Genomic DNA, 54957 nt, shown 5'->3' with positions numbered 1-54957 from the left:
CGGGAACGCGGCCATCCACTACGCGGTCAAGGCCAACCCGGCGCCGCAGATCGTTGCCCTCCTCGCCGGTCTCGGCTGCCGCTTCGACGCGGCCTCCCGCGCGGAGATCGAGCTCTGCCTCGCGCAGGGCGCGGCGCCGGCCCATGTTTCGTTCGGCAACACGATCAAGCGCGAGCGCGACATCGCCTTCGCCCACGAGGCGGGTCTCACGCTCTTCGCCGCCGATGCGGAGGAGGAACTCGAGAAGATCGCCCGGAACGCGCCGGGCGCGGATATCTATCTCCGTCTGATCGTGGAGCCGACGGGCGCCGACTGGCCGCTCACGCGCAAGTTCGGCTGTGCGCGCGACCGGGCGCTGCCGCTTCTGCGATATGCCGCCGAGCTTGGCCTCACTCCCCGCGGATTGAGCTTCCACGTCGGCTCGCAGACGCGCGAGGCCGCGATGTGGGCGCCCACGCTCGATCAGATCGCGGCGGTCTGGCACGCCGCCCGGGCCGAAGGGATCGCGCTCGACCTCCTCAACATCGGCGGCGGCTTCCCGGCCGCCTATGGCGGGGCGCTCGCGCATCCCACTTCCTACGCGGCCGACGTCCTGTCGCTCGTGACCGAGCGTTTTGGCGCCGTGCCGCACCTGATGGCGGAGCCTGGCCGCGCCATGGTCGCCGATGCGGGGCAGATCGCGGCGGAGGTGCTGCTCGTCTCCCGCAAGTCCGACGACGACCTCCACCGCTGGGTCTATCTCGACATCGGCCGCTTCTCGGGTCTTGCCGAGACGGAGGGCGAGATGATCCGCTACCAGATCGCCACCGCGCGCGACGGGGAGGAGACGGGCCCCTGCATCCTTGCCGGTCCGTCCTGCGATTCGGTCGACGTGCTCTACGAGCGCCGCCCCGTGGCCCTGCCCCTCTCGCTTCGCGCGGGCGACCGCGTGGTGATCCGCGATTGCGGCGCCTACACGTCGAGCTATGCCTCCGTCGGCTTCAACGGCTTTCCCCCGCTCGATGTCGTCGTGATCTGAAATCCGCCGCCCGGCCTTGCAGAGCCGGGCCGGAGCCCGCATAGACGGGGCCATGTCGACCGGCCTGCGCCCATGAACATGCTGAGCACCTTCGTGAAGCCGATGCACCCCGAGGGGCGTCGCTTTGTCGCGATCTTCGCCGCGATCACCGTCGGGCTGTTCCTCCTCTGGGAGCCCTTGGGCTGGATCGGCGTCGGCGCGACGATCTGGTGCTACTACTTCTTCCGCGACCCCGAACGGGTGCCGCCGGACCTTCCCGGCGCCGTGGTGAGCCCGGCCGACGGGATCGTCTCCCTGCTCGAGCCGGCCGTGCCGCCGGTCGAACTCGGCCTCGGGACGGCGCCGCTGACCCGCGTGTCGGTCTTCATGAACGTCTTCAACTGCCACGTGAACCGGACGCCCGTGGCGGGAACCGTCACCGCCATCGCCTACCGTCCCGGCACCTTCGTCAACGCCTCCCTCGACAAGGCGAGCGAGGAGAACGAGAGGAACGGCCTCGCCTTCCGCCTTGCCGACGGGCGCCAGATCGGCGTCGTCCAGATCGCGGGCCTCGTCGCGCGCCGCATCGTCTGCTTCACCGCCGAGGGCGCGCATCTGGCGACCGGCGAGCGGTTCGGCCTGATCCGCTTCGGCTCTCGCGTCGACGTCTACCTGCCGCCGGGCACCGAACCGCTCGTGCGGGTGGGCCAGACCATGGTCGGCGGCGAGACCGTCATCGCGCGGCTGGAGCCCGCCCCATGACATCGCCGCCGCCGCGCGCCTCCTCCGAACTGGGCCTGCTGCAGCTTCTGCCTAATCTCCTGACGCTGGGGGCGATCTGCGCGGGGCTGACCGCGATCCGCCTCGCGGTGCAGGGCGACTACCTCCTCGCGGTCCAGCTCATCATCCTCGCGGCGCTGCTCGACGGCGTGGATGGCCGCCTCGCGCGGCTCCTGCGCTCCGACAGCCAGATGGGCGCGGAACTCGACAGCCTCGCGGATTTTCTGAATTTCGGCGTCACGCCGCCGCTCGTCCTCTATTTCTGGGCGCTCGAGGACACGCGGAGCCTCGGCTGGATCGCGGCGCTCGTCTTCGCGATCTGCTGCGTGATCCGGCTCGCGCGGTTCAACATCGCGGCGAAATCCGAGGTGCCCGTCGATCCCGCCTTCTTCATGGGCGTGCCCTCGCCCGCGGCGGCGATCCTCGTCATGCTGCCGATGTATCTGTCCTTCGCCTTCGCCGATCGCGACATCCTGCCCGACCTCGTCCTCGCGCTCTACATGATGGCGATCGGGGTCCTGATGATCGTGCGCGTGCCGACCTATTCCTTCAAGAAGGTCCGCATCTCGCGCGAGAACGCGAAGTTCGCGCTCCTCGGCGCGGTGGTGGTGGGGGCGTTCCTGCTCATCTATTCTTGGATCGCGCTGGTCGGGCTCTGCCTCGCCTACATCGCGACCGTCGCCTGGGCCTGGACCGTCGAGCCGGTACGGCGCCGCAAAGGGAAGTAGCCATGGAAATCGACGCCGTCAAAACCTCCTATGCCCGCTGGGCACCGGTCTACGACCGCACCTTCGGCAAGATCACCCAGGCCGGGCGCCGCCGGTCGGCCGCCCATATCAACACCCGTTCGGGCTCCCTACTGGAGCTCGGCGTCGGCACCGGGCTCTCCCTGCCGCTCTTCCACCGCGACCTGAACGTCACCGGGATCGATTTCAGCGAGGAGATGCTGGCCAAGGCCCGCCGCCGCGTCGCCCATGATCGCCTCACCCATGTCGAGGCGCTGCGGCAGATGGATGCCCGCGCGCTCGACTTCCCCGATGCGAGCTTCGATACCGTCGCCGCCATGCACGTCCTCTCGGTCGTGCCGGAACCCGAGCGCGTGATGGCCGAGATCGCCCGAGTGCTCGCCCCGGGGGGCCAGCTCGTCGTCACCAACCATTTCAAGGCCACGGGCGGCGCGCTCGCCGGGATCGAGCGCGTCATCGCACCGCTCGCCGACACGATCGGCTGGCATTCCGATTTCGAGATCGCCACCGTGCTCGCCCAACCCGACCTCGTGGAGGTGAAGCGCGAACGCCTGCCCCCCGCGGGGATCATGACCTTCCTCGTCCTGGAAAAGCGCGCGGCGGCCCGCACGAAGCCGCAGATCCGCGACGCCACGCAATCCGATGCGGACGCCATCCGCGCCTGCGCCGAGGCCGCGCACGCGCATCACGTTGAGATCATCGGCCGCCGACCCGCGCCGATGGACATGGATGTCGCCGCGGCGATCCGCGCGGCGCGCACGCGGGTGGTCGAAGGTCCGGGAGGAACGCTCGCAGGCTACGCGGTCGCCCGCGTCAACGACGATCACATGGAGCTCGAGAGCGTGGCGGTCCGTCCGGAGGCCGCGGGGCGCGGCGTCGGCGGGGCGCTCATCCGCGATTGCGAGGCGGAGGCGTGGCGGCGCGGATTGCCCGCCGTCCGCCTCTACACCAACGCAGCGATGACGGAGAACCTGCGGCTCTATCCGCATCTGGGCTACCGCGAGACCGACCGGCGCCACGAGGATGGCTTCGACCGCGTCTATTACGAGAAGGCCCGCCCTAGCGCCCTGAACGGCTGACGCGCCAGACCGCGTTGCCCACGTCGTCCGCGACGAGGAGCGCGCCGTCGCCCGCCACCGCGACCCCCACCGGCCGACCGCGCGCGAGGCCCCGCGCATCCACGAACCCGTCGAGCAGCGTCCGGGGCGGCCCGTCCGGCTGCCCCCCCGCAAAGGGCACGAAGACGACACGGTAGCCCGAGGGCGGCGTGCGGTTCCACGACCCGTGCTCCCCGATGAAGGCGCCCTTTGCGTAAGCGGGCCCAAGCCGCGCCCCGTCGGCGAAATCGAGGCCCAGCGGCGCGACATGGCTGCCGAGCGCGAAATCGGGCCGCCGCGGCTCCGCCGGCGCCTCGAACCCGGCCTCCACCCGCGGATCGCGCCGATCGCCGTAATAGATCGCGGGCCAGCCGTAATCGGCGCCCGCCACGACCCGCGTGAGATAATCCGGGACGAGGTTCGGGCCCAGCTCGTCCCGCTCGTTCACGACGGTCCAGAGCGCGCCCGTCTCGGGCTCCGTGGCGAGGCCCACGGGATTGCGCAGCCCGCGCGCGAAGATCTCCGCCGCGCCCGCGGCCGGATCGACACGCCAGACCGCCGCCCGGCCCTCTTCGGCCGTCACGCCGTTCTCCCCGTGATCGCTGTTCGAGCCCACGGAGACGAAGAGCGCGCCGTCCTGTGCGAGAAGCCCCTTCGTCCAGTGCCGGTTCGGCGGCTGCGCGGGCAGTGCCACGACCTCCTCTGGCGCGGCGGTCACGCGCGTCTGGCCGGGCGTGAAGGGCACGCGGAGGAGCGCGTCGGTATCGGCGATGTAGAGGTGGCCTCCCATCAGCGCCATGCCGAAGGGCGAGGTCAGCCCGTCGATCAGCACGGCGCTGATCTCGGCCACGCCGTCGCCGTCCGCGTCGCGGAGAAGCCGGATGCGGTCGGCGCTCGGCGCCTCCGCCCCCGCCACGCGCATCACCTGCTTCTCGACGAAGCCGCGAATCCCCTTGGTCGGCGCGGGCTGCTTGTTGCTTTCGGCCACCAGCACGTCGCCGTTGGGCAGCACGTGGAGCCAGCGCGGATGGTCGAGCCCGCCCGCGAAAGCCCGCACCTCGAGCCCCGCCGCGGCCGTGGGCGCCTCGCCCTGGGGCCAGCCCGTCGCGGGCGCGATGTTAAGCGTCGGCAGAAAGGTCTGCCGCGGCGCGGGCAGCGCGGGATCGGATCCGACCCCGACCTGCGGCGCCACCGGAACATCCGCCCCGCAGGCCCCGAGCCCGAGCAATGCGGCCAAGACGACAGATTTCGTGGTACGCATCACGCTCCTCCCGATCATTCGATCAGGGATAGCCCGCCGTGGCCCACGAAAAAAGCCCCGCGGCACGTGCCGCGGGGCCCTGCGTCTCGATGTCCCGATGGATCAGCGCTTGGAGAACTGGAAGCTCTTGCGCGCCTTGGCCCGGCCGTACTTCTTGCGCTCGACGGTCCGGCTGTCACGGGTGAGGAAGCCCGCCGCCTTCAGCGCGCCGCGCAGGCTCGGATCGTAGAGCTGCAGCGCCTTGGAGACGCCGTGCTTGACCGCACCGGCCTGACCCGAAAGGCCGCCGCCCTTGACGGTCGCCATCACGTCGAACTGTCCCTCGACGCCCGCCACGGTGAAGGGCTGCTTCAGGATCATCTGCAGGACGGGACGCGCGAAATAGGCGTTCACGTCCTTGCCGTTCACGGTCACCTTGCCGGAGCCCGGACGGATCCAGACCCGCGCGGTGGCGTCCTTGCGCTTGCCGGTCGCGTAGGCGCGGCCGAGATCGTCGCGCACGGGTTCGCGCGGGATCTCCGTCTCCACCGCGGCGGAGGTGCCGGAGACGGCCTGGTTCAGCTCTTCGAGCGAATTGATCTCTTCGGCCATCAGTGCGCCTCCCGGGTGTTCTTCTTGTTCATCGCGCGGACGTCGAGCGTCTCGGGCGATTGCGCCTCGTGCGGATGTTCCGCGCTCGCATAGACGCGCAGGTTGGTCATCTGCTGGCGCGAGAGCGGCCCGCCCGGCAGCATCCGCTTGACGGCCTGCATGACCACGCGCTCGGGATGCTTGCCCTCGAGGATCTGCGCAGTCGTGCGCGACTTGATGCCGCCCGGATAGCCGGTGTGCCAGTAATGCGGCTTCTCGCGCTTGCGGCCGGTGAGCTGCACCTTGTCGGCGTTCACGACGATGACGTTGTCGCCCATGTCCATGTGCGGGGTGAAGGTCGCCTTGTGCTTGCCACGAAGGCGCATGGCGATGATCGAGGCGAGGCGGCCGAGAACGACGCCCTCGGCGTCGATCACCACCCACTTCTTCTCGATATCCGCCGGAGTCGCGGTGAAGGTCTTCATGAATCGGTCCTGTCTGTCGGCGGGACGACCGTACGCCCCTCGAAAACGATGCGGCTCTATCCCGCATCGGCATCATGCAGTCAATGCCGACCTTCGACGAATTCCCCCATCAAAACAGTACCTTGAAAATAAGGTATCCATATACCCCAAGGATCACGAAAAAATTCGCCGCCCCGCGGCATTTTTCATTGCGTGGAAAGGCCATGGGGCCTATCTGCGCCTCACTTCGAAGGGACCGATCCCAACTTCGCGAAAGCGGGGGGGCGCTAAGGGACCACGGATTCAATCTACTGGCTGAAAGGGGAGTTCCATGGACGGAACCAACCTCTTCCAACTGGGGATCGGTCTGGAGACAGGCGCCCAAGCGGAAGATTCCACCGCTCGCACGGCTATTGCCGATCGCGATTCCATCAAATGCGACACGACGCGCGACATCTTCGCCGAAGATCGCGACGACCACTTCATCCGTGAGGACGGGGCCGTCTTCGCGGGCCGTCACCTCATCATCGAGGTGGTCAATGGCCACGGGCTCGACGACGAGGCCCGGATCCAGCAGGCGTTCCGCGACTGCGTGACCGAATGCGGCGCGACGCTGCTGCACATCCACACGCACAAGTTCTCGCCGCAGGGCGTCTCCGGCGTGGCCGTGCTCGCCGAGAGCCACATCTCCGTGCACACCTGGCCGGAGATCGGCTACGGCGCGTTCGACGTCTTCATGTGCGGCGACGCCGATCCCTGGCGCTCCGTGGACGTGCTGAAGGCCGCCTTCGCGACCGACGATGTCCGCGTGCGCTCCCTGCGGCGCGGCGACGGCGTGGTGACCGAGGTCGCCGCCGCCTGACGGATAGGGCCGGCACGCCGCCTGCGACGTGCCGGTCCTTGCCCGGGCCTCGAGGCTCGCCTACTCCGACGGCATGGCCCTGATCCTCACCTTCGGCTTCGACAGCGCGAGTTTCGCCCGCCTCGAAGCGCTCCGGCAGCGTTATTTCCCGCCCGCGCGCAACTTCATCCCGGCGCATCTGACGCTGTTCCAGCAACTCCCCGAACATGCGATGGACGACCTGCTCGCCACGCTTGCGCGAACGGCGAAGGCCACCGCGCCACTGCCGTTCACGGCCACGGGCATCCTCGATTTCGGCGGCGGGGCCGCGATCGCGCTCGACGCGCCGGGCGCCGGGCGCCTGCAGGGCGATCTCCGCACCGCATGGGAGGACGTCATCACCGCCTCCGACGACCGTGCCCGCAAGCTCCACGTGACCGTGCAGAACAAGGTCGACAGGGAGACGGCGAAGGCCACGCAGGCAACCCTCCGCGCGGGTTTCGCGCCCTGGGACGGGGTCCTTGACCGGCTGATCCTGTGGCACTATCGCGGCGGCCCGTGGGAACGCATCGCCACCTGCCCGCTCAGAGGAGAGACGCCATGACCGACATGACAGGCTGGAGCGTCGAGCGGCTCCACGAGGATCACGCCCAGGCGCTGCGCGTCACCTCCGTGCTCTACGACAGCGAGACGGAGCACCAGCGCCTCCGCGTGATCGAGAACCCGACCTTCGGCCGCGTCCTGACGCTCGACGGTGTCGTGCAGGTCACCGAGCGCGACAACTTCATCTACCACGAGATGATGACCCATGTGCCGCTCTTCGCCCACGGCGCGGCGAAGCGCGTCCTCATCGTCGGCGGCGGCGATGGCGGCATGGCCCGCGAGGCGCTGCGCCACCCGCTCGAGCGCGTGACGATGGTGGAGATCGACGCGGGCGTGGTGGATTTCTCGAAGGAATATCTGCCCGCGATCTCGGACGGCGCCTTCGACGATCCGCGCCTCGATCTCGTCATCGCCGACGGCGCCGCGTTCATGCGCGAGACCGAGGGCGGCTACGACGTCATCATCGTCGACAGCACCGACCCCGTCGGGCCGGGAGAGGTGCTTTTCACCGACCATTTCTACGGCCTTGCGAAGCGCGCGCTCGCGCCGGGCGGCATCCTCGTCACGCAGAACGGGGTGCCCTTCATGCAACCGGAGGAACTTCGGGGCACGATGCGCGCCTTCTCCGCCCTCTTCGGCGATACGACCTGCTATCTCGCGACGGTGCCCACCTATGCGGGCGGGCCGATGGCCTTCGGCTGGGGTACGGACGGCCTGGCACGGGAGACCTCTCCCTCCGACCTCGCGGCGCGCGTGGCGGCATCGGGTCTCGATTTCGGCTATTATTCCGCCGCGGTCCATTCCGCCGCCTTCGCGCTGCCGGGCTACGTGGCGCGGCTTCTGGCCTAGTCCGACTGCCGGGCCGGACCGGAGGAGCGCGCGGAGAATCTCGTCCGCGCGATCACGAAGCCACGAGAAAGATTAAGTTTTGCAACTGATGCGTCCGCTCGGCCGTATCTCCTCTTCGTAAGCGTTTTCAATTTCGAAGGGATCTTCATAATGAGAATTCAACTGACCGCTCTCGCCCTCGTCGCGTTCGGCACCTCGGCCATGGCACAGGACGGCATGACGCCGCAGGTCACCGCGTCGGATCAATCGGTCGCGAACGGCGTGGTTTCCGCCGACATGGTCACCGCCGGCGCCAATGGCTGGATGGTCGTCCATCGCACCGATTCGGAGATGAAGCCCGGTCCGGTCGTGGGCTACGCGCCGCTCCGCGCGGGCGAGAACACCGACGTCGCCGCCATTCTGCAGGAGGACGTGGCCTCGGGCGACATGCTCATGCTGATGGTCCATTCCGAGGACGGCGGCATGGAGACCGGGGTCTTCGAATACACCCTCGGGGCGACCGAAGACGGCCCGATCCGGATGAACGACGAGCTGGTCATGACCGTCATCAGCGCCGAGTGACGCGCATCGCTCGCCGACCCGGCGGGCGGTCCATGCCTCGTGACTTCCGCGGCCCGTCCCGATCGATCTCGGGACGGGCCGTTCGCGTCAATGCAGGGTGAACTCGCCCGAGAGCTTGCGCCATTCGCCGGACGCGATCTGCTTGCGGTGAATGAAGCGCACCGAATGCAGCGGCCCCTCGATCTCGCGCTGCCAGAACTCGACGAACTCGAAAAGCTTGGGATGATCGGGGGCGATGTCGTAATCCTGCCAGACGAAAGTATTCAGGACGTTCTTGTAATCGGGCATCCGGTAGAAAAATTCCGCCGTGGTCAGCCCATAGCCCTTGAGCATCAGTTCGGTCTCGGTCATTCCCTGTCTCCGCTACGCGTTACTCCCCAGGGACCACTCTGCGGCATCGCGGTTAGTAATCAATGAAAACAATCTGTTGGCACTTTACGGCGAGCGCTGCCAGAGCACTCGCGCAACATTGCACCCACCCGTCCCCTGCTGATAAGGTCGCGCGAGATTTGAGCGCATAAGGAATGGCGGCGAGATGAGCGACACGCCCGATCCCCCCGAGACGACGGACGAGGACGGCCCGGAGCGGTCGGGCCCGCAGATCTCGATCGTCGAGGAGATGCAGTCCTCGTTCCTCGACTACGCGATGTCGGTCATCGTCTCCCGCGCGATCCCGGACCTGCGCGACGGCCTGAAGCCCGTCCACCGCCGCATCCTCTACGCGATGCACGAGACCGGCAACACGCACGACAAGGCCTACCGCAAGTCCGCCCGCCCCGTGGGCGACGTCATGGGCAAGTACCACCCGCACGGCGACTCAGCTATTTACGAGGCGCTGGTACGGATGGCGCAGGACTTCTCCATGTCGCTGCCGCTCCTCGACGGTCAGGGGAACTTCGGCTCCATGGACGGCGACAACGCCGCGGCCATGCGCTATACCGAGGTCCGGATGGACCGCCCCGCGCAGAGCCTTCTCGCCGATATCGAGAAGGACACGGTCGACTTCCAGGACAATTACGACGGCAAGGACCGCGAGCCCACCGTCCTGCCCGCGCGCTTCCCGAACATGCTCGTCAACGGCGCGGGCGGCATCGCTGTCGGCATGGCCACGAACATCCCGCCCCACAACCTGGGCGAGGTCGTGGACGCCACGCTCGCGCTCATCGAAGACCCCGACATGTCGACGGAAGCGATCATGGAGATCGTGCCCGGCCCCGACTTTCCGACGGGCGGCGTGATCCTGGGCCGCTCCGGCGCGCGCAAGGCCTATCTCGAAGGGCGCGGGTCCGTCATCCTGCGCGCCAAGGTCCGGACGGAGGAGATCCGCAAGGACCGCTACGCCATCGTCCTCGACGAGATCCCCTATCAGGTGAACAAGGCCTCCCTCGTGGAGCGGATCGCCGATCTCGCGCGCGAGAAGAAGCTCGAGGGCATCTCTGCTGTGCAGGACGAGAGCGACCGCGTCGGCGTCCGCGTCGTGATCGAGCTGAAGCGCGACGCCACGCCCGACGTCGTGCTGAACCAGCTCTACCGCTTCACGCCGATGCAGACCTCCTTCGGCTGCAACATGCTCGCTCTTCACGGCGGCCGGCCGGAGCAGCTCGGCTTGCGCGACTTCCTCACCCACTTCATCGCCTTCCGCGAAGAGGTCGTCGCCCGCCGCACGGCCTTCGAGCTCCGAAAGGCACGGGAGCGGGCGCATGTCCTCTGCGGCCTCGCCGTGGCGGTTTCGAACGTGGACGAGGTGGTCCAGACCATCCGGTCGAGCCAGGACGCGACGGAGGCGCGCGGGCGGCTCATGGAGCGGCGCTGGCCCGCGGAGGAGATCGCCCCCTTCATCCGGCTCATCGACGATCCGAGCCACAAGATGAACGAGGACGGCACCTATTACCTGAGCGAGACGCAGGCCCGCGCCATCCTCGACCTTCGGCTCCAGCGCCTGACGCAGCTGGGCGTGAAGGAGATCACCGACGAGCTCGAGACGCTCGCGGGCAAGATCCGCGACTATCTCGACATCCTGCGCTCGCGCGAACGGATCATGGCGATCATCGCGAGCGAGCTTCGCGAGGTGCGCGAGCAATTCGCCGTGCCGCGCCGGACGGAGATCGTCGACTGGGCCGGCGACATGATGGACGAGGACCTGATCGAGCGGGAGGATATGGTCGTCACCGTCACGCAATCGGGCTACATCAAGCGCACCGCGCTCGCCGATTTCCGCGCGCAGCGCCGCGGCGGCAAGGGCCTCTCGGGCGGCGGTCTCAAGGACGACGACGTCGTGACCACGCTCTTCGTGGCCAACACCCATACGCAGCTTCTCGTCTTCACCACCGACGGCATGGCCTACAAGCTCAAGACCTGGCGCCTGCCGCTCGGCGGGCGCACGTCGAAGGGCAAGGCGATCGTCAACATCCTGCCGATCCCCACCGGCGTCTCCATCGCCGCGATCATGCCCGTCGACCGCGACGAGGATCAATGGTCGGAGCTGCAGATCGTCTTCGCCACTTCCGCGGGCACGATCCGGCGCAACGCGCTGTCGGACTTCACCAACGTGAACCGTGCCGGCAAGATCGCGATGAAGTTCGAGGGCGAGAACGAGGGCATGCGCCTCATCGACGCGCGCATCGCCTCGCCCGACGAGGACGTGATGCTCGTCACCGCCAAGGGCCGCGCGATCCGCTTCCCCTCCACCGACGTGCGCGTGTTCAATTCCCGCGCCTCCGTGGGCGTCCGGGGCATCCGGCTCTCGAAGGGCGACGCGGTCGTCTCGATGGCCGTGATCCGCCATTTCGAGGCCACGCCCGAGGAGCGGACCACCTATCTCAAGATGCGCCGCGCCATGGCGGGCCTCGCCGACGACGCGGAGGCCGAGGCCGATGAGGAGGAAAGCGCGGGAGAGGCGCAGGACTTCACGCAGGAGCGCTACGCGGAGATGTCGGCGGCCGAGGATCTGATCCTGACGATCACCGCCAAGGGCTCGGGCAAGCTCTCCTCGTCGCACGATTACCCCGTCCGCGGACGCGGCGGGCAGGGCGTGATGGCGATGGACCGCGCCATGCGCGGCGGCCCGCTCGTGGCCTCCTTCCCGGTGGAGATGGACGACCAGATCATGCTCGCCACCTCCCGCGGCCAGTCGATCCGGGTGCCGGTGGACGGCATCTCGTTCCGGTCCCGCGGCGCGGGCGGCGTGCGGGTCTTCAACACCGGCGCGGGCGAAGAGGTCGTCTCCGTCGCCTGGATCGCGGAGCAGCAGGAAGACGAGATCGTGGAGGGCGGCGAGACCGGGGAGTGAGCCTCGTCCGCGAGGCCGGTTCAACCGTTCGAGACACGCCCTTCGCGCATCCGGTTATGGGCGTCGCGCAATGCGCGGCGCTTGGTGAGGTCGATATGGGCCTCGGTCCGCAATATCTCGAGCTCGTCGGCGAAGATCACCAGGTTCCGCCCGCTGCGCTTTGCGCGATAAAGCGCAAGATCGGCCTGCCGGAACAGTTCGCTCATCGCGACCTTTCCGAAATCCTCCAGGAGCGCGACCCCGATGCTCACCGTGAGGTTGATCTGCGTGCCGTTCAGTTCGACGGGCGTGACGCAGATCCGGTGGCGCAGGGTCTCGGAGATATGCGCGGCGGAATCGAAGTGACGGGTTTCGAGCAGGATCGCGAATTCCTCGCCGCCGAACCGGCAGACGTGACCCTGATCGCCCACCACCTCGGTCGCGAGGTTGGCCACGAACTTCAACGCCTCGTCGCCGGCTTCGTGACCATAGGTGTCGTTGACAACCTTGAAGTGGTCGATGTCGAGGACCATCAGCGCCCGTCTGTCGCCATCCTCCGCCGTCTCGATCGAACGATTGACCAACGCGTTGAAGGACCGGCGGTTGGGAATGCCCAGGAGCGGGTCGAGAAAGGCATCGGCGGTCAATCGTCGTTCGGTCTGGAACATCCGCCGCTCCCGCTCGATCAACGTTCCCATGAAGAGCGAGCCTATCAGCGCGCCGATCGTCAGGACCGGCACGACCGGCCAGACGAGCTCGTTCGCGACCGCCATGGGAAGCAGGAAGACACTCCACGTGTTGAGCGAGATGAGCGCGCCGAGAAAGAGGAGCTGCACGGGTTTGACCGCATCCCGAAGGCGGACGATCACCCGCCAGATGCTGCCGGCCGCCGCGGCGGTGAAGATGCCCGCGACGCCTGACACCGCCCCGAGACCGCCGAGATGGAGACGATAGGTCGCAGCCATCAGGGCCGCCAGCAATCCCGCTTTCCATCCGCCGAACCCGGCGGCCAGCCCGACGATGATCGCCCGGCCATCGATGAGGATCCCGTCGCCGAACGACACCGGAACCCACATGGCAGCGATCGCGCCGCAGCCGAAGGACAGGCCTTGCAGGATTTGCCGCGTTTCTATGGTCACCCGGTTGAGCGCGCCGAATGTGATCGCCAGCAGTGACATGATCCCGAATGCGAAGAGGATCGGCAGGAGGATCGACATCATGTACTGCACTGCTCTCTCGCCGCTGCGTCACGTAGGTCGATGCAGCGGATTATCATTTGAGTATGGTTACGGAGTGACGGTGGACTCGCTAACAACGAGTTAACATATGCAACTTAGGCGTGTACAGCCTCATTCTCAGGTCGCCCCGTGCTTTCGGGATTGCCCGGCACCGGACGTCACGACGTTTGCGGTACATCCTGTGTACATCCGATGCACCTTTGCTGTACGGGCTATGTACCGCGGCCATACGCCCGCCGCACGTGCGGTGCACGCCGGGTGTACGCGCGGTGTACGGTCTGTGTACGGGGGACGATCGCCATGACGGAGACGCTTCATATCGTCGGCGGCGGGATGGCCGGATCGGAGGCGGCCTGGCAGGCCGCGGAAGCCGGGATCTCCGTCGTCCTGCACGAGATGCGCCCCGCGACCGGCACTTTCGCTCATCGCACCGGCGATCTAGCGGAGATGGTCTGCTCCAATTCCTTCCGCTCCGACGACAGCGAACAGAACGCCGTGGGCCTCCTGCACTGGGAGATGCGGCAGGCAGGCGGCCTCGTCATGGCGACGGCCGACCGTCACCGTCTGCCCGCGGGCGGCGCGCTCGCCGTGGACCGCGATCCCTTCGCGCAATCGGTGACGAAGGCGTTGAAATCGCATCCGAATGTCCGCGTCGAACCGGGCGAGATCGCGGCATTGCCGACGGACGGACACTGGATCATCGCGACCGGTCCGCTCACCTCCGGCACGCTTGCCGAGGCGATCCGGACCGAGACCGGCACCGACGCCCTCGCCTTCTTCGACGCCATCGCGCCGATCGTCCACCACGACAGCATCGACATGTCGAAGGCCTGGATGCAGTCGCGCTACGACAAGGGCGAGACGGAGGAGGAGCGGACCGCCTATCTCAACTGCCCGATGGACCGGGAGACTTACGAGGCCTTCATCGACGCTCTCCTCGCCTCGTCGAGGACGGAGTTCCACGAGGGCGAGACCGCGAAGTATTTCGACGGCTGCCTCCCTATCGAGGTCATGGCCGAACGCGGCCGCGAGACACTCCGCCACGGCCCGATGAAGCCCGTGGGCCTCACCAATCCGCACGCGCCCGACGTGAAACCCTACGCGGTCGTACAGCTGCGCCGCGACAATGCGTTGGGCACGCTCTACAACATCGTGGGTTTCCAGACGAAGATGAAGTACGGCGCGCAAGCCGATGTCCTGCGGATGATCCCGGGGCTGGTGAACGCCCGTTTCGCACGGCTGGGCGGCATCCACCGTAATACCTTTCTGAACGCGCCCACGCTTCTGGATTCCGAGCTCAGGCTGCGGTCGAAGCCGAATATCCGGTTCGCCGGGCAGATCACGGGGGTCGAGGGCTACGTCGAATCCGCCGCGATGGGTCTTCTGGCCGGACGTCTCGCCGTGGCCGAGATCACCGGGCGGCGCCTGCCGCCGGTGCCGTCCACGACAGCGGTGGGCGCGCTCGTCACCCACATCACCGGCGGTGCCGACGCGAAGACGTTTCAGCCGATGAACGTGAATTTCGGGCTCTTCCCCCCGGTCGATCTGAAAGGCGGCCGCCGCAACCGCCCCGCGCGCTACAAGGCCTATACGGATCGCGCCAAGGCCGACTGGAACGAGTGGCTCGCGGCCGATCTGCACCGTTCCGTCGCGGCGGAATAGCGCGCCCATCCGGGGGAAGGTCGTCCGCCCTGATCACCCGCTTCGCACCCTCGCCCACCGGCAAACTGCACCTGGGTCATGCCTACTCCGCCCTGCTGATCCGCCGGCTGTCGGCGGGCCAGACGATGCTCCTCCGGATCGAGGACACCGACACGACGCGCTCGCGGGTGGAGCATGCCGCGGACATCGTCGATGACCTTACCTGGCTCGGCATCTCATGGGAGGGGCCCGTAAGGCGACAATCCGAACATCTGGACGCCTACGACGAGGCCCTTCGGACACTCGGCGCACGGGGCCTCCTCTATCCCTGCTCCTGCACGCGACGCGACATCATCGATGCCGGGGCGAAGGCCGGACTCGACGGTTTCGTCTATCCCGGGACGTGCCGCAAACGCCCGATGCGGAGCCTCCGGCCTGGCGATGCGCTGCGGCTCAACCTGCGCCGTGCGCTTTCCGAGATCCCGGGCTCGCCTGCCTACGAGGAAGACGGACCGCTCCATGCGGGAACGCATCGCCTCGACGTCTCTCTCCTTCTCGATCGGATCGGCGACCCGGTGCTGAAACGCCGCGGAAGCGGCGATATCGCCTATCACCTCGCCTGCCCGCACGACGATGCGCTCCAGGGCGTGACGCACGTGATCCGTGGCGCGGATCTGTGGCACGCCACCCCGATCCACGTCCTGTTGCAATCCATCTTCGGATGGCCGATCCCGCGCTACCATCACCATGACCTCATCCGGGACGCGTCGGGCCGCAGGCTCGCGAAAGTCGACCTGTCGAAGGCGATCTCGCGCTATCGCGCGGAGGGCGCGACACCCGAGGATATTCGCGCGATGTTGCCGCCCCTGCCCGGCGCCTAGGTTTCGGGCGACAGGATCTCGACCTCTTCACCATCGCGAAGCGCGGTATAAAAGCAGCTTCGCCGCCCGGTATGGCAGGCGGGACCCTCCTGCCGGACGAGAAGAAGGAGACAGTCGCGATCGCAATCCACGCGCATCTCAACGAGGTGCTGGAGATGTCCGCTCGTCTCGCCCTTGACCCAGAACGCGTTTCTCGACCGGCTCCAATAGGTCACGCGACCGGATTCGAGCGTTCGTGTCACCGCCTCCGCGTTCATCCAGGCGAGCATCAGCACCTCGCCCGTGGCATGGTCCTGCGCCACCGCCGGCAACAGGCCGCGGGCGTCGAAAGTCAGTGTCGCGGGATCGAAGCTCATCGGAACCTCCTTTGCGCGGAGCAGATGACGGCCTATCTAGAAGTCCGATTGAGCGAGGGAAACCCATGGCCGACAGCGACATGATCAAACTCTATTCCGGGCGCATCCTCGAACTCGCGGCCGACATTCCGATGACGGGGCGGCTCGACGCGCCGGCCGCGACGGTGAAGCGCCGCTCGCCTCTCTGCGGCTCGTCGGTCATCGTCGATCTCGGGGTAGAGGACGGCCGCGTCTCGGCCTTCGCGCAGGACGTAAAAGCCTGTGCGCTCGGTCAGGCCGCCGCGGCGATCGTCGGACGCTCCGTTCTGGGCCGCACGCAGGCCGAGATCGAACGGGCCCGCGACGAACTCCGCGCGATGCTGAAATCCGGTGGTCCGGTCCCCGAGGCCCCCTTCGACGGGTTCGAGGTGCTGGAACCGGCGCGGGACTACAAGAACCGACACGCCTCCATCCTCCTGACGATCGAGGCGACCGCGGAAGCCTTTGCCAAGGCGGAAGAGACGACCGGCGCCTGACCGCAATACTTTAATAAAAAAACCGCCGCGCATCCGGGCGGATGGCGGCGGCAGGGGCGTACCGGAAACCTCCTGTCGGGGCGAGACGGACCCCGGATCGGAAGGCGCTTGCGTCCCGTCGAACCTGGGGAGGCAAAAGATGGGACCGGTGCGACCGGTACGCAGGCAGAAAGAAATCCCCCGGGTCAGACAAGTCCCGGCAGGTAGAGACCTGCCACGAGCAGGGCGGCGATCGCGGAGGCCCCAGCGAAATCTTCCAGAAGCGTGTCGGACCGCGACAGCGCAGCGACGAAATCGGTCATCATGAGCGTTCTCCTCGTGGAATGTTGTCTATTTGTTCTCACTATGAGCATTGATTCGCAAGAACTTTATGAGAACATTCCGGTGGGCGGGGTCAGCCGGACGCCAGAAGGCGGATCGCCTTGTCCTGCTCCATGAGCCAGAGCAGCGTCCGGATCGCCGTCCCGCGCGAGGAAGCGAGCTCCGGATCGGCGGCGAGGAAAGCCCGCGCATCGCTTTGTGCCAGTGCCATGAGCGCGGTCTGCCGTTCCAGATCGGCGATGCGGAACCGCGGAAGTCCCGATTGCGCATGTCCGATCAGATCCCCCGCCCCGCGCATCGCCAGATCCTCCTCGGCGATGCGGAAGCCGTCCTCAGTCTCGCGCAGGATTTCGAGCCGCCGTCGTCCGCTCCCGGCAAGGGGCGGCTGGTAGAGCAGGAGGCAGGTCGACTGGGCGGCGCCCCGTCCGACCCGGCCGCGAAGCTGGTGGAGTTGCGCGAGGCCGAACGCCTCCGCCCGCTCCACGACCATGATCGAGGCATTGGGCACGTTCACGCCCACCTCGATCACCGTGGTGGCCACGAGGATTCCCGTCTCCCCCTGGGTGAACCGCGCCATCGCGGCGTCTTTCTCCGCGGGCGGCATCTGGCCATGGACGAGACCCACGCGCGCCTCCCCCAGCGCCGCGCGGAGATGATGGGCCCGCTCCTCGGCAGAGGTGAGGTCCGACACCTCGCTCTCCTCGACGAGCGGGCAAACCCAATAGGCCTGCCGCCCCTCCTCGATTGCGGCACGAAGCCGCTCGACCACCTCCGAGAGCCGGTCGAGGCCGATCAGTGCCGTCTGAACCGGTTTCCGGCCCGGCGGTTTCTCGTCGAGGATCGAGACGTCCATGTCGCCGTATTGCGCCAGACTCAGCGATCGCGGGATCGGCGTCGCGGTCATCGTGAGCACGTCGGCGGTCTGCCCCTTCGCCCCGAGCTCCAGCCGCTGGCGGACGCCGAAACGGTGCTGCTCGTCCACCACGGCAAGCCGGAGATCGTGGAACGCGACGTCCTCCTGAAAGACGGCATGGGTACCGACGAGGATCTGGATGTCCCCCTCGAGGAGGGCGGCAAGCTTCGCTTGCCGTTCCGCCCCCCGGTCGCGACCGGTGAGGATCTCGAGAACGATCCCCGCAGTTTCGGCGAGCGGCTGCAGACTTTCGAGATGCTGGCGGGCGAGGATCTCCGTGGGCGCCATCAGGACGCCCTGCCCCCCGGCCTCGACCGCAGTCACCAGGGCCGCGAAGGCCACCAGCGTCTTTCCCGATCCGACATCGCCCTGCAACAGCCGGTTCATGCGGCGCGGTGCCGCCATGTCCGCCGCGATCTCCGTCATCGCGCGCGATTGCGCCCCGGTGGGATCGTAGGGAAGACCGGAGAGAACCGGATCGAGGAGCCTGCCCGTCCCGGCGGAGGCTCTTCCGGGCCGCCGCGCACGACGGCTCCGTGCGAGTGCGAGGGTAAGCTGGTGGGCGAGAAGCTCGTCATAGGCCAGCCGCTGCCGCGCGGACGCGTTCGGCGCGAGATCCAGCTCCGCCTGCGGCGCGTGCGCCGTCTCGATGGCGCGGCGCCACTCGGGCCAGCCTTCGCGCGCAAGGAGGTTCGGATCGATCCATTCGGAAAGGTCGGGCAGGCGCGCGATGGCGGAGGATGCCGCGCGCGCCATCATCCGCTGCGTCATACCGGCGGTCAGGGGGTAGACCGGCTCGAATGCCGGGATCGAACCCGCCGCGTCGAGCGCCACGATATGATCGGGATGGGTCATCTGCACGATGCCGTCAAAAAGCTCGATGCGGCCCGAAACCACCCGCCGCGCGCCACGCGGCAGCGTGCGGTCGAGCCAGTCGCCCTTCACGTGGAAGAACGCGAGCTGGAAGGTCGTCTCCGCATCCGCGACCTCGATCCGGGCGGGTCCGCGCCCCTTCGCGGGAAGATGCCGTCCGATCGTGACCTCCACCGTCACCGTTGCGGGCGGCACGACCTCGCGGATGGAGGCGCGACGCGTCCGGTCGATCCCACCTTGCGGTAAGGTGAAAAGCAGGTCGCGCGGTGTCTCGATCCGCATCTGCGTCAGGCGCTTCGCGGCCTTCGGCCCGATCCCGTCGAGCGCGGTCGTCGCGGCAAAGAGCGGGAACAGGATTTCGGGCCGGCTCATGCCCCCTCGATCAGGGCGATCCAGCCATCCTCGTCGATGACCTCGACACCGAGCTCCGCGGCCTTCTTCGCCTTCGATCCCGCGCCGGGACCTGCGATCACCAGGTCGGTCTTCGCCGAAACGGAGCCCGAGACCTTCGCCCCGAGGCCCTCCGCACGCGCCTTGGCCTCTTGACGCGTCATACGCTCGAGCGTTCCGGTGAAAACCAGCGTCTTGCCCGCGACGGGGCTCCCCTCGGTCGCAGGCGCCGAGACGGGCTCGATGTCGAGGAACGCGGCCAGCCGGTCGATGGAGGCCCGTTCCGCACCTTGGGCGAAGGCGGAGACGAGAGCCTGCGCGGCCACGGCGCCGATCCCGTCGACGGCCACGAGGGCGTCCCAAGCGGCGCGAGCGTCCGGCGAGACGTCGCGCTCCGCCCAGGCCCGCGCGCGCGCGTCCGAGATTCGTGCGCGGCGGCCATCGGCAGCGGCCGTAGCGCGTTCCTCGACGACCGCCGCCTCGGCTGCGAGATGTGCGCGTTCGGCCGGCACCGCGAGGTCGACCGCTTCGATCAGCGAGGCCCAATCGCCGTAATGTCGCGCGAGATCGGCAGAAACCACTTCCCCCACATGCCGGATCCCGAGCGAAAAGATCACCCTGTCGAGCGGGATGGAGCGCTTGCGGTCGATCGCAGCGAAGAGGTTCCGCGCCGATTGCGCGCCCCATCCCTCGCGGTCCTTCAACGGGGCCTCGGTATCATCGCCATGCCGCGCCTCGAGCGTGAAGATGTCGGAGGGCTCAGCGATCCAGCCTTCGCGGTGGAACTCCTCCACGAGCTTCGCGCCCAGCCCCTCGATGTCGAAGGCCGCGCGGGAGACGAAATGCTTGAGCTTCTCGACCGCCTGCGCGGGACAGGTCAGCCCGCCAGAGCAGCGACGGACCGAATCGCCGGGCTCGCGTTCCGCGGCCGATCCGCATTCGGGACAGATCTCGGGGAACGCAAAGGGATCCGCTCCGTCAGGGCGTCGCGTCAGATCGACATCGGCGATCTTCGGGATGACGTCGCCGGCGCGGTAGACCTGCACCCAATCGCCCTCGCGGATGTCGCGCCCCTCGCGGATCGGCTGGCCGGAGGCGTCGCGCCCGGCGATGTAATCCTCGTTGTGGAGCGTCGCGTTCGAGACGACAACACCCCCGACCGTTACGGGGGCGAGCCGCGCGACGGGGCTGAGCGCGCCGGTCCGTCCCACCTGGATCTCGATCCGCTCGAGCCGCGTCCAGGCGAGCTCCGCCGGGAACTTGTGCGCGATCGCCCATCGCGGCGTGGTCGAGCGGGTGCCGAGACGGCGTTGCAGGGCGAGATCGTTGACCTTGTAGACGACGCCGTCGATATCGTAGCCGAGCATGGCCCTCTGCGCCTCGATCCTCGCATAGAGGGCGAGCATCGCCTCGATCGTGGGACAGACCTCCGTCAACGGGTTCGTCGTGAAACCGAGCGCCTCGAGACGTTCGATACTGCCCATCTGCGTCTCGGCGAGGGGCGCGCTCAGTTCGCCCCAGGCATAGGCGAAGAACCGCAGCGGCCGCGACGCCGTGATGCCTGCGTCGAGCTGACGCAGCGATCCCGCGGCGGCGTTGCGCGGATTGGCGAAGACCTTCTGGCCCGCCTCGGATTGCCGGGCATTCAGGGCGGCGAAATCGGCATGGGTCATGTAGACCTCGCCGCGCACCTCCATCAGCTCCGGCGCGCCTTCCACCCTTTCGGGGATGTCGTCCACGCAAAGGGCGTTCGCGGTCACGTTCTCCCCGACGAGCCCGTCGCCCCGCGTGGCAGCCTGGACCAGCCTGCCTTCCTCGTAGCGCAGCGAGAGGGAAAGCCCGTCGATCTTCGGCTCCGCAACGATCTCGAGCGGCGCATCGGCGTCGAGGCCCAGATAGGCGCGGACGGATCGGGCGAAATCGGCGACGTCCTCCTCGGAGAACGCGTTGCCGAGAGACAGCATCCGTCGTGCATGGGTAATCTTGGAGAACGTTGCGGAGGCGGGCGCACCGACCCGCTCGGTCGGCGAATCGCTTCGTTTCAGGTCGGGAAACCGCGACTCAATCGCACCGATTCGACGTTTTGCCGCATCATAGGCGGCATCGTCGAGGATCGGATCATCTTCGGAATGATAGGCGACGTTCGCCGCGTCCAGAAGATCGGTGAGCCGGGCAATCTCGGCTTCGGCCATCTCGCCCGTCATCGCGTCGACAGGCATGTCGTCTGACCGCGCGCGCGTCATTCTCGTCCTCGTCCCGCTCCTTCGCAGGACTGTCTATGCCGCCGGACGAAGCCCGTCCAGCCGTCCCGTCGAGGGGGACGGCCAGCCCGGGCTTCTAGCCGGCTGCGGCGACGCGTTTCGGCTCCTCGACTGGCTCGGGATCGCGCAGGACGTAGCCGCGGCCCCAGACCGTCTCGATGTAATTGTCGCCGCCCGTCGCCTGGCTAAGCTTCTTGCGCAACTTGCAGATGAAGACGTCGATGATCTTCAGTTCAGGTTCGTCCATGCCGCCGTAGAGATGGTTGAGAAACATCTCCTTCGTCAGCGTCGTGCCCTTCCGCAGGCTCAGAAGTTCGAGCATCTGGTATTCCTTGCCGGTCAGATGCACCGACTTGCCGTCGACTTCCACGGATTTCGCGTCGAGGTTGACGACGACCCGCCCGGTATGGATCAGGGACTGCGAATGCCCCTTGGAGCGGCGGATGATCGCATGGATCCGCGCGACGAGTTCCTCGCGGTGGAACGGCTTCGTCAGATAATCGTCCGCGCCAAAACCGAAACCCTTGATTTTGGTCTCGGTATCGTCGGCACCGGTCAGGATCAGGATCGGCGTGTTGACCCGCGCGAGGCGCAGTTTTCGCAACACGTCGTGCCCGTGCATGTCAGGCAGGTGCAGGTCGAGAAGGATCAGATCGTAGTCGTAGAGCTTGGCGAGATCGATCCCCTCTTCGCCCATGTCCGTGCAGTACACGTTGAGGTTGGCATGCGTCAGCATCAGCTCGATGCTGCGCGATGTAGTGGGGTCGTCCTCTACCAAGAGTACACGCATCGCTCTCTCCGATAACATCCCGTTCACGGTTAACGTGAACGAGATAGATTAACGGCTGGTTACCCGGTTGTACCCAGCTGTGCCCCACCACAGCACATCAACTTAAAGTTGTCTATACTTTTGTAGCCGCGTCGTCTTCAAAGCGGCTTCACCGTAGCGCAGGACTGCGTTCGACCAACTGTCGAGCTCTTCCTCGCTGATGCTGTAGAGCTTGCATGCGGCCTCCTTCTTCAGAAGCCCCGCGGCAACGGCACGCACGACCGCGGCCTTGCGGCTTGCGACCCAGCGCTTGGTGCCGGGTTCGGGCAGATCGGCACGTGTGATGACCTGCCCCCCCGGCAGGGTGACGGCGCGCGGGCCGTCGATTTTCTTCAGATACATCGTCTCACCCCATTCAAGAAACGTGCCGGCATTAAGTTTGATGCCGCTTAAGGAGCGGTGAAACGCGACCTTGCGATTGCCCGCAATTTTCCTATATTCCTCGGTGTTTTACCGACCGTGCCTGATGAAGGAGCCTGCCATGGCCCTCGACGCGAGCAGCGTGAATTCCCTGGGCTTCGCGAAGCCGCCCGCAGAAACCCGCGTCGTCGTCGCCATGTCGGGCGGCGTCGACAGCTCGGTCGTCGCGGCCGAGCTTGCGGCGGAAGGCTACGACGTGGTGGGTGTGACGCTGCAACTCTACGATCACGGCGCGGCCCTCGCGAAGAAGGGGGCCTGCTGTGCCGGGCGCGACATCCACGACGCGCGCAGGGTCGCGGAGACGATGGGGTTTCCGCATTACGTGCTCGATTATGAGAATACGTTCCGCGACGCGGTGATCGACGAGTTTGCCGATAGCTATCTCGCGGGCGCAACGCCCGTTCCCTGCATTCGCTGCAACGAACGGGTGAAGTTTCGCGACCTTCTCGAGACCGCGAAGGATCTCGACGCCGATTGCATGGCGACGGGGCACTACATCCGTCGAGAGATGGGGGCTGAACGCGCGGAATTGCACCGCGCGGCCGATCCCGATCGCGACCAGAGCTATTTCCTGTTCTCGACAACGGCGGAGCAGCTGGACTACCTTCGGTTCCCGCTTGGCCATCTGCCGACCAAGGCCGCCACCCGCGCGCTTGCCGAGCGCCACGGCCTGTCCGTCGCGATGAAACCCGACAGCCAGGATATCTGCTTCGTTCCGAACGGCGATTATGCGAGCGTGATCGAGAAGTTGCGCCCCGGTGCCGCTGATCCGGGAGAGATCGTCCATGCCGACGGGCGCGTCCTCGGCACCCATGCCGGCGTCCTGCACTACACCGTGGGCCAGCGCCGGGGTCTCGGCATCGGCGGGCTTTCCGAGCCGCTCTACGTCGTGAAGCTCGACGTCGAGGCGCGGCGCGTGATCGTCGGCCCGAAGGAGATGCTCTCGACCCGGATCGTGCCGGTGCGGGAGATCAACTGGCTCGGCGACGCGCCCTTCGCATCGCAATCCGAATGGCATCTGGGCGTCAAGGTGCGCTCTACCCGACCGCCGCGGGAGGCGATCGTCCGACCGATCTCGCCGACGGAGGCGGAGGTGGAACTGATCGTCGCGGAGGACGGCGTCTCGCCGGGACAGGCCTGCGTCTTCTACGCCGGCGAAGGCAGCCGCGTCTTCGGCGGCGGGTGGATCTGGCGCGGGGCCTGAGGTCGCGTCAGCCGGCCACGGCGAGACCGTCGAGGACTGCGGCCGCCGCGCGCAGGCCGGGAGGCGGTCCGTCCCGCCCGAGGGCCCTCATTGTTTGCTCCAAGGCGTCCAACTGGTCCGACGGGTGGACAAGGAGCTGCAGGAGGGCCCCGGCGACCCCGTCCGGTCTGCAGGCGGGTCCGAGGAATTCAGGCACGATCCTCTCGTCCGTGATGAGGTTGACGAGCGTCACCGTATCGATCCGTGCCATGCGCGACATGATCTGCCACGAGAGCCATGACATGTCGTAGGCCACGACCATCGGCGTCCCGGCCGCCGCAAGCTCCAGTGACACGGTGCCAGACGCCGCGAGCGCCACATCCGCCGCACGGAACGCCGCATTCTTCCGCGCCACCTCTTCGGATGGAACGATCCGGGTGGCGGGCCAGTCCCGGGAGAGGTATTCGACCAGCGTCTCGAGCCCCGGTGCCGCCGGCAGGAGGACGCGGAGGTCCGGATGGTGTCGCGAGACCTGCCGCAAGGCGGCGCCGAAGACGGGTGCGAGCCGCGTGACCTCGCTTCGCCGCGATCCCGGAAGCGCGAGGACGACCGGCCCGCCGCCAAGTTCGGCGCGCAGTTCCGCCGCCGCTTCGGGTGATGCGATGGCCTCGGCCACCACGGGATGTCCCACAAAATCGCAGCGCATCCCCGCCGCCTCCATGTAGGGCGGCTCGAAAGGCAGGAGCGCCAGGACCTGGTCGACATGGCGCGCCATGCGGATCGCGCGCTTCGGCCGCCATGCCCAGACGGAGGGGGCGACGTAATGGACCGTGCGGACCCGTCGCGTGCGACGCACCCGTTCCGCGACCCGCAGACAGAAATCCGGGCTGTCAATCGTGATCAGGACGTCGGGAGACGCGGCAAGGACCGCTTCCGCCGTTTCGATCATCCGACGCCTGAGATGAGGATATTTCGGCAGAACCTCCGCGATCCCCATGACGCTCAGCTCCGCCATAGGAAAGAGCGAGGACAGGCCCTGCTTCTGCATGAGCGCGCCACCGACACCTGCGAAAGTGACGTCCGGCCGGAGTTCTCTCAGGCCCGCCATGAGCGCGGCGCCGAGCCTGTCCCCCGAGGCCTCCCCCGCGACCAGGAAGACTTTCATCCCCGGATCCAGACGAAGAGGCCGGCCGCATCGGCCTCCGCAACGAGCGCCTCCCGGTCGAGCACGAGGACACCTCCGGCAGCGATCGTGATGCCTGATAATCCCGCGCGGGACGCCGCGGCGACGGTCTCGATCCCGATCGTGGGAAGGTCGATGCGGCGGTCCTGCCCCGGCTTTGGCGCCTTCACGAAGGTGCCGCCCGCGGGAAGGTCGCGCGCGAGCGCGCCATCCCCGCGCGCGGCGGCGAGGCTCGCGAGCATCCAGTCCGTTCCGGGAAGGGCCTCCACGGCGAGGACTTGACCCCGCGCCACGACGCAGCCCTGTCCGATATCGGCCGCCCCGAGACGGGAAACGACCTCCATACCGCGGACCGCGTCCTTCCTCGCGGTGTCGTCGGGCGCGATGGCGCCGAGGACACCCTCCGGCGGCAGGAGATCGGGCAGGATCGCGTCCGCGCCGACCGGCGCGATGCCGGCCTCCTCGAACGTGGCGAGCACGGCGCGGAGCGCGGCATCGTCGCCCTGCCCCATCGCCGCAGCGATCCGCGGGACGAGCGGCAGGGTCGCCGCATCGATGCGGGAGGGATCGACGGACGGCCGCTGGATCGCCCCCGCGAAGCAGACCGTGTCGACGCCGCGCGCCCGAAGCCCCGCGAGAAACGTGCCCAGCGTCTCCAACCGGAAGCTTTCGACCGGGCCAAGCCCATCCGGTGCGAATCCCTCTAGCGCGGCAAGATGCGCGTCGGGCCGCCGCTCCGCGATCAGGCGTGGCAGGCGTCCCTGCCCGGCAATCAGGCAAAGGCTCACGATGGGGTCAGGAAGCCGCGATCGGACGGCGCGAGGACGAACTCGGCGATCTCCCGCACGAACTCGCTCCCGCTCTCGGCACCGAGACGACGCGCGCGGTCCTGGAACGTCCCCTCGCCCTGCCTGAGCGTCTCGAACGCGGCCCGGAGCGCGGTGATGTCGGCGCGGCTCACGCCCCTGCGCTTCAGGCCGACGAGGTTCAACCCGTCGAGCTCGCCCCGTGGCGCCTGCACGAGAGCGAAGGGGATGACATCGCTGGTTACCATCGTGACCGCGCCGATGATCGCGCCCCGCCCGATCCGCACCCATTGATGGACACCGGAGAGGCCTCCGATGATCGCGTCGTCGCCGATCTCGCAATGGCCCGCGAGGGCCGCGTTGTTGACGAGGATGACACGGTTGCCGACCTGCGCGTCGTGCGCGACATGCGAACCGGCCATGAGGAGGCAATCGTCGCCCACCCGCGTCACGCCTCCACCGCCCTGCGTGCCGGTATTCACCGTAACATGCTCGCGGATCCGACAGCGCGCGCCGATCTCGAGCCGCGTCTCCTCGCCCCCGAACTTCAGATCCTGCGGGATCTCGCCCACGCAGGCGAAGGGGAAGATCACGCTGCCATCCCCGATCCGCGTGACCCCGGTCACGACCGCATGGCTCTTGACCTCCACGCTCTCGCCGAGGGTGACGCGGGACCCGATCGTGGCAAAGGGCCCGACGAGCGCGCCGGCACCGATCTCGGCTCCGTCGTCGATGACGGCCGATGGATGGACGATGGCGGTGGGGTGGATCGTCATGCCGCTTTGTTAAGATCGATCATCGCGGAGAACTCCGCCTCGCAGGCAAGTTCTCCGCCCACCTCGGCGCGGCCGTGGAACTTCCATACCTTGCCGCCGCCCCGCCGCGTGGTGATGCGCATGGCCAGGACGTCGCCGGGGATCACCTTCCGGCGGAACTTCGCCCCGTCGATGGACATGAAATAGACGAGAAAGCCAGTGTCGACGAGATTCATGCCGACGCCCACCATCACCGCCGCGGCCTGCGCCATCGCCTCGATGATCGTCACGCCCGGCATGATCGGATTGCCGGGGAAATGCCCCTGGAATTGCGGCTCGTTCATGGTGACGTTCTTGAAGCCCACCGCACTGTTCCAGCCATCGATTTCCTCGACACGATCGACGAGGAGGAACGGGTAGCGATGCGGAATGATCCGCTGGATGAGGCCGATATCGGCGCTGGTCGTCTCGGTCATCGGTTCCTCCGTTACGCGGAATGCCTCCGTAGCAAGCGGTCCCGCTTCTGACAAGAATGCCTAGTCCGGTGGCGTGTCGGCAGACGGATCCCCGCTGCCGTCGCCGATCGCTGCGTCGATGCGCTCGATCGCCGTGTCGGTGATGTCGACGGCTTCCGTCGCGGCGAGGACCGCGCGGCGGTCGAGGAGGACGCGGGCGCCCCGTTCGGCGATGATTTCGGTGAGGACGCCGGTGATCTGACCATAGAATTCCTGCCGCGCCTCGTCGCGCCGCCGCCCCAGGGCGCGGGCCTTCGCGTCCTGCTCCTCGCGATGGGTCGTGACGCGGCTGTCGAACGCTTCGGCCCGTTCGCGAAAGACTTCAGGCGGCAGGGCATCGCGCTGATCGGTGAGTGCGCGCTCCTGCGCGATCAGTTCCGTCTCGATGCGCCGGTTCTCGGCCGCGAGCTCCTCCGAGCGCCGGTCGATCTCCACGAGGATCCGCTTGCCAAAAAGGCTGTCATCGAAAAGCCGGTCTTGATCGACGACGACGACGGGAGAGGGATCAGGCGTCTGCCCGGCGGCCGGAAGGCTCAGGGCGAGGCCCAGGGCCATCGCGAGGACCGGGCCGAACCTAGAACTCCGTCGAGACGGTGACATTGAAGCTGCGGGTGTTGTCGTAATCTTCCGCCTGAAGCGGCTCGGAGAAGTTGAAGCGCAACGGTCCGAACGGCGTCGTCCAGAAGATCGACACGCCGATCGAGGAGCGGAGGTGGAAGGAATCGTCGACCTCCACTCCCCCGGCCCCGGTCGTGTCCTCGAGTGACCAGACGGAGCCCGCGTCGAGGAAGACCCCACCGGAGATCCCGTATTCCTCCGGCAGCCCGATCGGGAACTCCGCCTCGAGCCGCGCGGCGGCATAGGCATTGCCCCCGAGCGCGTCCTCGTTCGTTGCGTTGAGGTCGCGCGGACCGACGCCCAGTGGCTCGAAGCCGCGCAATTGCCGGCTGCCGAGGAAGAAGCGGTCGGTCACGCGCGTCTCGGTATCGCCAAGGGCGTTGATCGCGCCGCCCTCGAGGGTCGCGCGGAGCGTGATCTCCTCCCCGAAGACCTGCCGCTGTCCCAGGAGCAGCGCTTCGGTCTTAATGTATTCACTGTCGCCGCCGAGCCCCGCGAGGTCCTGCGAGAACCGGAAGAGGATGCCGGCATTCGGATCGAGGCCTGTCCGGCGCGTATCGTAGCTGTAGGTGTAGCCGACCGACGACGTATAGAGTGACCCCTCCTCCGACTGGATTATCGGCGAGCTGCCATCGTCGAGGGGATTGTCGGGATCGCCCGTATCCACGTCGAGGATCGTATCCTTCGAGAGGCGATAGCGCAGGCCGAGACGTCCGTTGAGGCTGATCGGGAAGGTTATGGACGGACTGAAACCGACGACTCGGGTGTTGTAGTCCGCCTCGTCGAAATCGTCGGTGTTGTAGAAGGCGTCGAACCGGAAGGCGAGATCGCGGCCGAAGAAGAACGGCTCGACGAAGGTGAAGCGCGACGATTGGGAATTCGTGGCGGTCACGATGTTGAAGGCGAGCGTCTGCCCCCGGCCGAGGAAATTGCGTTCCTGATAGCCGAGATTGAGACCGAAGCCGGTATCGGTGGAGTAGCTGCCGCCGAAGCTGAGGGAGCCCGTGGGCTGCTCCTCGACATCGACATCGACGATCACCTGCCCCGGACCCGTGCCGTCACGCGCCTCGACGGCCGCGTCGGCGAAGAACCCCAGGGCGCGGATCCGTTCGGCACTCGCCGCGATCTCCCGCGGATTGAAGGGATCACCTTCGACGATGTTGAATTGCTGCCGGATGACGCGGTCGAGGGTGGTGGCATTGCCCTCGATATCGATCCGCTCCACGAAGATGCGTGGCCCCTGCTCGAGCAGGAAGTTGACGTCGAGACGCTGGTTGCGCGGGTCGCGGGTGACCTGCGGAGTAGCGCGTACGAAGTTCAGCCCTCGTGCGAGCGCCAGCCGTTCCATGCGCGCGACGGTCTCCTCGATGGCGCGCGGTGTGTATGTCCCGCCGGAGCGGATCGTGGAGACACCGAGGAAGTCCTGCGCATTCACGCCCGGCAGGCTGGACGACGCGGTGATGCGGCCGAAATCGTATTGCAGCCCCTCCTGGACATTGAACTGCACGAAGAACGCGTTGCGGTCGCGCGCGAACTCGTTGTTCACGCTGTGAATCTGGAAATCGATGAAGCCGCGGGAATTGTAGAAGTCGGTCAGCAATTGCCGGTCGAGATCGATACGCTCGGCCACGAAGGTGTCGCCGCCGATGAAGGTCCGGAGCAATCCCGCCTGCCGTGTCTGCAGCACGCGACGCAAACGCCGGTCGGAATAGGCGCGATTGCCGACAAAGGACAGACGCTCGATCTCGGTGACGCGCCCCTCCACGATCTCGAAGACAAGATCGACGCGGTTGTCCGAGCGGCGGATGATGCGCGGGGTCACACTCGCCGACAGGCGCCCGCCGGCTCCGTAGGCCTCGGCGATGGCGGCCGCATCAGCCTCGGCTTGCGCGGGCGAGTAGACGCGCCGCGGCACGGAACCGATGACTTCCTGGATTTCCTCATCGGAGATCCGGCGATTGCCCTCGATGCTGATCTGATTGACGGTCGGCCATTCGCTGACGCGGATCACGAGGACGTTGCCGGCGGGCACGATCTCCACCGTCTCGAAGAGACCGGTATTCACGACATTCTGGTAGGCGGCATTCAGGGCGCCGGCGCTCAGCGCCTGTCCGGGTGCGACACCGGCGGCATTGAGGATGCTCGCACTGTCGACCCTTCGATTGCCCTCGATCCGGATATCGGAGAACTGGAAGTTCTGCGCAATGGCCGGATCCGCAGCGAGGATCGCCGCGCCCGGAATGGCCAGGCAGGAAGCCGTGATGCGGAGAACCGCGCCCATACCGATCCGGCGAAACCGCCGGGCCCCCACGTCGCGCATTGGTCCGATCCACTTCAAGTCTGCCCCTTGATCGGGCAGTATCGGGATTGTCGGGGCATGTCAAAACGCGATCAATGCACGCCAAGCGGTCGCAGACAAACTGGATCCCGGCGGTCACATGATGACGTCAGGGCGTGCCCAGATAGGTTAGCATCGCGAGGCAGAGCGCGACTGCGCCGGGACAGACGAGACGCCCGGCCCAAAGCCGGCAGACAAGCGTCAATCCTCTGATGTCTCCATCGATCGTATCCATCACGACCTCCTTCCGCCAACCGCGTCAGGACTGCGGTATTGCATGACTTGCTGACGTAAATGTGGCGCGCGCGCGACCGAGATGCGACCCGCCCGTCGCGCCGATCCGTTACGGACAGAACAGATCGTTGCCGATCGCGAAGACCATGAGCGTTCCCAAGAGCGCAAGGCCCACCGCCATCAGCACGTTGAGCGCGCGCTCCCCCGGCGGCTTACCGGTGATAGCCTCGTAGCCGTGGAAGACGAGATGGCCGCCATCGAGGACGGGGATCGGAAAGAGGTTCAGAAGCCCCACCGCAGTCGAGAGGACCGCGACGAACCAGACGAAGCTCGCCAATCCCTGGCTCGCCGCCGCGCCGCTCGTCTGTGCGATGCCGATCGGTCCCGAGAGGTTGCAGCTCGAGATCGCGCCGACGGCCATGTTGTAGAGCCCGGACAACGAGGAGCGGATGATGAAGAGCGTCTGGTCCACCCCGTAGCCCAAGGCGGTGAACGGTCCCGGCGAGGTCGTCTGGGGCGTGAAGTAGAGCCCTCCGGTAATGCCGATGAGCCAGCGCGTCTCGAACCCACCTTCCGACAGGGGAAGGTCCATCCGCTTCGGGGCCAGCGTCACCTCGCGCGTCGCGCCCTCGAGATTGTCATCGCCGGACGGCCGCCACACGGTGAGGTCCAGGGGCGCCCCGTCGGATTCCCCTACGATGTCGCGCAGTTGATCGAAGGCGAAAATCTCCGATCCGTTGATCGCGGTGATGACGTCGCCGCTTCGAAGTCCGGCCGCCATCGCGGCGGATTGCGGGGTAACCGATCCCACGAGCGGCGGATAGGGATAGGGACCGAGGACGGTCAGCGTGTCGCCGTCGCGGAGAACGTCGTAATCGAGTTCGGGCTCCATCGGGAGCTCTTGGATGAAGGCGTCGATCCCGGCGAGATCGGGCGTCTCGCGCCCGGCGATCGCCACCACCTCGTCGCCCTGCTGCACCTCCTGCGAGATACCCGGAAGCGGCGCGACGCTATCGACGGTGAGGGGATCGCTCGCCACCCCGCGCCAAAGCAGGACGGCCGCAAAGACGAGGATAGACAGGATGAAATTGAAGATCGGGCCGGCCGCGACCGTCGCGGCGCGCGCCCAGAGCGGTGCGCCGTGCATGGTCCGCCTCGCCGCAGCGGCATCGAGCGCGGCCGTGTCGCTTCGACCGACGGAGGACGCATCGGCATCACCCAGAAACTTGACGTACCCCCCGAGCGGCAGCGCCGCGACCTGCCAGAGCGTCCCACGCTTGTCGCGGCGGGAGAAGAGAACCGGGCCGAATCCGATCGAGAAAACTTCAGCATGGATCCCCGACCACCGTCCGACGATGTAGTGACCGTATTCGTGGATCGCCACGATCACGCTCAACGCCACGACGAAAGCCGCCACGGTGTAAAGTACCGACCCGAAAGACGGGATCAGCCCGATGAGGTCCATATAATAGTCTCCGTCAGCCGGCAGATGCCGTAAGATCGAGCGCGTCCTCGACGACCTGCCGGGCACGCCTGTCCGCGTGCTGCACGCTATCTAGCGTCATCGTGTCCTTTCCAAGGCTTTCGGCGGTCAACTTGTCGAGGGTTCTGTCCACCAGTTCGGCCATTTCGAGGAAGCTGCATTCCCTCGCTATGAAGGCGTCGAGTGCGCGTTCCTTGGCGCCGTTCATCACGGCGCCCGCATGCCCCCCCGCCTTCATCACCTCGCGCGCGATCCTCAATGCGGGATACTTCGCCTCGTCCGGCGCACGGAAGGTCATCGCACCGATCGCCGCGAAGTCGAGCCGCTCGACGGGGAGGTGCCGGCGCTCGGGCCAGTGCAGCGCATAGCCGATCGCGTGGCGCATGTCGGGGGGCCCGAGATGCGCCATCAGGGCGCCGTCGTTGAAGCCGACGAGCGCGTGGATGAGGGATTCGGGATGCACGATCGCCTCGATCCTCTCCGGGGCGATCCCGAAGAACTCATGCGTCTCGATCAGTTCCAGCGCCTTGTTGAAGAGGCTCGCGGAATCGATCGTGATCCGCTGACCCATGTCCCAATTCGGATGAGACGACGCCTGCTCCGGCGTGACGCGGGCGAGATCGCGCGCGTCGAGGTCGCGGAAAGCGCCCCCGGACGCCGTGATGATCACCCGCTCGACGGCCTCGATGTCCTCCCCCACGAGTGCCTGGAAGACCGCGGAATGCTCGCTGTCGACGGGCAGGATCGTCGCGCCGTGACGCCTCGCGGTCTCGAGCAGCAAGGGTCCCGCCGCGACGAGCGACTCCTTGTTGGCGAGCGCCAGCGTCCCGCCCTGCTCGAGCGCCTTCAGACCGGGCGCGAGCCCCGCAATGCCCACGATGGCCGACATGGTCCAGTCCGCCGGGCGCGCCGCCGCGTCGAGAAGCGCGGCCTCCCCCGCGGCCGCCTCCACGCCGCTGCCCGCGAGCGCCCCGCGCAGATCGTCCAGAAGTTCCGGATGACCCGTAACGGCGAGTTCCGCACGATGCGCGCGGGCCAGAGCGGCCAGGCGATCGATATTCCGCCCGCCCGTGAGCGCCACGACGTGGTACTCGTCCGGCGCACGGGCGATCAGGTCGAGCGTGTTACCGCCGATCGAGCCGGTGGCGCCGAAGACCGTGACGCGCCGCATCAATTGGGCAGGGCGTAGGACGGAAAGGACACGACAGGTTCGATCAGCAGGAAGAACACGGATGCGCCGAGCATCCCGTCGAACCGGTCGAAAAGCCCGCCATGGCCCGGCAGAAGCGAGGAGCTGTCCTTGACACCGGCGCGTCGCTTGACGGCGGATTCCGCGATGTCGCCGAGCTGAGCGGCCATCGCAAGCGCCACCGAAATGCCCACGAGCTGCCCGGAGGCGGGCGTCGTCCAGATGAACAGAAGCGCCACGATCACGGCGCCGATCCAGCCTGCGATGGTCCCCGACCAAGTCTTCTTCGGACTGACCCGAGGCCACATCTTCGGCCCGCCGACGAAGCGCCCCACGAAGTACCCACACACATCGGACGCGATCACGACGAGCGCGAGCCACATGAGCCATGGCCAGCCGAACTGCGCACGGAGGAAGAACATCCCAAACCCGGCAAGCAGGATCATCAGGGTGAAAAGCGAATAGACCGTCCGGCGCTGCGTCAGCTGGCTGATGCCGATGAAGATCGGCGCGATAAGAAGCGGCAGGCCGTAGCCCGACGGAAGCGCCAGCAGGATCGCGAGTGCCGCCCCCGCCGTGGCGGCGAGGGCCACGGCCGGCGCCTTGGGGTCGAGCATCCGAACGAGTTCCCAGACCATGACGGAGCAGATGCCGACCATCATCAATGCAAAGATCACGCCGCCGATCCAGACGACGAAAAGACCCACGATGGCGATGACGGCTCCGACACCGAGCCTCGGGCCGAGATCGGCCCAGCGGGAGCGGCGCGAGGCGGCCTTTTCAGGCAAGGACGGCTCCGAAGCGACGGTCCCTCTGTGCGTAGGATGCGAGAATGTCCCCGAAGATTTCGGAGGTGAAATCGGGCCAGAGCGTGTCGATGAACTCGTATTCCGCATAGGCCGATTGCCAGAGGAGGAAATTCGAGATCCGTGCCTCCCCCGACGTGCGGATGACCAGGTCGGGATCGGGCAGGACATGGGTGTCGAGGAACCGCGCGAGCGTTGTCTCGTCCACATCAGCCGGATCGAGCCGCCCGGCCTGAACCTCGTTCGCCAGCCGCTTCGTCGCCCGACCGAGCTCGTCACGGCCGCCGTAATTGAGCGCGACGGTGAGATGGACCAGATCGTTCTGCGAGGTCAGGAGTTCGAGCTCGTCCATCATCCGTACGAGTTTCGGGTCGAGCCGGACGCGGTCGCCGATGAAGCGGACCCGCACGCCCTCCGCGAGCAGGTCGCGCGCCTCGCGCTGGATGTAGCGGCGGAAGAGCTTCATGAGCCCCGCCACCTCGGTCTGTGTCCGTTTCCAGTTCTCCGTGGAGAACGCGAATATTGTCAGGTACTTCACCCCGAAATTCGGGCAGGCCCGCACAATCTCCTTCACCCGCCGCGCGCCGGCATGGTGGCCGAAGAGTCGCGGCTTGCCGCGCTGCGTGGCCCAGCGGCCATTGCCGTCCATGATGCAGGCGACATGGCGGGGGACAGCGCCCATCTGCTCGTCTCTGGCCATCCACGGCCCTCCTATCGTCGCGCGCGCCCCGCGCGAACGGGGCCATCGGTCAGGACGCGAATGCGTCAGACCTGCATGATCTCTTCCTGCTTCGTCTCCAGCGCATCGTCGATGCGCTTGATCGCGGCGTCCGTCATCTCCTGGATCTCGGATTGCCAGATCTTCTGATCGTCCTCCGGCATGCCCGACCCCTTGGCCTTCTTCAACTGGTCCATGCCGTCACGGCGGATGTTGCGGATGGCCACGCGCGCATTCTCGGCATACCCCCCCGCGACCTTGGCGAGATCGCGCCGACGCTCTTCGTTGAGCTCGGGGATCGGCAGGCGGATCGTCATGCCGTCGATCACCGGATTGATGCCGATCCCGGATTCCCGGATCGCACGCTCCGCCTTGCCGACGAGCGACTTGTCCCAGATCGTGATCGTCACCATACGCGGCTCCGGCACGTTGACCGTGCCCACCTGGTTGATCGGGGTGGGCGCGCCATAGGCATCCACCACGATCGGCTCGACCATCGATGCCGAGGCACGTCCCGTCCTGAGCGAGGCGAATTCCTGCCGCAGGGACGTCATCGCCCCGTCCATCCGTCTTTGCAGGTCGTCAGTATCGATCTCGATGTCTTCTGCCATCGTCCCGTCCGTTCTGTAACTCAAGGCCCCTATAGCGGTCGCCTGCGGCTATTTCCAGCGGCGTGCCGCGGACTTGCGTTTTGCAGATGTGCAAGTGAACCCAAAATACCAAGAAATCGTTCTTGCCTGCGCGAAAGGTCGTGACCTAGGCGTCCCGGACGATGGTGAACGTCCCCTCCCCCGCGAGGATGCCCCGGAACCCACCCGGCTCGTCGAGGGAGAACACGATGATCGGCAGATCGTTGTCGCGGGCAAGCGCGATCGCCGACGCGTCCATCACGCCGAGATGCTTCTGCAGGACTTCGTCGTAGCTCACCTCCGCGTAGCGCCGGGCTTCGGGATCGATCTTCGGATCGCGATCGTAGACGCCGTCGACCTTGGTGCCCTTGAAGATCGCCTGGCACGACATCTCGTTGGCGCGAAGCGTCGCGGCAGTATCGGTGGTGAAGTAGGGATTGCCGGTTCCCGCGGCGAAGATGCAGACCCGCTTCTTCTCGAGGTGGCGCACCGCACGGCGGCGGATATAGGGCTCGCAGACCTGATCCATCGGGATCGCCGAGATCACGCGGGTATGGATGCCGAGCTCCTCGAGCGAGGATTGCATGGCGAGCGCGTTCATCACGGTAGCGAGCATCCCCATGTAATCGGCGGTGGTCCGCTCCATCCCCTGCGCCGAGCCCTGCAATCCGCGGAAGATGTTGCCGCCGCCGATCACCATGCAGATCTCGACGCCGAGATCGTGGACCGATTTCACCTCGGCCGCGATCCTTTGCACCGTCGGCGGATTGAGGCCGTAGCCCTGATCGCCCATCAAGGCCTCGCCGGAGATCTTCAGAAGCACGCGGTCGTATCGCCGCTTCTCACCAGTTCGATCCATGCCGTCCTCCGGGATTTTGCGCTCGCGGCGTAGATGTCGCAAAAGCGGGAGCGGCACAACATTCACGGATGGCGAAATGCGGATCGCGGAGGTGAAAGATGCGGCGCGAGACACGCGTCGGGCGATCGTCATCGCAGGACCCACGGGTAGCGGCAAATCGGCGCTCGCCCTGGCCCTCGCGGAGGCGCATGGCGGCATAATCATTAATGCCGACGCCCTGCAGGTCTACGCGGAATGGCGCATCCTGACCGCACGCCCCTCCCCCGTAGAGACCGCGCGCGTAGAACATGCGCTCTATGGGCATGTTTCGCGACACGAATCCTATTCCGTCGGCCGCTGGCTCGAGGAATGCGCGCCGCTTCTCGCTGGTGCCCGGCCGATCATCGTCGGCGGAACCGGGCTCTACCTCACCGCGCTGACGGAGGGTCTGGCCAAGATTCCGGCCGTACCTGCCGAGATCCGTCTCGAAGCCGATGCGCTGTCGCTCGAGCGGCTGACCGCGGGGCTCGATGCGGCGACGCGGGCGCGGATCGACATCCGGAACCGGGCGCGGGTGCAGCGCGCCTGGGAGGTGGTCCAGGCAACCGGACGCGGGCTCGCCGCATGGCAGGACGATCCGACCGAGGCCCTCCTGCCACGGGGCGACGCCCTCCGCCTCGTGCTGTCCGCGCCGCCCGACGTCCTGACACCCCGCCTTGCCGCGCGGTTCGACAGGATGCTCGCGGAAGGTGCCTTGGACGAGGTCGCGGCGAACCTCGACGATTACGATCCGGGGCGACCTGGCGACCGGGCCATCGGTGCGTCCGAACTCGCCGCGTATCTGCGGGGGGAAATCGATCTCGAGACGGCCCGCGACCGGGCCATCGTCGCCACCCGCCGCTATGCGAAGCGACAGCGCACCTGGTTTCGCGGTCGGATGCGGGACTGGGCGTGGATCACGCCCGAGACAGTCGCCCCGTTCTAGCTTGCGAGGAGGCGCCGGAGTTTCGCGAGCGCGCGCTCGTCGCCTTCTTGGTAGCCGATCGGCTCGAAGAAATGTCCGTCCTCGTCGAAGAGAAGGACGAGCGCGGAATGATCCATCGTGTAGCCCCCGTCATCGAGCGGGACCTTCTGGGCATAGATGCGGAAAGCGCGGGTCGCTGCCTCGATCTCCTCGGGCGATCCGGTCACGCCGATGACGCCGGGCGACCAGGAGACATAATCCCCGAGGACATCGGCCGTGTCGCGCTCCGGATCGACGGTGACGAAATAGACATTCAGATCGTCACCCTCGGCTCCGAGCGCCTCCTTCCACGTCGCGATGTCACCGAGCGTCGTCGGACAGACATCCGGGCAATGCGTGAATCCGAAGAACACCGCTGCCGGTCCCTCCGCGAGCGTGTCGGCGGTGAACGGCGCACCCTCCGTCGTCACGAGCTCGTATTTGCCCTGACCAAGCGTGTCGGACACCTGTTCGGTGAAGCGCGGGGCGATCACGCGGAACCAGACGATGGCCACGAGGGCGAGAAGGACCAGTACCCACAGACCGATGGCGACAAGCCGCAGGGGCGACGCTCCCCGCATCATCGCGCGACACGCCCGGCCGAGCGACGGGAGAACGGCCGATACGTTTTGCAAAATACGCAAGCGACGGCGTCAAAGGACACGCAGTCGGTCGGAGGTGGACTCATGCGGGTAGAATTGGTCCAAGTGATGGTTTCGAAAGGCATCGAATTTCCTTTGATCGGATCGGGCGCGGCATCGCGGTGCGACGCGTCGCGAGGCATCGGGGTGCCCGGTCGCCGCGACACCGGTCGCTGACGGGGCAAGGTCGGGATCGAGACGGGAACGCATTGCCCTGGACGTCTCGACAGGCCGGCCCAAGCGGACCCCGGTGGCTCATCGCTCATCCGGGGCAGGCCTAAGAAGCGTGCAGATACGAGGCGTCGCGTCATACCTGTCCGTATAAGGATTTCCGTGCAGGGTGTAACGGAGGAACCGCGACCGCCGCCTCAAATCCGCGTGGTGCAGAGCCGGCATTGTGAATTCCGGGGCGAAGTTGCTTGTCGTCAGGATGGTGGTAACGCATCGTCGATCGAATGGTAGCGAGGAGCTTACGGATGTCGGACAACGATTTTGGCTGGGCGATCCCGATCATGCGCGCGGGGTATGCCGGGCGGGCACTCGTCTACATCGTGGTCGCGGGCATCTCGCTCTGGGCCGTCTGGCACGGACAGGAAGCGCAGGGCACGAGTTCAGCTTTCTCCACGCTCGAATCGGCCGCCTGGGGCAAGGCCGTCCTCGTCGTCATCTTTATCGGAATGCTGAGCTATGCCGTCTGGCGCGTGATCGACGCCGCCTACGATCTCGAGGATTACGGCAGCGACGGTGAAGGGACGGTGGCGCGACTCGGAATGGTCGTGACCGGCCTCATCCACTTCGCGATCGGGATCGGTGCGTTGATCATCGTCTTCACCGCGTCGGGCGGCGGCGGAGATTCGTCGATCTCGAAGGCCGCCGACACGGTCATGTCCTGGCCCGGCGGGCAATGGATCGTCGGGCTGGTCGGGATCGTGACGATTGGGGCGGCCGGCTACTATCTCAAGAAGGCATGGAAGCGCGAATATCGCGAGAACCTCGTCGGCAATCCCTTCACACGCAATTTCGATCCCGCCCTGCGCGGCGGCGTCGCCTCCCAAGGCTTCGTCGTCGGCGTGATCGGCGCCTTCATCCTCTACGCGGCGATCATGCATTCCGGCGACGAGGCGGGCGGGATGGGCAAGGCCTTCGAATGGCTGCACGACCAGCCCTACGGGCGCATCCTCGTCGGGCTGCTCTGCGTCGGGCTCTTGGGCTTCGCGCTCTTCTGCGCCGTGAACGCAGGCTACCGCAACATCCCGAAGGCCGCCGGGGACGACATCGAAACGCTTGCGGCGAAGTTCAAGGAGAAGGCGTCCTAGTCGCCGAGGATGACCTGCACATAGGTCATCGTCTCGCGGTAGGGCGGCACGCCCCCGTGCTTCTGCACCGCGCCGGGGCCGGCGTTGTAGGCCGCGAGCGCAAGGCGCCAATCGCCGAACGCTTCGTACTGGCGGCGAAGATAGCGCGCACCGCCGTCGAGGTTCTCCTCGGGAACGAGCGGGTTCACCTTCAGCCGCCGCGCCGTCTCCGGCATCAATTGCGCGAGGCCGAGCGCGCCCTTGTGCGATTTCGCCCGCGCGTTCCAACCCGATTCGCGCTGCACGAGCCGCAGAAAGAGATCTTCGGGGATGGAATGCTTGCGGGCGGCCTGGCGGGCCATGTCGAGATAGGGTCCGGCATAGCGTCCGGTGAAGCGCGGAACGGCGCCTTCGAGCGCGCGGGTCGGCACCCGCGCCACGTTCGGCTGCAGCCGCGCGGAGCCGTTGTACTGCTGGGCCGCGCGATTATCGAGCACCCCCAACTGCGAGGCGAAGAGCGATTGCCTGTTCTTGCTCGACACGTTGACGTTCTGGGCCGAGAGGCCGGACGGAAGCAGCATCGCCAGTATCGCGATTCCCAGATATCTCATGCGACCCCCATCCGCTTTTCGCGCCGCGACTATACCCGATCGATCGCCACTGAGAACCCTTCGGGGAAACGACCACGCGGCAATTTCCTGCACAGGATCGGCTGGGTTCAATCACCCCGCAAAGCGTGTATAGCGTCCGGCGAACGGACGGGAATCACGGGAGAACGACGCATGGCAGGATCGGTGAACAAGGTCATCCTGATCGGAAATCTCGGTCGCGACCCGGAGGTGCGGACCTTCTCGAACGGCGGCAAGGTCTGCAACCTGCGTATCGCCACGTCCGAGACCTGGAAGGACCGCAATTCCGGCGAGCGGCGCGAGCGGACGGAATGGCATTCCGTCGCGATCTTCTCCGAACCGCTCGCCCGCGTGGCGGAGCAATACCTGCGCAAGGGCTCGAAGGTCTATATCGAGGGCCAGCTTGAAACCCGCAAATGGCAGGATCAGTCGGGACAGGACCGCTATTCCACCGAGGTCGTCCTGCGCCCCTATCGCAGCGAGCTCACGATGCTCGACGGGCGCGACGGTGGCGGAGGCGGCGGCGGCGGAGGCTATCCCGACGACGACCGCGGCTATGGCGGGGGCGGCAGCGGCAGCGGCGGCTCCGGGGGTGGCGGCTACGGCGGGCCGCCGGCGTCCGACATGGACGACGAGATTCCGTTTTAGGGCGCCGCATCCCTCCGAACGGAGAGCGCGTCGTCGAGCACGTTTCTCAGCAGGTCGGGCGGCACGTCGTCGGTGACGAAGGCCGCCCCGATACCGCGTGCCAGGATGAGCCGCAGGCGGCCGTCGACCACCTTCTTGTCCTGCGCCATCAGATCGATGAGCGCGTCCGCGGAAGGAAGCTCGCCCGGGATGTCCGACAATTCCGTGCACATTCCCATCTCGCGCAGGTGCGCCCGCACGCGCCCCGGTTCCTCCTGCGCGCAGAGCCCCAGCCGGGCGGAGAGCTCGAAGGCGAGCGCGCAGCCGATCGCGACACCTTCGCCATGGAGGAGCCGGTCGGAATACCCCGTCGCCGCCTCGAGCGCATGGCAGAACGTGTGTCCGAGGTTGAGAAGCGCGCGGTCGCCCGCCTCCTTTTCGTCGCGGATCACGATCTCGGCCTTCATCTCGACGGCGCGACGGACCGCCTCCGCACGGAGCGCTGCATCGCCCGCCGCGATGCGGGGGCCGTTCGCCTCGAGCCAGTAGAAGTACTCCGCGTCTCCCAAGAGCCCGTATTTCACGACTTCGCCGTAGCCCGCGCGGAAGTCCCGCGGCGGCAGCGTGTCGAGGACGTCGATATCGGCCAGGACGAGGCTCGGCTGATGAAATGCGCCGACGAGGTTCTTGCCGGCCTTCGTGTTGATCCCCGTCTTGCCGCCCACGGAGCTGTCGACCTGAGCAAGGAGCGAGGTCGGGATCTGCACGAACCGCACGCCCCGGCGCAGGATCGCCGCCGCGAACCCCGCGAGGTCGCCGATGACGCCGCCGCCGAGCGCGATCACGATGTCGCGGCGTTCGATCTTCTGATCGAGCAGCCAATCGGTTGCCCGCGCAAGGGCGGCCCAGGATTTCGACGCCTCCCCCGGAGGAAGGGTCAAAGCCGTCGTCTCGATACCGGCCGCGAGAAGTCCGTCCTCGAGTTCAGCGAGATGGAGGCGCGCGACGTTCTCGTCGGTGAGGATCGCCACCCTCTGACGTGCGAGATGCGGCTTGAGATGCGGCGCGGCCTTGGCGATGAGACCGGACCCCACCACCACGTCATATCCGCGCTCGCCGAGATCGATGCGAACGGTTTCCGTCATGCCCGGCGCCTTTCGAGGACATCGGGCCGCCCCGCAAGTGCCTCGACCACGCGCGTGGCCATCTGCTCGACGCTCAGGTCGGACTTGGAACACACGGTGAGATCGGCCAGCGCATAGGCGGGCTCGCGTGCTTCGCAAAGAGCCTTCAGCGTGCCCTTGGGATTGGCCGTCCTGAGCAGGGGCCGGGTCGATTTGTGACGGACACGCGCCCACAGCACCTCGAGCTCTGCCCGAAGCCACACGGCGATGCCCCTCTCCCGCACAAGGTCGCGGTTCTGCGCGGAGAGCCAGGCCCCGCCGCCCGTCGACAGGATCGACGGCGGCCCGTCGAGGAGCCGCGCCAGGACCTGCGTCTCCTTCAACCGGAAGAATTCCTCCCCGTGGCGTTCGAAGATCTCCGCAATCCGAAGGTTCGAGGCCTCCTCGATCTCGGCATCGGAATCGACGAAAGGTACGCGGAGAAGACGGGACACGGCCGTCCCGACGGCTGTTTTTCCCGCACCCATCATCCCCACCATGACGACCGTCTTATGCAATCCCGCGCTCAAATGGCAGCACCTTGACATTTTATCCCTGCGCCGGGCCTGAATGGCGTGAACTCGGTCGAAAGGCCAGCTATAAACACGAGACCCGCGCGCGAGACGCGGGACCCGTGAATGGCAGGAAGACGGAAGCCCGATCGTGTTCAGACTTCTGAAATTTATCGTTTTCCTGTTGCTCGTCGGGTTCCTGGGCCTCGTCGGCTTCGCGTATCTCGGCGATCTCGATCCGGCCCGGACGGAACGAGAAATCCCAGTGACGCTCGATGCGAATTAGAACGCTGCTTCTCCTTGCGGGGAGTTTGGCGACGCAGGTCGAGGCACAATCTCCCCCGCTTTCCGCGATCGACTGGCTGTCGGACAGCATTTCCGTCCCGGAGGCCGCCCCCCGACCCGAACGTCCGCTCGAACCGGGCGTCACCGAGGATGCGCGGGCCGACCCGATCACGGTCGAGCCGCTCGACGAGTTGCCCGCCGATGCGCAGGGCCTGTTCGAGCCGCAGGACAGGAGATTGCCCGACGACCTCTGGTCCGCCTCGCAGGCGTCGGATGTCGCGACGGGCCTCGCCCGTGTCGAGGTGCCGCATCTGCGCGCGGCACAACGTCTGCTCGTGGACATGCTCTCCGCCCGATCGACCCCACCGCAGGGCAGCGCGAACGGGACGGAGGTGTTTCTCGCCCGGATCGACGCGCTTCTCGCGATCGGGCAACTCCAGGCCGCGCGGGCGCTGCTCGATCGCGCGGAGGAAGAAGAGACGCCGGAGAATTTCCGCCGCTGGTTCGACATCGCGCTGCTGACCGGACAGGAAAACCGGGCCTGCGAGCGGATGCGTGCCATGCCCGAGGTCACACCGACCTATCCGGCGCGGATATTCTGCCTCGCGCGGGGCGGCGACTGGATGGCGGCCGCGCTGACACTCGATTCCGCCAAGGCTCTCGACGTCATAGACGAGGACGAGACCGAGCGGCTGACCCGGTTTCTCGACGATCATGCGGAAGGCGGCGAGATCGCGCCGCCCGCGCGGCCATCGCCCCTCGATTTCGCGATTCTCGAGGCGATCGGAGAACCGCTTGCCACGACCACGCTCCCCCTCGCCTTCTCCCATGCCGATCTGCGACACAATACGGGCTGGAAGGCGCGGATCGAGGCGGCGGAACGGCTGGCACGCTTCGGCGCAATCCCGCCCTCCAAGCTCTGGGAGGTCTATCTGGAGCGTGAACCTGCCGCGTCGGGAACGCTCTGGGACCGGGTCGGGACGATGCAGGACTTCGATCGTGTCGTGCAGGGCGGTGAACCGGACGCCATCTCGGCCGACCTGCCCGCGGCCTGGGAGGCGATGCGCGACGCCGGACTGGCGACGGTTCTGGCGGAACGCTACGCCGGAGATCTCGACGGGCTTGTCCTCGACGGGCGCGCGGCGGAGATCGCGCGGCGGATATCGCTTCTCGCCGGCACCACGCCCGCGCCCCAAGCCACGGCGTCCGATTTCCTCGGATCGGTCGCGGCCGGAAAGCCGCAATCCGATCTCGCCCGGACGCCACTGGAATCCAGCCTGGCCGACGGATTTTCGTCAAACCCACCTGCGGCCGCGCAGAAGCTGATAGACCAGGATCGCATCGGCGAAGCCTTGCTTCTGGCTACGGCCGCACTCGACGAGGCGGCCTCGGGCAATCTCGATTCGACGCGTGACGGGCTCGCGATCCTGAACGCGGCGGGGCAGAAGGCCCGGGCGGTCGAGGCGGCACTCGAACTCCTGATCCTGGAGCGGCACCAATGAGCATGGAAATGCAGATCGCGACCTTTCTCGAGGCGCAATCTGCCGAACTCGCCGCCGCGACGAACACGCAGCTCGCCTATGCCCGTGATCTGCGCGATTTCGCCGATTGGCTTCGCGCGGAGGATCGCGATTTTGCCGGCGCCACGCGCGAGATGATCGAGACGTACCTGATCTCCCTCGCCGATCGCGGATTGTCGGTGGCGACCCGCGCGCGACGATTGTCCGCGATCCGGCAATATTACCGTTTCGCCTTCGAGGAAGGGTGGCGAGCCGACAATCCCGCGATCCAGATCAAGGGTCCCGGCCGCGCGCGAAGGCTCCCCAAGACACTCGACGTGGCGGAGGTCGAGCGCCTCATCGCCGCGGCGGAGGAGATCGGCCGCAAGCCCGAGGACCGGCTGCGGAACCAGTGCCTCATGGAATTGCTCTACGCCACCGGCATGCGGGTGACCGAACTCGTCTCGCTTCCCGTCGCCGCGGCGCGCGGCCGCCCCAGGATGCTGCTCGTCTCCGGCAAGGGCGGCAAGGAGCGGCTCGTGCCGCTTTCGGCCCCGGCGCGGGAGACGCTCGCACGCTGGCTCGAGGCCAGAGACCGTCTAGAGGAAATAAGAACGGCCAATAGCGCACCCGCGTCCCGCTATCTCTTTCCGTCGCGCGGCAAGTCCGGCCATCTCACGCGGCACTGGTTTTTTACCCTGATCAAGGATCTGGCGGTCCGGGCCGGGATCGATCCCGCACTTGTTACCCCGCACACGCTTCGTCACGCTTTCGCGACCCACCTCCTCGCCAACGGTGCCGATCTGATGTCGATCCAAGCCCTGCTCGGGCATGCCGATGTCGGAACGACGGAGATCTATACGCATGTCCTCGATGCCAACCTGACCGAGCTCGTACTGAGCCACCACCCGCTTGCCCGGAAACCCGGGCCAGCGCGAACTTGATGCCCGCCGCGCGTCGCCGCATATAAGCGGGAAGACCCTGACATCACGGATCCCTTGTTCGATGCTGGACACCGCCTTCTGGATCACCTCTGCGTCGATCCTTGGACTTCTTGTGCTCTCCGCTTTCTTCTCCGGATCGGAGACGGCCCTCACCGCCTCCTCCCGGGGAAAGCTCAGGGCCAAGGCCGACAAGGGATCGGTCGGGGCGAAGCGTGCCCTCGAGATCACCGAGGACAACGAACGCCTGATCGGCTCCGTCCTCCTGGGCAACAACCTCGTCAATATCCTTGCGACATCGCTCGCGACCGCGCTCTTCACACGGGTCTTCGGCGACGGCGGCGTCGCGCTTGCTACGCTGATCATGACGCTGCTCGTTCTGATCTTCGCGGAGGTGCTGCCGAAGACCTACGCGATCACCAACGCGGAGACGGCCGCCGCCGGGGTCAGCCGCCCGATCGCCATTGTCGTAAAAGTCTTCGCGCCGATCGTCTCGGCCGTCCGGATCTTCGTCCGTCTCGTTCTGCGCCTATTCGGCGTGCAGATCGATCCCGACAGCCAGGTTCTCGCCGTCCGCGAAGAGATCGAGGGCGCGCTCAACTTGGGTCATTCGGAAGGTGTGGTGGAGAAGGAAGATCGCGACCGCATCCTCGGAGCGCTCGACCTGGCCGAACGAACGGTGGAGGAGATCATGCTCCACCGTTCCAAGATCGAGATGCTGAACGCCGACGAGCCCGCGGGTGATCTGCTTCGCCAATGCCTCGAATCGCCTCACACGCGGCTGCCCGTCTATCGCGAGAAACACGAGAACATCATCGGTGTGATCCACGCGAAGGACCTGCTTCGCGCCATGTACGCCCGCCGCGCCGCCGCGAACGAATCAGGCGGCGCGCTGGATGACTTCGACATCACCGAGGTCGCGATGCCCGCCTATTTCGTGCCGGAGACGACCCCGCTCGACGAGCAGATGCGGCAATTCCTGCGACGCCACACGCACTTCGCGCTGGTCGTCGACGAATACGGCGCGCTGCAGGGTCTCATCACGCTCGAGGACATCCTCGAGGAAATCGTGGGCGAGATCACCGACGAATTCGACCTCGACCAGGAACATCCGCTCCGGCGGACGGATGCGGGCGACTACATCGTCGACGGCGGCATGACGATCCGCGATCTCAACCGCGCGGCGGAATGGCAGCTCCCCGACGAGGAGGCCAACACGATCGCGGGCCTCGTCATTCACGAGGCGCAGACGATCCCCACCCAAGGACAGGTCTTCAACTTCCACGGCTTCCGGTTCGAAGTAATGCAGCGGATCGACAACCGCATCACACGGCTCCGCATCCGGGAGCTTTGAACTTTACAACCCGTAGATCGCGCCGAACTTCTCCTCGAGATAATCGAGGAGCGGTTCCTCGTTCGGCGCGAAGCCGCAGGCGCGTTCCACCGTCTCCCGAGGGGGGTAGAGGCCGCCGTGGCGTTGCAGATGCTCCCTGAGCCAACCGGTTGCCGCAGCCGTCTCTCCCTGCGATAGGTCCGCCTCAAGATCCGGCACCGCCTCGCGGAGGGCCCGGTAGAGGCATCCGGCGTAAACGTTGCCGAGCGTGTAGGTCGGGAAGTAGCCGAATAGCCCCACCGACCAATGCACGTCCTGCAGCACGCCTTGGGAGGCTCGCTCGACCGGGTAGCCGAAATCAGCCTCGAAGCGCGCGTTCCAGGCCTCCTCGAGGTCTCCCACGGCGAGGCTTCCGGCGATAAGCTGGCGTTCCAGATCGAACCGCAGCAGCACGTGGAGATTGTACTGCACCTCGTCCGATTCCGTTCGGATGAAACCGCGATGCAGCCGGTTCACCGCGCCGTAGAACGCCCCCGCCCCCAGGTCGAGATCGCCGAAGACATCGCTCATCTGCGAGTGGAGCCATCCAGTGAATGCCTGCGAACGGCCAAGCTGATTTTCGTAGATCCGGCTCTGGCTCTCATGGACGCCCATGGAGACGCCGCGCCCGAGCGGGGTGAGCGCATAGGCGGGATCGACGCCCTGCTCGTAGGCGGCATGACCGACCTCGTGGACGGTGGAATAGAAGCAGTTGAACGGATCAAGCGGCGCGGTGCGCGTCGTGATCCGCACGTCGTTGCCCGAGCCGGAACTGAACGGGTGGACGGCCTTGTCTATACGGCCGCGCGTGAAATCGTAGCCGAAGGCGATCGCGAGTCTGCGGCTGATCTCGAGTTGGCCCGTCTCCGGGAACTCGCCCTCCAGCGCCGCGGGCTGCACCGGTGACGCCAGCGCGGCATCGCGCAGGGCCACGAGCCGCGGGCGGAGCGCGCCGAACATCTCGGAAAGGTTCGCCGCCGTCGCACCCGGCTCGAAATCATCGAGGAGCGCATCGTAGGGATCGCCCCCCGCCGCGAGACAATCGGCCTCTTCCCGCTTCAAGGCGACGACGTTCTCGAGCACGGGGGCGAAAGCCGCAAAATCGTCCGTCGCCCGCGCTCTTGCCCACTGGCCCTGCGAGACGCTCGTCACCCGTGCGAGTTCCGCGGCCAGTCGGGCGGGAACACGGGCCGTCCGCTCATAGACCCGGCGGATGTGGCGCAATTGCGCGGCCGCCACCTCTCCCTCCGGTTTCGCCGCTTCGAGCCATTCGCCGATCCGCGGATCGACGCGTCGCGCATGGAGTACACCCTCGAGCGCCGCGATCTCGTCGGCGCGCTGCTCCGCCGCGCCGAGCGGCATCACCGTCTCCTGGTCCCAGCCGAGGCGTCCCGCAACCTCGCCGAGCGCTTCCGTCTCGCGCTGGAACGCCATCAGGTCGTCGTAGGCACTCATGCCGCTCCCCTCAGCGATTGCGCACGGGGAAAGACGCTCTGGTGGCGCGCCCGGATGATCAGAACCCAGAGCACGACCGCACCAAGCTGGTGCAGGATCGCGAGCGAGAGCGGGGCCGAGTGCATCACCGTCACGATGCCGAGGGCCATCTGCAGCACCATCATCCCGAGGACTGCCCCCATCGCGCCGCGTGTGGCTACGAAGGCCGACCGACGCGCGCGGAAGAATACGACGATTCCCGCGATGAAGAGGAGGTAGCCCGCCATCCGATGCATGAATTGCACGAGCCCGTCATTCTCGAAGAAGTTGCGCCAGAGCGGCGTGATCTCGAACGGGCCGGGCGGCAGGATCCCACCGGCCATCAGTGGCCAGTCGGTATAGTTGCGCCCCGCATCGATCCCCGCGACGAGCGCGCCGAGGAGGATCTGGACAAACGCCAAGGCCAACAACCCCGTCAGCCACGGAACGAACCGCCCTTCCCGCGCACGGCGGGCCTGCAAGAGCGCCGCGCCGCTCCGCCCGAGCGACAGGACGTACCAGGCGATGAGCCCGAGGATCACGAAGGCGAGCCCGAGGTGGACGGCGAGCCGGTATGACGCGACGTCGAGCACGGTGCCCTCAAGCCCGGAGGAGACCATCCACCAGCCGATCGCCCCCTGCAGCCCTCCCAGGACCCCGAGGCCGAGGAGCCGGCCTGTCCATCCCGGCGGGATGCGCTTCGTGGCGAGGAACGCGACGAAGCCCACGGCCCAGACGAGGCCGATGACGCGGCCGAGCTGACGGTGTCCCCATTCCCACCAGTAAAGCGACTGGAACTCCGCGAGGCTCATCCCGCGATTTTGAAGCTGGTACTCCGGGATCTGGCGGTAGGCGTCGAACTCCGCCTGCCAGTCGGCCTCGTTGAGGGGCGGGATCGCGCCCGTGACCGGCGCCCATTCGGTGATGGCGAGGCCCGAATCGGTCAATCGCGTAAGGCCGCCCACGACGATCATCGCGAGAACGAGGAGGAAGAGGATCATGAGCCAGATCCTCACCGCCCCACGCGAGCCGCGCGGGCCCGCGTCGATCGCTCCGCCGCGTCGGGGCTCCGCCGCCTGTCGCTCGGTTCCGACCTCCTCGAAGATCGCGCGTTTTCCGGCCATTGCGACCCCTCTCGTCTTTGGCGGCAAGCTAGAGGCGCGGGCCCCGGCCTGCAAGTCAGCCCGACCCGTCCGGTCGGCGAACCAATTGCCGCAGTGCCCCGTGCAGAACCTGGACGTCGGCCCGCGTGAGCGGCATCCGCGACCACAGATTGCGCATCAGCCGCTTCATGTGCCCGGCCTTGTCCGGCGGAAAGAAGAACCCCGCCGTGTCGAGCTGCCGCTCCCAGTGTGACGCGAGATGCTCCACCTCAAGCGCCGTCGCGGTCTCGGGGGGCGGAATATCGGTTCCGGGCACGGGCGGTGCAAGACGGCGCCATTCGTAGCCCAGCAGGAGGACGCATTGCGCGAGGTTGAGCGAGGGGAAGTCGGGATTGACCGGAACGGACACGATGGCGTTCGCACGCGCTACGTCGTCGTTCTCGAGCCCCGCCCGCTCGGGCCCGAAGAGGATCGCGACCCGCTCGCCCCTGGCGATCCGGGCGCGCGTCTCCACCATCGCAGCTTCGGGATCGAGAACGGGCTTCGTCATGTCCCGTCGCCGCGCCGTCGTCGCCAGCACATAGCTGCAATCGTCGAGCGCCGCGGGCAGGTTGGGGGTGATACGCGCGTGATCGAGGATCGGGGTGGCGCCGCTGGCCAGTGCTTCGGCGCGCGGATTGGGCCACCCGTCGCGTGGAGCGACCACCCGCATCTCCTGCAGGCCGAAATTCAGCATGGCGCGCGCCGCGGCTCCGATATTCTCCCCCATCTGCGGACGGACGAGAACGATGACCGGAGCATCGGCGGATGTCGTCGTTTCTGGCATGGCCGCCTCTTAGGCAGCGCTTTGCCGGCACGCAAGCGTGGTCAAGCGGGCGCCGAGCCTCTATAGCCCCGGGGCAATCGAAGACGGAGCGCCGCGATGCCAGACGACCTGCCGCAAATCTATCTCGTGACGCCGCCCCAGCTCGATCCGGCCGACTTTCCGGACCTGCTCGCCCGTATCCTCGACGCACAGGCCGTGGCCTGCGTACGGCTCGATCTCGCGACGCGCGACGAGGACCGGCTGCTGCGGGCCTGCGACGCGGTGAGGGCCGTCACCGAACCCCGCGACGTCGCTCTGGTCCTCTCAGATCACGTGCAGATTGCGTCGCGGGCAGGGCTCGACGGCGTGCATCTGCGCGACGGGGCGCGGAACGTGCGGGCTGCGCGCAAGACGCTCGGAACCGACGCGATCGTCGGAGCCTTTTGCGGTACCTCGCGCCATGACGGGATGAATGCGGGCGAAACCGGTGCCGACTACGTGGCCTTCGGGCCGGTCGGCGGTGTCCCGGCCGGAGACGGCAGCCTGGCCGATCTCGATCTGTTCGCCTGGTGGTCCGAAATGATCGAGCTGCCCTGCGTCGCGGAGGGGAGCCTCGATACAGACGCGATCTCCAACCTCTCCGCCATCACCGATTTCATCGCGTTGGGAGAGGAAATCTGGATGGCGGATGATCCGTCACGTCGCCTCGCGGAACTCGTCGCTGCGTTCTAGCACCTCCAGTACGCCTGACCGCACACTTGCTTCCGCCTCCCTGGCAAGGGCCTTTCTCGACCCGTGGATCGCGCCGTCGAGGGGCGCGTGGCAGGTAACCGCGATCTCCCCCTGCTGCTTCAGGGCCAGGACCGCGAGGAGATGCGGGGCGAGATCCATGTCCCCCCACCAGGCGTAGAACCGCGGATCGCATCCGGCCGGCGCCATATAGACGAGAGAAACCGGCTGGACCCCATAGTCGGGGGAGGAGCCGAGAAACGGCGCGAAGAGCGCGGATTTGAAAGGCAGTACGCGTCTTCCATCCGTCGAGGTGCCCTCGGGAAAGAGAAGGAGCCGCTGGCCGGAGCGGAGCCGCTCGCGGATCGCGGCTTCCTGCACCCGCGCATCGCGGCTTTCGCGCCGGATGAAGAGCGTCCCCGTCAGCCGCGCGAGAAGACCGATTCCCGGCCAGCCCGCCACCTCCGCCTTGGAGACGAACACGATCGGCCCGGCGGCATTCAGGACGAGGATATCGAGCCAGGAGGCATGGTTCGCCACCACGGCCCCCGACCCGGGTGCGAGCACGCCTCGCCGCCGACGCCGCAGACCGAGCAGGCGCAGCGCTCCCCGGCAGACCCAGACGGTGATCCAGGGCGTCGCGGGCCGCCGATCGCCCCAGAATGCCCGCTCGACGGGGCGGAGGACCAACGTGGCGAGGGAGCCCGCGACGAGGAGGAGAACGATCGGCACGCCACGCACGACGATGCGCGGCCAGTCGCGGGGTGAGATGGACGGGATTTCGGGCGGATCGTCGGAATGCCAAGTCGTCACGCGCGCAGTCCGTCGAACCGCGCACGCTGCTCCTCCGTGATCGCGCGGATGTCGCAGACCATGCAGACATCCGTCGTGTTGAACACCCTGTCGATATAGGCATCCTGGCCCACCCAGGCGCCGAGGCGGAGATACGCCTTTATGAGGGGAGGAAGTGCGCGCATTGCCGAAACGCGGTCGATCTTGGCGAAGGCCAGGGCATCCATCGGAACGGCCCCGTCGGGCCGGGCCCTGGGCCGCAGCTCGGGCGGGGCGAGATGGCGGTGGTGCAGAACCGAGAGCGTGGGCGCGATCGGTGCCGGATCGGTTCCGCGAAACGACGCGACGCCGAAGAGGATCTCGATCCCGTGGCGCGCGATGTATTCCGAAAGTCCGCTCCAGAGATGGTGAAGCGCGACCCCGCCGCGGTACTCTGGATGCAGGCACGATCGGCCGAGTTCCAGCAGCCGCCGGCCCGTGGCCCGCAGGGGTTCGAGATCGAACTCGCTTTCGGAATAGAAGGCCCCTGCCCGCGCGACCTGATCTCCGCGGGCAAGGCGATAGGCGCCGATGACCTGCTCATCGCGGGGTCTGCTCGTATCGCGCAGGATCAAATGATCGAAGAACGGGTCGAAGCGGTCGATTTCGCGTCGCGCCGCATGATCGACCAGCGGACCGTCGCTCCCCATCTCTTCCACGAATACCGAATAGCGCAGGCGCTGCGCGGCGGCGAGATCATCGGGCGTCGCGGCGAGCGCAAGGCAATAGGCCGTCATCGGCGACCGACCTGCCCGAATACCGCCGGGGCCGGAAAATCCGGCCCGTGACCTCCCATGCTTGACACAATTTTAACCATTAAGATTCACGTTGTGGCAGGAAAGATGTCCGATGGAGCGAGATCAAAAGACCGCTATGAGATCAACGCGACGGCCGTCGATCACCACCTTTCCCGCATCGCGGAACATTACGGTGATCGTGCCGCCGATATTGGACTGGACCTGTCCCTCTCCCCATTCGGGACGATCCGGGTGTCGCACGATCATTCCAGGCTCCAGAAGGGCATTCATGTCCGACACGTCAATACTCCCCTGAATTCGACCGAGGCCCTATGAACATGAGCTCTTCCGACATCAGCGCGCTCCTCGGCTCCCGGATCTGCCACGATCTCATCTCACCGCTCGGCGCGATCGGCAACGGGATCGAATTGTTGCAGATGTCGGGCATGGGCGACAGCCCGGAAATGTCCCTGATTACCGAAAGCGTCGAGAACGCGAATGCACGCATTCGCCTCTTCCGCGTGGCTTTCGGCGCCGCACAGCCCGATCAGACGGTCGCGCGACGCGAGGTCGAGACAATTCTTTCGACCTTCGGCTCCGCCCGCTCACTCGAGATTGACTGGCAACTGGAAGAGGCCTTGCCACGTGACATGACCCGGCTGATCTTCCTGCTGCTGCTCTGCGGGGAAAGCGCACTGCCCTGGGGGGGCAAGATCGCAGTGGCCCTTGCCGGAGACGATCTGCGCGTCGAACTGATTGCCGACCGGGTCCGGAACGAGGCGGAACTCTGGCGTCACCTTGCAACGACGGACGCTCTCTTGCCGGACGCCTCCGAAATCCACTTCTATCTCGCGCGTCAAGCCGCGGAAGCGATGGGGCGGACGGTCGACGTCGAGCTTGGCGAGAAGCGGGTCGTCCTGACCGCCTGACATCGGCGCGAGAATCAGGCGCGGACCGACCCGTTTCCGCGCACGCGGTACTTGAAGCTCGTCAATTGCTCCGCCCCGACCGGCCCGCGTGCGTGCAAACGTCCCGTGGCGATGCCAATCTCGGCTCCCATCCCGAATTCGCCACCGTCAGCGAATTGCGTCGACGCATTGTGCAGCACGATAGCGCTGTCGACCTCCTCGAAGAAGCGCGCGGCCGCGTCGGCATCCTCCGTCAGGATGCAATCGGTGTGGTTCGATCCATGGCGCCCGATATGATCCATCGCGGCGTCGAGATCGGGGACGATCCGGGCGGCGATGATGCTGTCGAGATATTCCCGGCCCCAATCGTCGTCCTCCGCCGGGCGGACATTCTCGATCTGCTGCAGGGCGGGATCGCCCCGCACCTCCACGCCCGCTGCCTGAAGTGCGCGAACGAGATCGGCCCCCAACGTCTCCGCCACATCGCGATGGATCAGCAGGCACTCGGCCGCGCCGCAGATGCCGGTGCGCCGGGTCTTGGAGTTCAGGACCACGTCGAGCGCCTTTTGCGGATCGGCGGCGCGGTCGACATAGATATGAACGATCCCCTCGAGATGGGCGAAGACGGGCACACGGGCGTCGCGCTGCACCGCCCCGACGAGCCCCTTGCCGCCGCGCGGCACGATCACGTCGATGAATTCCGTCATACCGAGCATTTCCGTGACCGCGGCGCGATCGCGCGTTGGCACCAGTTGGATCGCGTCCTGCGGCAACCCGGCCGTCGCGAGACCCGCAACGAGGCATTCGTGTATCGCCCGTGACGAGTGGAAACTCTCCGATCCCCCGCGCAGGATCACGGCGTTGCCGGACCTCAGACAGAGCGCCCCGGCATCGGCGGTCACGTTGGGTCGCGATTCGTAGATCACGCCGACGACGCCTATGGGCGTGCGCACCCGTTCGATGTCGATCCCCGACGGCATCGACCACGCGGCAAGGATCTCGCCCACGGGATCGGATTGCTCCGCCACGGCGCGCAAGGCCGACGCGATCCCCCGGATCCGGTCGGGATCGAGCCTAAGCCGGTCGAGCATTGCGGAAGAAAGACCCTTCGCGGTCCCGGCTTCCATATCGAGGGTGTTCGCCGCAACGATCGCGTCGGTCTGTGCATCGATCCGGTCGGCCGCGGCGTGAAGGGAGGCGCTGCGCGCCCCCGTTGGCGCGATCGCGAGAGTGCGAGAGGCCGCACGCGCGCGCTCTCCGATCTCGGTCATCATCGCGGGGATGTCGGTCATGTCCTTCATGCGGAACCCTCCCATGTCATGACCCTCATAACACCATGTCGTCGCGGTGAATAAGGGCCGCACGACCGGAATAGCCGAGTATCCCGGGTATCTCGTTGGAATGACGACCGGCGATCGACCGCGCCTCCTCCGCGGTGTAGCGCACAAGGCCCGTGCCGAGCGGATCGCCGTCCGGGCCCTCGATCGTGACCGGATCACCCCGCCCGAAGGCGCCCGACACCACGACGACGCCCGCGGGCAGCAAGGATCGCCCGGTGGAGAGCGCCTGCGCCGCGCCCGCGTCGATCCGGAGCGCGCCCTGCGGCTTCATTGCGGCGATCCACGCCTTGCGCGCCGCCTGCGGATCGGTCTGCGGCAGGAACCACGTGGCCCGGGCGCCGTTCCGCAGGGCTTCGAGCGGGTGCAGATCGTCACCGCGTGCGATGGCGAGCGCGCAGCCCGCCCCCATCGCGGTTCGTGCCGCCATCAGCTTCGTGCGCATGCCGCCCTTCGACAATCCCGAGATTGGGTCGCCGGCCATCGCGAGGATCTCCGGCGTCAGCCGATCAATGATGGGAAGATGCCGCGCGGCGGGATCGCTCTGCGGATTGGCGGTGTAGAGCCCGTCCACATCGCTCAGGAGAACGAGCTGGTCCGCACCGACGGTCACCGCGATCTGCGCCGCCAGGCGGTCGTTGTCGCCGAACCGGATCTCGTCGGTGGCCACGGTATCGTTCTCGTTGACGATCGGGACGACGCCGAGGGAGAGGAGCGTGCCGAGCGTCGCGCGTGCATTGAGGTAGCGCCGGCGGTCGGCGCTGTCTTCTAGCGTGAGGAGAACCTGCGCAGCGACGAGACCGTGGGGCTGCAGGGCCTCCTCATAGGCTCGGGCAAGGCGAATCTGTCCCGCCGCCGCCGCCGCTTGCGCGCGTTCGAGCGGCAGGGCGTCGGAGCCGAGCCCGAGGAGCGATCGGCCGAGCGCGATGGAGCCGGAGGAGACGAGGACGACATCGGTGCCCCGCGCCCTCAGCGCGGCCACGTCCGCGATCAGCCCGAGGAGCCAGTCACGGCGGAGCGCACCCGTTTCGCGGTCGACCACGAGCGCCGACCCGACCTTCACCACGAGCCGCCGCGCGGTGGAGAGATCGGGCGTC

The 54957-nt window shown here is 66.9% G+C and carries 58 protein-coding genes and 1 pseudogene (3 of these 59 only partly in view); 23 read left to right on the top strand and 36 right to left on the bottom strand.

Annotation, left to right across the window (positions count from 1 at the left end; genetic code table 11):
* The 5 genes and pseudogenes from LX81_RS01950 to LX81_RS22470 form a co-directional block, all read left to right on the top strand.
* Positions 1-1018, top strand: partial view of a type III PLP-dependent enzyme gene (locus LX81_RS01950; RefSeq protein WP_373280260.1) — the 3' portion only. Its footprint begins 98 nt before the window's first position; only the last 1018 of its 1116 coding nucleotides appear in the window; its start codon lies beyond the left edge, outside the window; the stop codon is at positions 1016-1018.
* A 72-nt stretch (positions 1019-1090) separates the two neighbouring features.
* Complete coding sequence (locus tag LX81_RS01945) at positions 1091-1759, top strand: phosphatidylserine decarboxylase (protein ID WP_111535585.1); 669 nt, start codon at positions 1091-1093, stop codon at positions 1757-1759.
* Entirely contained in the window at positions 1756-2505 is a 750-nt protein-coding gene (gene pssA, locus LX81_RS01940; protein WP_111535584.1) for a CDP-diacylglycerol--serine O-phosphatidyltransferase, read from the top strand. The genes LX81_RS01945 and pssA overlap by 4 nt, the downstream gene beginning before the upstream one ends.
* Before the next feature lie 2 nt (positions 2506-2507).
* A pseudogene (locus LX81_RS22075) lies at positions 2508-3119 on the top strand (class I SAM-dependent methyltransferase); the annotation flags it as partial.
* Positions 3093-3602, top strand: coding sequence for a GNAT family N-acetyltransferase (locus tag LX81_RS22470; protein ID WP_211322690.1), 510 nt, complete (start codon positions 3093-3095; stop codon positions 3600-3602). The pseudogene LX81_RS22075 and the gene LX81_RS22470, both read left to right, overlap by 27 nt.
* Here the strand turns inward: LX81_RS22470 and LX81_RS01930 are convergent.
* From LX81_RS01930 to rplM, 3 genes are all read right to left on the bottom strand, one after another.
* Positions 3583-4881, bottom strand: coding sequence for a PQQ-dependent sugar dehydrogenase (locus LX81_RS01930; protein ID WP_111535582.1), 1299 nt, complete (start codon positions 4879-4881; stop codon positions 3583-3585). The genes LX81_RS22470 and LX81_RS01930 overlap by 20 nt on opposite strands.
* A gap of 102 nt (positions 4882-4983) precedes the next feature.
* A complete protein-coding gene (gene rpsI / locus LX81_RS01925; RefSeq protein ID WP_111535581.1) occupies positions 4984-5472 on the bottom strand; it encodes a 30S ribosomal protein S9 in 489 nt (162 codons plus the stop codon).
* Entirely contained in the window at positions 5472-5936 is a 465-nt protein-coding gene (gene rplM / locus LX81_RS01920; RefSeq protein WP_111535580.1) for a 50S ribosomal protein L13, read from the bottom strand. Before rplM ends, rpsI begins: the two co-directional genes overlap by 1 nt.
* Positions 5937-6246: 310 nt before the next feature.
* Here rplM and speD point away from each other — a divergent pair, with 310 nt between their 5' ends.
* The 4 genes from speD (at position 6247) to LX81_RS01900 (ending at position 8769) form a co-directional block, all read left to right on the top strand.
* Positions 6247-6777, top strand: a complete 531-nt coding sequence (gene speD / locus LX81_RS01915) for an adenosylmethionine decarboxylase (RefSeq protein ID WP_111535579.1) — start codon at positions 6247-6249, stop codon at positions 6775-6777.
* Between the two features lie 28 nt (positions 6778-6805).
* A complete protein-coding gene (locus tag LX81_RS01910) occupies positions 6806-7360 on the top strand; it encodes a 2'-5' RNA ligase family protein (RefSeq protein WP_211322686.1) in 555 nt (184 codons plus the stop codon).
* Positions 7357-8208 carry a polyamine aminopropyltransferase gene (gene speE, locus LX81_RS01905; protein WP_111535578.1) on the top strand — a complete coding sequence of 284 codons (852 nt, stop codon included), beginning with the start codon at positions 7357-7359 and terminating at the stop codon, positions 8206-8208. The genes LX81_RS01910 and speE overlap by 4 nt, the downstream gene beginning before the upstream one ends.
* A gap of 150 nt (positions 8209-8358) precedes the next feature.
* Positions 8359-8769: a DUF7282 domain-containing protein gene (locus LX81_RS01900; protein ID WP_373280256.1), complete on the top strand. Its 411-nt coding sequence runs from the start codon at positions 8359-8361 to the stop codon at positions 8767-8769.
* Between the two features lie 87 nt (positions 8770-8856).
* On the opposite strand, the gene LX81_RS01895 is transcribed toward LX81_RS01900, so the two are convergent.
* Positions 8857-9120: an usg protein gene (locus tag LX81_RS01895; protein WP_111535577.1), complete on the bottom strand. Its 264-nt coding sequence runs from the start codon at positions 9118-9120 to the stop codon at positions 8857-8859.
* Positions 9121-9304: 184 nt separating this feature from the next.
* Here LX81_RS01895 and gyrA point away from each other — a divergent pair, with 184 nt between their 5' ends.
* Complete coding sequence (gene gyrA, locus LX81_RS01890) at positions 9305-12058, top strand: DNA gyrase subunit A (protein WP_111535576.1); 2754 nt, start codon at positions 9305-9307, stop codon at positions 12056-12058.
* Between the two features lie 20 nt (positions 12059-12078).
* Here gyrA and LX81_RS01885 read toward each other — a convergent pair whose 3' ends face one another.
* Positions 12079-13257 (bottom strand): GGDEF domain-containing protein, encoded by a 1179-nt coding sequence (locus tag LX81_RS01885; protein WP_111535575.1) that lies wholly within the window; start codon positions 13255-13257, stop codon positions 12079-12081.
* Between the two features lie 318 nt (positions 13258-13575).
* Here LX81_RS01885 and trmFO point away from each other — a divergent pair, with 318 nt between their 5' ends.
* On the top strand, positions 13576-14937 hold the full coding sequence (gene trmFO, locus LX81_RS01880; protein ID WP_111535574.1) for a methylenetetrahydrofolate--tRNA-(uracil(54)-C(5))-methyltransferase (FADH(2)-oxidizing) TrmFO: 1362 nt from the start codon (positions 13576-13578) through the stop codon (positions 14935-14937).
* Between the two features lie 29 nt (positions 14938-14966).
* Positions 14967-15797 (top strand): tRNA glutamyl-Q(34) synthetase GluQRS, encoded by an 831-nt coding sequence (gene gluQRS / locus LX81_RS01875; RefSeq protein ID WP_111535653.1) that lies wholly within the window; start codon positions 14967-14969, stop codon positions 15795-15797.
* Here gluQRS and hisI read toward each other — a convergent pair.
* On the bottom strand, positions 15794-16153 hold the full coding sequence (gene hisI / locus LX81_RS01870) for a phosphoribosyl-AMP cyclohydrolase (RefSeq protein ID WP_111535573.1): 360 nt from the start codon (positions 16151-16153) through the stop codon (positions 15794-15796). The genes gluQRS and hisI overlap by 4 nt on opposite strands.
* 65 nt (positions 16154-16218) lie before the next feature.
* Between hisI and LX81_RS01865 the strand changes: the two genes are divergently transcribed.
* Positions 16219-16668 (top strand): iron-sulfur cluster assembly scaffold protein, encoded by a 450-nt coding sequence (locus LX81_RS01865; protein ID WP_111535572.1) that lies wholly within the window; start codon positions 16219-16221, stop codon positions 16666-16668.
* 394 nt (positions 16669-17062) lie between these two features.
* On the opposite strand, the gene recG is transcribed toward LX81_RS01865, so the two are convergent.
* The 4 genes from recG to sciP all read right to left on the bottom strand — a co-directional run bounded on the left by recG (position 17063) and on the right by sciP (position 22597).
* Entirely contained in the window at positions 17063-19147 is a 2085-nt protein-coding gene (gene recG, locus LX81_RS01860) for an ATP-dependent DNA helicase RecG (protein WP_111535571.1), read from the bottom strand.
* Entirely contained in the window at positions 19144-21408 is a 2265-nt protein-coding gene (ligA, locus tag LX81_RS01855) for an NAD-dependent DNA ligase LigA (protein WP_234822449.1), read from the bottom strand. The genes recG and ligA overlap by 4 nt, the downstream gene beginning before the upstream one ends.
* A gap of 94 nt (positions 21409-21502) precedes the next feature.
* A complete protein-coding gene (gene ctrA, locus LX81_RS01850) occupies positions 21503-22216 on the bottom strand; it encodes a response regulator transcription factor CtrA (protein WP_111535570.1) in 714 nt (237 codons plus the stop codon).
* A 102-nt stretch (positions 22217-22318) separates the two neighbouring features.
* On the bottom strand, positions 22319-22597 hold the full coding sequence (sciP, locus tag LX81_RS01845) for a CtrA inhibitor SciP (RefSeq protein ID WP_111535569.1): 279 nt from the start codon (positions 22595-22597) through the stop codon (positions 22319-22321).
* A 139-nt stretch (positions 22598-22736) separates the two neighbouring features.
* On the opposite strand from sciP, the gene mnmA reads away from it, so the two are divergent.
* Positions 22737-23879: a tRNA 2-thiouridine(34) synthase MnmA gene (gene mnmA / locus LX81_RS01840; protein WP_111535568.1), complete on the top strand. Its 1143-nt coding sequence runs from the start codon at positions 22737-22739 to the stop codon at positions 23877-23879.
* Positions 23880-23886: 7 nt separating this feature from the next.
* On the opposite strand, the gene lpxB is transcribed toward mnmA, so the two are convergent.
* From lpxB to pyrH, 13 genes are all read right to left on the bottom strand, one after another.
* Entirely contained in the window at positions 23887-25023 is a 1137-nt protein-coding gene (gene lpxB / locus LX81_RS01835; protein WP_111535567.1) for a lipid-A-disaccharide synthase, read from the bottom strand.
* Positions 25020-25829, bottom strand: coding sequence for an LpxI family protein (locus LX81_RS01830; RefSeq protein ID WP_111535566.1), 810 nt, complete (start codon positions 25827-25829; stop codon positions 25020-25022). The genes lpxB and LX81_RS01830 overlap by 4 nt, the downstream gene beginning before the upstream one ends.
* The gene (gene lpxA / locus LX81_RS01825) at positions 25826-26623 is read right to left on the bottom strand and encodes an acyl-ACP--UDP-N-acetylglucosamine O-acyltransferase (RefSeq protein ID WP_111535565.1); all 798 of its coding nucleotides are present in this window, start codon (positions 26621-26623) and stop codon (positions 25826-25828) included. Before lpxA ends, LX81_RS01830 begins: the two co-directional genes overlap by 4 nt.
* A complete protein-coding gene (gene fabZ / locus LX81_RS01820; RefSeq protein WP_111535564.1) occupies positions 26620-27078 on the bottom strand; it encodes a 3-hydroxyacyl-ACP dehydratase FabZ in 459 nt (152 codons plus the stop codon). The genes lpxA and fabZ overlap by 4 nt, the downstream gene beginning before the upstream one ends.
* Positions 27079-27138: 60 nt before the next feature.
* The gene (locus LX81_RS01815; RefSeq protein WP_170133819.1) at positions 27139-27672 is read right to left on the bottom strand and encodes an OmpH/Skp family outer membrane protein; all 534 of its coding nucleotides are present in this window, start codon (positions 27670-27672) and stop codon (positions 27139-27141) included.
* 19 nt (positions 27673-27691) lie between these two features.
* A complete protein-coding gene (gene bamA / locus LX81_RS01810) occupies positions 27692-30016 on the bottom strand; it encodes an outer membrane protein assembly factor BamA (protein ID WP_170133822.1) in 2325 nt (774 codons plus the stop codon).
* 166 nt (positions 30017-30182) lie between these two features.
* Positions 30183-30308 (bottom strand): hypothetical protein, encoded by a 126-nt coding sequence (locus LX81_RS23100; protein ID WP_272939466.1) that lies wholly within the window; start codon positions 30306-30308, stop codon positions 30183-30185.
* A gap of 108 nt (positions 30309-30416) precedes the next feature.
* Positions 30417-31772: an RIP metalloprotease RseP gene (rseP, locus tag LX81_RS01805; protein WP_111535561.1), complete on the bottom strand. Its 1356-nt coding sequence runs from the start codon at positions 31770-31772 to the stop codon at positions 30417-30419.
* Positions 31773-31785: 13 nt separating this feature from the next.
* A complete protein-coding gene (gene dxr, locus LX81_RS01800; RefSeq protein ID WP_111535651.1) occupies positions 31786-32961 on the bottom strand; it encodes a 1-deoxy-D-xylulose-5-phosphate reductoisomerase in 1176 nt (391 codons plus the stop codon).
* Positions 32961-33767, bottom strand: coding sequence for a phosphatidate cytidylyltransferase (locus LX81_RS01795; RefSeq protein ID WP_234822448.1), 807 nt, complete (start codon positions 33765-33767; stop codon positions 32961-32963). Before LX81_RS01795 ends, dxr begins: the two co-directional genes overlap by 1 nt.
* Positions 33760-34485, bottom strand: coding sequence for a polyprenyl diphosphate synthase (uppS, locus tag LX81_RS01790; protein WP_111535559.1), 726 nt, complete (start codon positions 34483-34485; stop codon positions 33760-33762). The genes LX81_RS01795 and uppS overlap by 8 nt, the downstream gene beginning before the upstream one ends.
* Before the next feature lie 65 nt (positions 34486-34550).
* The gene (gene frr, locus LX81_RS01785; protein WP_111535558.1) at positions 34551-35114 is read right to left on the bottom strand and encodes a ribosome recycling factor; all 564 of its coding nucleotides are present in this window, start codon (positions 35112-35114) and stop codon (positions 34551-34553) included.
* A 145-nt stretch (positions 35115-35259) separates the two neighbouring features.
* The gene (gene pyrH / locus LX81_RS01780; RefSeq protein ID WP_111535557.1) at positions 35260-35991 is read right to left on the bottom strand and encodes a UMP kinase; all 732 of its coding nucleotides are present in this window, start codon (positions 35989-35991) and stop codon (positions 35260-35262) included.
* 13 nt (positions 35992-36004) lie between these two features.
* Here pyrH and miaA point away from each other — a divergent pair, with 13 nt between their 5' ends.
* Entirely contained in the window at positions 36005-36955 is a 951-nt protein-coding gene (gene miaA, locus LX81_RS01775; protein ID WP_373280259.1) for a tRNA (adenosine(37)-N6)-dimethylallyltransferase MiaA, read from the top strand.
* On the opposite strand, the gene LX81_RS01770 is transcribed toward miaA, so the two are convergent.
* The gene (locus LX81_RS01770) at positions 36952-37557 is read right to left on the bottom strand and encodes an SCO family protein (protein ID WP_308418326.1); all 606 of its coding nucleotides are present in this window, start codon (positions 37555-37557) and stop codon (positions 36952-36954) included. The two genes, miaA and LX81_RS01770, sit on opposite strands and share 4 nt — an antisense overlap.
* Before the next feature lie 533 nt (positions 37558-38090).
* On the opposite strand from LX81_RS01770, the gene LX81_RS01765 reads away from it, so the two are divergent.
* Positions 38091-38930, top strand: a complete 840-nt coding sequence (locus LX81_RS01765; RefSeq protein ID WP_111535554.1) for a DUF1206 domain-containing protein — start codon at positions 38091-38093, stop codon at positions 38928-38930.
* On the opposite strand, the gene LX81_RS01760 is transcribed toward LX81_RS01765, so the two are convergent.
* Positions 38927-39520 (bottom strand): lytic transglycosylase domain-containing protein, encoded by a 594-nt coding sequence (locus LX81_RS01760; protein ID WP_111535553.1) that lies wholly within the window; start codon positions 39518-39520, stop codon positions 38927-38929. The genes LX81_RS01765 and LX81_RS01760 overlap by 4 nt on opposite strands.
* Positions 39521-39691: 171 nt before the next feature.
* On the opposite strand from LX81_RS01760, the gene ssb reads away from it, so the two are divergent.
* Positions 39692-40186: a single-stranded DNA-binding protein gene (gene ssb / locus LX81_RS01755; protein WP_111535552.1), complete on the top strand. Its 495-nt coding sequence runs from the start codon at positions 39692-39694 to the stop codon at positions 40184-40186.
* Here the strand turns inward: ssb and aroB are convergent.
* Positions 40183-41310, bottom strand: coding sequence for a 3-dehydroquinate synthase (gene aroB, locus LX81_RS01750; RefSeq protein WP_111535551.1), 1128 nt, complete (start codon positions 41308-41310; stop codon positions 40183-40185). The two genes, ssb and aroB, sit on opposite strands and share 4 nt — an antisense overlap.
* Positions 41307-41858: a shikimate kinase gene (locus LX81_RS01745; protein ID WP_211322685.1), complete on the bottom strand. Its 552-nt coding sequence runs from the start codon at positions 41856-41858 to the stop codon at positions 41307-41309. Before LX81_RS01745 ends, aroB begins: the two co-directional genes overlap by 4 nt.
* 133 nt (positions 41859-41991) lie before the next feature.
* Between LX81_RS01745 and LX81_RS23095 the strand changes: the two genes are divergently transcribed.
* From LX81_RS23095 to LX81_RS01730, 4 genes are all read left to right on the top strand, one after another.
* The gene (locus tag LX81_RS23095) at positions 41992-42126 is read left to right on the top strand and encodes a hypothetical protein (RefSeq protein ID WP_272939465.1); all 135 of its coding nucleotides are present in this window, start codon (positions 41992-41994) and stop codon (positions 42124-42126) included.
* Positions 42116-43627, top strand: coding sequence for a hypothetical protein (locus LX81_RS01740; RefSeq protein WP_146259378.1), 1512 nt, complete (start codon positions 42116-42118; stop codon positions 43625-43627). Before LX81_RS23095 ends, LX81_RS01740 begins: the two co-directional genes overlap by 11 nt.
* Complete coding sequence (locus LX81_RS01735) at positions 43624-44568, top strand: site-specific tyrosine recombinase XerD (RefSeq protein WP_111535548.1); 945 nt, start codon at positions 43624-43626, stop codon at positions 44566-44568. Before LX81_RS01740 ends, LX81_RS01735 begins: the two co-directional genes overlap by 4 nt.
* A gap of 61 nt (positions 44569-44629) precedes the next feature.
* On the top strand, positions 44630-45919 hold the full coding sequence (locus LX81_RS01730) for an HlyC/CorC family transporter (protein WP_111535547.1): 1290 nt from the start codon (positions 44630-44632) through the stop codon (positions 45917-45919).
* Between the two features lie 3 nt (positions 45920-45922).
* On the opposite strand, the gene LX81_RS01725 is transcribed toward LX81_RS01730, so the two are convergent.
* From LX81_RS01725 to LX81_RS01715, 3 genes are read right to left on the bottom strand one after another with little or no spacing between them, the layout of a single operon-like run.
* On the bottom strand, positions 45923-47392 hold the full coding sequence (locus LX81_RS01725; protein ID WP_111535546.1) for a carboxypeptidase M32: 1470 nt from the start codon (positions 47390-47392) through the stop codon (positions 45923-45925).
* The gene (gene ctaA, locus LX81_RS01720) at positions 47389-48534 is read right to left on the bottom strand and encodes a heme A synthase (protein WP_111535545.1); all 1146 of its coding nucleotides are present in this window, start codon (positions 48532-48534) and stop codon (positions 47389-47391) included. Before ctaA ends, LX81_RS01725 begins: the two co-directional genes overlap by 4 nt.
* Before the next feature lie 55 nt (positions 48535-48589).
* Entirely contained in the window at positions 48590-49339 is a 750-nt protein-coding gene (locus LX81_RS01715) for an RNA methyltransferase (protein WP_111535544.1), read from the bottom strand.
* 96 nt (positions 49340-49435) lie between these two features.
* Here LX81_RS01715 and LX81_RS01710 point away from each other — a divergent pair, with 96 nt between their 5' ends.
* A complete protein-coding gene (locus LX81_RS01710; RefSeq protein ID WP_111535543.1) occupies positions 49436-50050 on the top strand; it encodes a thiamine phosphate synthase in 615 nt (204 codons plus the stop codon).
* Here LX81_RS01710 and olsA read toward each other — a convergent pair.
* The 3 genes from olsA to LX81_RS01695 all read right to left on the bottom strand — a co-directional run bounded on the left by olsA (position 50015) and on the right by LX81_RS01695 (position 51915).
* On the bottom strand, positions 50015-50860 hold the full coding sequence (olsA, locus tag LX81_RS01705; RefSeq protein ID WP_111535542.1) for a lyso-ornithine lipid O-acyltransferase: 846 nt from the start codon (positions 50858-50860) through the stop codon (positions 50015-50017). The genes LX81_RS01710 and olsA overlap by 36 nt on opposite strands.
* Positions 50857-51615 (bottom strand): L-ornithine N(alpha)-acyltransferase, encoded by a 759-nt coding sequence (gene olsB / locus LX81_RS01700; protein WP_111535541.1) that lies wholly within the window; start codon positions 51613-51615, stop codon positions 50857-50859. Before olsB ends, olsA begins: the two co-directional genes overlap by 4 nt.
* 123 nt (positions 51616-51738) lie before the next feature.
* Complete coding sequence (locus LX81_RS01695; RefSeq protein WP_111535540.1) at positions 51739-51915, bottom strand: DUF3553 domain-containing protein; 177 nt, start codon at positions 51913-51915, stop codon at positions 51739-51741.
* Positions 51916-51953: 38 nt separating this feature from the next.
* Here LX81_RS01695 and LX81_RS01690 point away from each other — a divergent pair, with 38 nt between their 5' ends.
* On the top strand, positions 51954-52544 hold the full coding sequence (locus LX81_RS01690; RefSeq protein ID WP_170133818.1) for a histidine phosphotransferase family protein: 591 nt from the start codon (positions 51954-51956) through the stop codon (positions 52542-52544).
* A 14-nt stretch (positions 52545-52558) separates the two neighbouring features.
* Here LX81_RS01690 and LX81_RS01685 read toward each other — a convergent pair whose 3' ends face one another.
* A complete protein-coding gene (locus tag LX81_RS01685; RefSeq protein WP_111535538.1) occupies positions 52559-53824 on the bottom strand; it encodes a glutamate-5-semialdehyde dehydrogenase in 1266 nt (421 codons plus the stop codon).
* A gap of 25 nt (positions 53825-53849) precedes the next feature.
* On the bottom strand, positions 53850-54957 hold the 3' portion of the coding sequence (gene proB, locus LX81_RS01680; RefSeq protein WP_111535537.1) for a glutamate 5-kinase. 11 nt of this gene lie beyond the right edge of the window; only the last 1108 of its 1119 coding nucleotides appear in the window; the start codon falls outside the window, past its right edge — the gene reads right to left on this strand; it ends in the stop codon at positions 53850-53852.
* A protein-coding gene (obgE, locus tag LX81_RS01675) for a GTPase ObgE (protein WP_111535536.1) crosses the window boundary here: on the bottom strand, positions 54956-54957 show a 2-nt sliver of it. 1033 nt of this gene lie beyond the right edge of the window; only 2 of the gene's 1035 nt are visible here; the start codon falls outside the window, past its right edge; only part of the stop codon is in view: it crosses the right edge, with 2 bases visible at positions 54956-54957. The genes proB and obgE overlap by 13 nt, the downstream gene beginning before the upstream one ends.

It is taken from the genome of Palleronia aestuarii, assembly GCF_003253995.1.
Classification (GTDB): Bacteria; Pseudomonadota; Alphaproteobacteria; order Rhodobacterales; family Rhodobacteraceae; genus Palleronia; species Palleronia aestuarii.
This window is presented reverse-complemented; position numbering and strand designations above follow the sequence as displayed.

Coding starts and splice junctions, on each gene's coding strand:
- LX81_RS01945 (WP_111535585.1), top strand. CDS start 1,091: ATGAACATGCTGAGCACCTTCGTGAAGCCGATGCACCCCGAGGGGCGT.
- pssA (WP_111535584.1), top strand. CDS start 1,756: ATGACATCGCCGCCGCCGCGCGCCTCCTCCGAACTGGGCCTGCTGCAG.
- LX81_RS22470 (WP_211322690.1), top strand. CDS start 3,093: ATGACCTTCCTCGTCCTGGAAAAGCGCGCGGCGGCCCGCACGAAGCCG.
- LX81_RS01930 (WP_111535582.1), bottom strand. CDS start 4,881: ATGCGTACCACGAAATCTGTCGTCTTGGCCGCATTGCTCGGGCTCGGG.
- rpsI (WP_111535581.1), bottom strand. CDS start 5,472: ATGGCCGAAGAGATCAATTCGCTCGAAGAGCTGAACCAGGCCGTCTCC.
- rplM (WP_111535580.1), bottom strand. CDS start 5,936: ATGAAGACCTTCACCGCGACTCCGGCGGATATCGAGAAGAAGTGGGTG.
- speD (WP_111535579.1), top strand. CDS start 6,247: ATGGACGGAACCAACCTCTTCCAACTGGGGATCGGTCTGGAGACAGGC.
- speE (WP_111535578.1), top strand. CDS start 7,357: ATGACCGACATGACAGGCTGGAGCGTCGAGCGGCTCCACGAGGATCAC.
- LX81_RS01900 (WP_373280256.1), top strand. CDS start 8,359: ATGAGAATTCAACTGACCGCTCTCGCCCTCGTCGCGTTCGGCACCTCG.
- LX81_RS01895 (WP_111535577.1), bottom strand. CDS start 9,120: ATGACCGAGACCGAACTGATGCTCAAGGGCTATGGGCTGACCACGGCG.
- gyrA (WP_111535576.1), top strand. CDS start 9,305: ATGAGCGACACGCCCGATCCCCCCGAGACGACGGACGAGGACGGCCCG.
- LX81_RS01885 (WP_111535575.1), bottom strand. CDS start 13,257: ATGATGTCGATCCTCCTGCCGATCCTCTTCGCATTCGGGATCATGTCA.
- trmFO (WP_111535574.1), top strand. CDS start 13,576: ATGACGGAGACGCTTCATATCGTCGGCGGCGGGATGGCCGGATCGGAG.
- hisI (WP_111535573.1), bottom strand. CDS start 16,153: ATGAGCTTCGATCCCGCGACACTGACTTTCGACGCCCGCGGCCTGTTG.
- LX81_RS01865 (WP_111535572.1), top strand. CDS start 16,219: ATGGCCGACAGCGACATGATCAAACTCTATTCCGGGCGCATCCTCGAA.
- recG (WP_111535571.1), bottom strand. CDS start 19,147: ATGAGCCGGCCCGAAATCCTGTTCCCGCTCTTTGCCGCGACGACCGCG.
- ligA (WP_234822449.1), bottom strand. CDS start 21,408: ATGACGCGCGCGCGGTCAGACGACATGCCTGTCGACGCGATGACGGGC.
- ctrA (WP_111535570.1), bottom strand. CDS start 22,216: ATGCGTGTACTCTTGGTAGAGGACGACCCCACTACATCGCGCAGCATC.
- sciP (WP_111535569.1), bottom strand. CDS start 22,597: ATGTATCTGAAGAAAATCGACGGCCCGCGCGCCGTCACCCTGCCGGGG.
- mnmA (WP_111535568.1), top strand. CDS start 22,737: ATGGCCCTCGACGCGAGCAGCGTGAATTCCCTGGGCTTCGCGAAGCCG.
- lpxB (WP_111535567.1), bottom strand. CDS start 25,023: ATGAAAGTCTTCCTGGTCGCGGGGGAGGCCTCGGGGGACAGGCTCGGC.
- lpxA (WP_111535565.1), bottom strand. CDS start 26,623: ATGACGATCCACCCCACCGCCATCGTCCATCCATCGGCCGTCATCGAC.
- fabZ (WP_111535564.1), bottom strand. CDS start 27,078: ATGACCGAGACGACCAGCGCCGATATCGGCCTCATCCAGCGGATCATT.
- LX81_RS01815 (WP_170133819.1), bottom strand. CDS start 27,672: ATGGCCCTGGGCCTCGCCCTGAGCCTTCCGGCCGCCGGGCAGACGCCT.
- bamA (WP_170133822.1), bottom strand. CDS start 30,016: ATGGGCGCGGTTCTCCGCATCACGGCTTCCTGCCTGGCCATTCCGGGC.
- LX81_RS23100 (WP_272939466.1), bottom strand. CDS start 30,308: ATGGATACGATCGATGGAGACATCAGAGGATTGACGCTTGTCTGCCGG.
- rseP (WP_111535561.1), bottom strand. CDS start 31,772: ATGGACCTCATCGGGCTGATCCCGTCTTTCGGGTCGGTACTTTACACC.
- dxr (WP_111535651.1), bottom strand. CDS start 32,961: ATGCGGCGCGTCACGGTCTTCGGCGCCACCGGCTCGATCGGCGGTAAC.
- uppS (WP_111535559.1), bottom strand. CDS start 34,485: ATGGCCAGAGACGAGCAGATGGGCGCTGTCCCCCGCCATGTCGCCTGC.
- frr (WP_111535558.1), bottom strand. CDS start 35,114: ATGGCAGAAGACATCGAGATCGATACTGACGACCTGCAAAGACGGATG.
- pyrH (WP_111535557.1), bottom strand. CDS start 35,991: ATGGATCGAACTGGTGAGAAGCGGCGATACGACCGCGTGCTTCTGAAG.
- LX81_RS01770 (WP_308418326.1), bottom strand. CDS start 37,557: ATGATGCGGGGAGCGTCGCCCCTGCGGCTTGTCGCCATCGGTCTGTGG.
- LX81_RS01765 (WP_111535554.1), top strand. CDS start 38,091: ATGTCGGACAACGATTTTGGCTGGGCGATCCCGATCATGCGCGCGGGG.
- LX81_RS01760 (WP_111535553.1), bottom strand. CDS start 39,520: ATGAGATATCTGGGAATCGCGATACTGGCGATGCTGCTTCCGTCCGGC.
- ssb (WP_111535552.1), top strand. CDS start 39,692: ATGGCAGGATCGGTGAACAAGGTCATCCTGATCGGAAATCTCGGTCGC.
- aroB (WP_111535551.1), bottom strand. CDS start 41,310: ATGACGGAAACCGTTCGCATCGATCTCGGCGAGCGCGGATATGACGTG.
- LX81_RS01740 (WP_146259378.1), top strand. CDS start 42,116: ATGCGAATTAGAACGCTGCTTCTCCTTGCGGGGAGTTTGGCGACGCAG.
- LX81_RS01735 (WP_111535548.1), top strand. CDS start 43,624: ATGAGCATGGAAATGCAGATCGCGACCTTTCTCGAGGCGCAATCTGCC.
- LX81_RS01730 (WP_111535547.1), top strand. CDS start 44,630: ATGCTGGACACCGCCTTCTGGATCACCTCTGCGTCGATCCTTGGACTT.
- LX81_RS01725 (WP_111535546.1), bottom strand. CDS start 47,392: ATGAGTGCCTACGACGACCTGATGGCGTTCCAGCGCGAGACGGAAGCG.
- ctaA (WP_111535545.1), bottom strand. CDS start 48,534: ATGGCCGGAAAACGCGCGATCTTCGAGGAGGTCGGAACCGAGCGACAG.
- LX81_RS01715 (WP_111535544.1), bottom strand. CDS start 49,339: ATGCCAGAAACGACGACATCCGCCGATGCTCCGGTCATCGTTCTCGTC.
- LX81_RS01710 (WP_111535543.1), top strand. CDS start 49,436: ATGCCAGACGACCTGCCGCAAATCTATCTCGTGACGCCGCCCCAGCTC.
- olsB (WP_111535541.1), bottom strand. CDS start 51,615: ATGACGGCCTATTGCCTTGCGCTCGCCGCGACGCCCGATGATCTCGCC.
- LX81_RS01690 (WP_170133818.1), top strand. CDS start 51,954: ATGAGCTCTTCCGACATCAGCGCGCTCCTCGGCTCCCGGATCTGCCAC.
- LX81_RS01685 (WP_111535538.1), bottom strand. CDS start 53,824: ATGAAGGACATGACCGACATCCCCGCGATGATGACCGAGATCGGAGAG.